General features: G+C 32.2%; 67 protein-coding genes, 1 other RNA gene and 1 riboswitch (1 of these 69 running past the window's edge). Of the genes, 18 read left to right on the forward strand and 50 right to left on the reverse strand.

The annotated features are described in order from the left end of the window. Window positions 1–255: 255 nt before the first annotated feature. Window positions 256–387 (reverse strand): YjcZ family sporulation protein, encoded by a 132-nt coding sequence (locus tag ACTJJ9_RS07400; RefSeq protein WP_095301277.1) that lies wholly within the window; start codon window positions 385–387, stop codon window positions 256–258. Window positions 388–710: 323 nt separating this feature from the next. Further along, the gene (gene msrB / locus ACTJJ9_RS07405) at window positions 711–1,664 is read right to left on the reverse strand and encodes a peptide-methionine (R)-S-oxide reductase MsrB (RefSeq protein ID WP_145582346.1); all 954 of its coding nucleotides are present in this window, start codon (window positions 1,662–1,664) and stop codon (window positions 711–713) included. A gap of 327 nt (window positions 1,665–1,991) precedes the next feature. Here msrB and ACTJJ9_RS07410 point away from each other — a divergent pair, with 327 nt between their 5' ends. Beyond that, complete coding sequence (locus tag ACTJJ9_RS07410) at window positions 1,992–2,402, forward strand: MarR family winged helix-turn-helix transcriptional regulator (protein ID WP_170944399.1); 411 nt, start codon at window positions 1,992–1,994, stop codon at window positions 2,400–2,402. Window positions 2,403–2,799: 397 nt separating this feature from the next. Next, the gene (locus ACTJJ9_RS07415) at window positions 2,800–3,045 is read left to right on the forward strand and encodes a DNA alkylation repair protein (RefSeq protein WP_095301280.1); all 246 of its coding nucleotides are present in this window, start codon (window positions 2,800–2,802) and stop codon (window positions 3,043–3,045) included. A gap of 96 nt (window positions 3,046–3,141) precedes the next feature. Here the strand turns inward: ACTJJ9_RS07415 and ACTJJ9_RS07420 are convergent, their stop codons facing one another. Next, window positions 3,142–3,930 carry an alpha/beta fold hydrolase gene (locus tag ACTJJ9_RS07420; RefSeq protein WP_095301281.1) on the reverse strand — a complete coding sequence of 263 codons (789 nt, stop codon included), beginning with the start codon at window positions 3,928–3,930 and terminating at the stop codon, window positions 3,142–3,144. Window positions 3,931–4,322: 392 nt separating this feature from the next. Between ACTJJ9_RS07420 and ACTJJ9_RS07425 the strand changes: the two genes are divergently transcribed. Then, window positions 4,323–4,499, forward strand: a complete 177-nt coding sequence (locus tag ACTJJ9_RS07425) for a hypothetical protein (RefSeq protein WP_170944391.1) — start codon at window positions 4,323–4,325, stop codon at window positions 4,497–4,499. 100 nt (window positions 4,500–4,599) lie between these two features. On the opposite strand, the gene ypmT is transcribed toward ACTJJ9_RS07425, so the two are convergent. From ypmT to ilvA, 6 genes are all read right to left on the reverse strand, one after another. Then, complete coding sequence (gene ypmT / locus ACTJJ9_RS07430; RefSeq protein WP_095301282.1) at window positions 4,600–4,794, reverse strand: protein YpmT; 195 nt, start codon at window positions 4,792–4,794, stop codon at window positions 4,600–4,602. Between the two features lie 268 nt (window positions 4,795–5,062). Continuing rightward, the gene (locus ACTJJ9_RS07435) at window positions 5,063–5,641 is read right to left on the reverse strand and encodes a YpmS family protein (RefSeq protein ID WP_170944396.1); all 579 of its coding nucleotides are present in this window, start codon (window positions 5,639–5,641) and stop codon (window positions 5,063–5,065) included. A gap of 16 nt (window positions 5,642–5,657) precedes the next feature. After that, a complete protein-coding gene (locus ACTJJ9_RS07440; RefSeq protein WP_170944397.1) occupies window positions 5,658–6,449 on the reverse strand; it encodes an SGNH/GDSL hydrolase family protein in 792 nt (263 codons plus the stop codon). Window positions 6,450–6,551: 102 nt separating this feature from the next. Next, window positions 6,552–7,088 (reverse strand): SCO family protein, encoded by a 537-nt coding sequence (locus ACTJJ9_RS07445; protein WP_095301297.1) that lies wholly within the window; start codon window positions 7,086–7,088, stop codon window positions 6,552–6,554. Window positions 7,089–7,431: 343 nt separating this feature from the next. Beyond that, complete coding sequence (locus ACTJJ9_RS07450; protein WP_095301298.1) at window positions 7,432–8,274, reverse strand: DegV family protein; 843 nt, start codon at window positions 8,272–8,274, stop codon at window positions 7,432–7,434. 447 nt (window positions 8,275–8,721) lie between these two features. Further along, window positions 8,722–9,990 carry a threonine ammonia-lyase IlvA gene (gene ilvA / locus ACTJJ9_RS07455; RefSeq protein ID WP_145582347.1) on the reverse strand — a complete coding sequence of 423 codons (1,269 nt, stop codon included), beginning with the start codon at window positions 9,988–9,990 and terminating at the stop codon, window positions 8,722–8,724. Window positions 9,991–10,178: 188 nt separating this feature from the next. On the opposite strand from ilvA, the gene ACTJJ9_RS07460 reads away from it, so the two are divergent. Together ACTJJ9_RS07460 and trhA are read left to right on the forward strand one after the other, a co-directional pair. Beyond that, window positions 10,179–11,282: a sigma 54-interacting transcriptional regulator gene (locus ACTJJ9_RS07460; RefSeq protein ID WP_170944398.1), complete on the forward strand. Its 1,104-nt coding sequence runs from the start codon at window positions 10,179–10,181 to the stop codon at window positions 11,280–11,282. Between the two features lie 61 nt (window positions 11,283–11,343). Further along, window positions 11,344–11,985, forward strand: coding sequence for a PAQR family membrane homeostasis protein TrhA (gene trhA / locus ACTJJ9_RS07465; RefSeq protein ID WP_095301287.1), 642 nt, complete (start codon window positions 11,344–11,346; stop codon window positions 11,983–11,985). Window positions 11,986–12,045: 60 nt separating this feature from the next. Here trhA and folA read toward each other — a convergent pair whose 3' ends face one another. From folA to ACTJJ9_RS07505, 8 genes are all read right to left on the reverse strand, one after another. Further along, complete coding sequence (folA, locus tag ACTJJ9_RS07470; protein ID WP_095301288.1) at window positions 12,046–12,537, reverse strand: type 3 dihydrofolate reductase; 492 nt, start codon at window positions 12,535–12,537, stop codon at window positions 12,046–12,048. After that, window positions 12,534–13,328 carry a thymidylate synthase gene (locus ACTJJ9_RS07475; RefSeq protein ID WP_095301289.1) on the reverse strand — a complete coding sequence of 265 codons (795 nt, stop codon included), beginning with the start codon at window positions 13,326–13,328 and terminating at the stop codon, window positions 12,534–12,536. Before ACTJJ9_RS07475 ends, folA begins: the two co-directional genes overlap by 4 nt. Before the next feature lie 64 nt (window positions 13,329–13,392). Further along, window positions 13,393–14,112 carry an anthrax toxin lethal factor-related metalloendopeptidase gene (locus ACTJJ9_RS07480; protein WP_095301290.1) on the reverse strand — a complete coding sequence of 240 codons (720 nt, stop codon included), beginning with the start codon at window positions 14,110–14,112 and terminating at the stop codon, window positions 13,393–13,395. 484 nt (window positions 14,113–14,596) lie between these two features. After that, complete coding sequence (locus tag ACTJJ9_RS07485) at window positions 14,597–15,193, reverse strand: YpjP family protein (protein WP_145582348.1); 597 nt, start codon at window positions 15,191–15,193, stop codon at window positions 14,597–14,599. Window positions 15,194–15,542: 349 nt separating this feature from the next. Further along, window positions 15,543–15,674, reverse strand: coding sequence for a YuzL family protein (locus ACTJJ9_RS07490; RefSeq protein ID WP_095301292.1), 132 nt, complete (start codon window positions 15,672–15,674; stop codon window positions 15,543–15,545). Window positions 15,675–15,712: 38 nt separating this feature from the next. Next, window positions 15,713–16,486 (reverse strand): class I SAM-dependent methyltransferase, encoded by a 774-nt coding sequence (locus tag ACTJJ9_RS07495; protein ID WP_145582349.1) that lies wholly within the window; start codon window positions 16,484–16,486, stop codon window positions 15,713–15,715. A gap of 136 nt (window positions 16,487–16,622) precedes the next feature. After that, complete coding sequence (locus ACTJJ9_RS07500; RefSeq protein ID WP_145582350.1) at window positions 16,623–17,057, reverse strand: BrxA/BrxB family bacilliredoxin; 435 nt, start codon at window positions 17,055–17,057, stop codon at window positions 16,623–16,625. 78 nt (window positions 17,058–17,135) lie between these two features. Continuing rightward, a complete protein-coding gene (locus ACTJJ9_RS07505; RefSeq protein ID WP_145582351.1) occupies window positions 17,136–18,260 on the reverse strand; it encodes a conserved virulence factor C family protein in 1,125 nt (374 codons plus the stop codon). Window positions 18,261–18,443: 183 nt separating this feature from the next. Here ACTJJ9_RS07505 and ACTJJ9_RS07510 point away from each other — a divergent pair, with 183 nt between their 5' ends. Next, complete coding sequence (locus ACTJJ9_RS07510; RefSeq protein WP_186324214.1) at window positions 18,444–19,418, forward strand: NlpC/P60 family protein; 975 nt, start codon at window positions 18,444–18,446, stop codon at window positions 19,416–19,418. A 79-nt stretch (window positions 19,419–19,497) separates the two neighbouring features. Continuing rightward, a complete protein-coding gene (locus tag ACTJJ9_RS07515) occupies window positions 19,498–19,737 on the forward strand; it encodes a hypothetical protein (RefSeq protein ID WP_095301301.1) in 240 nt (79 codons plus the stop codon). 310 nt (window positions 19,738–20,047) lie between these two features. On the opposite strand, the gene ACTJJ9_RS07520 is transcribed toward ACTJJ9_RS07515, so the two are convergent. After that, the gene (locus ACTJJ9_RS07520) at window positions 20,048–20,557 is read right to left on the reverse strand and encodes a hypothetical protein (RefSeq protein WP_095301302.1); all 510 of its coding nucleotides are present in this window, start codon (window positions 20,555–20,557) and stop codon (window positions 20,048–20,050) included. 294 nt (window positions 20,558–20,851) lie between these two features. Between ACTJJ9_RS07520 and metA the strand changes: the two genes are divergently transcribed. From metA to ACTJJ9_RS07540, 4 genes are all read left to right on the forward strand, one after another. After that, entirely contained in the window at window positions 20,852–21,760 is a 909-nt protein-coding gene (metA, locus tag ACTJJ9_RS07525) for a homoserine O-acetyltransferase MetA (RefSeq protein ID WP_174879172.1), read from the forward strand. Between the two features lie 403 nt (window positions 21,761–22,163). Next, the gene (locus ACTJJ9_RS07530) at window positions 22,164–23,330 is read left to right on the forward strand and encodes a diglucosyl diacylglycerol synthase (RefSeq protein ID WP_095301304.1); all 1,167 of its coding nucleotides are present in this window, start codon (window positions 22,164–22,166) and stop codon (window positions 23,328–23,330) included. A gap of 50 nt (window positions 23,331–23,380) precedes the next feature. Next, complete coding sequence (locus tag ACTJJ9_RS07535) at window positions 23,381–24,382, forward strand: metal-dependent hydrolase (protein WP_145582355.1); 1,002 nt, start codon at window positions 23,381–23,383, stop codon at window positions 24,380–24,382. 310 nt (window positions 24,383–24,692) lie between these two features. Beyond that, a complete protein-coding gene (locus ACTJJ9_RS07540) occupies window positions 24,693–24,845 on the forward strand; it encodes a hypothetical protein (RefSeq protein WP_170944402.1) in 153 nt (50 codons plus the stop codon). Window positions 24,846–24,943: 98 nt separating this feature from the next. Here ACTJJ9_RS07540 and ACTJJ9_RS07545 read toward each other — a convergent pair whose 3' ends face one another. Together ACTJJ9_RS07545 and ACTJJ9_RS07550 are read right to left on the reverse strand one after the other, a co-directional pair. Continuing rightward, window positions 24,944–25,210 (reverse strand): phosphocarrier protein HPr, encoded by a 267-nt coding sequence (locus tag ACTJJ9_RS07545; protein WP_095301306.1) that lies wholly within the window; start codon window positions 25,208–25,210, stop codon window positions 24,944–24,946. A 155-nt stretch (window positions 25,211–25,365) separates the two neighbouring features. Continuing rightward, entirely contained in the window at window positions 25,366–25,620 is a 255-nt protein-coding gene (locus tag ACTJJ9_RS07550) for a hypothetical protein (protein ID WP_095301307.1), read from the reverse strand. 266 nt (window positions 25,621–25,886) lie between these two features. Between ACTJJ9_RS07550 and cspD the strand changes: the two genes are divergently transcribed. Next, window positions 25,887–26,087 (forward strand): cold-shock protein CspD, encoded by a 201-nt coding sequence (gene cspD / locus ACTJJ9_RS07555; RefSeq protein WP_026562601.1) that lies wholly within the window; start codon window positions 25,887–25,889, stop codon window positions 26,085–26,087. A 129-nt stretch (window positions 26,088–26,216) separates the two neighbouring features. On the opposite strand, the gene ACTJJ9_RS07560 is transcribed toward cspD, so the two are convergent. Beyond that, window positions 26,217–26,402, reverse strand: coding sequence for a hypothetical protein (locus ACTJJ9_RS07560; RefSeq protein WP_095301308.1), 186 nt, complete (start codon window positions 26,400–26,402; stop codon window positions 26,217–26,219). A gap of 202 nt (window positions 26,403–26,604) precedes the next feature. Between ACTJJ9_RS07560 and ACTJJ9_RS07565 the strand changes: the two genes are divergently transcribed. Next, window positions 26,605–26,871 carry a DUF2564 family protein gene (locus ACTJJ9_RS07565; RefSeq protein ID WP_145582356.1) on the forward strand — a complete coding sequence of 89 codons (267 nt, stop codon included), beginning with the start codon at window positions 26,605–26,607 and terminating at the stop codon, window positions 26,869–26,871. Between the two features lie 210 nt (window positions 26,872–27,081). Here the strand turns inward: ACTJJ9_RS07565 and ACTJJ9_RS07570 are convergent, their stop codons facing one another. Both ACTJJ9_RS07570 and ACTJJ9_RS07575 read right to left on the reverse strand, forming a co-directional pair. After that, a complete protein-coding gene (locus tag ACTJJ9_RS07570; protein WP_145582357.1) occupies window positions 27,082–27,261 on the reverse strand; it encodes a zinc-finger domain-containing protein in 180 nt (59 codons plus the stop codon). After that, a complete protein-coding gene (locus ACTJJ9_RS07575; protein ID WP_145582358.1) occupies window positions 27,254–27,931 on the reverse strand; it encodes a reverse transcriptase-like protein in 678 nt (225 codons plus the stop codon). The genes ACTJJ9_RS07570 and ACTJJ9_RS07575 overlap by 8 nt, the downstream gene beginning before the upstream one ends. Window positions 27,932–28,281: 350 nt before the next feature. Here ACTJJ9_RS07575 and ACTJJ9_RS07580 point away from each other — a divergent pair, with 350 nt between their 5' ends. Beyond that, on the forward strand, window positions 28,282–28,668 hold the full coding sequence (locus ACTJJ9_RS07580) for a reverse transcriptase-like protein (protein WP_095301311.1): 387 nt from the start codon (window positions 28,282–28,284) through the stop codon (window positions 28,666–28,668). A gap of 28 nt (window positions 28,669–28,696) precedes the next feature. Next, window positions 28,697–29,608, forward strand: a complete 912-nt coding sequence (locus tag ACTJJ9_RS07585; protein WP_145582359.1) for a DMT family transporter — start codon at window positions 28,697–28,699, stop codon at window positions 29,606–29,608. A gap of 26 nt (window positions 29,609–29,634) precedes the next feature. On the opposite strand, the gene ACTJJ9_RS07590 is transcribed toward ACTJJ9_RS07585, so the two are convergent. After that, a complete protein-coding gene (locus ACTJJ9_RS07590; protein WP_233452391.1) occupies window positions 29,635–29,910 on the reverse strand; it encodes a DUF6123 family protein in 276 nt (91 codons plus the stop codon). Window positions 29,911–30,036: 126 nt separating this feature from the next. Here ACTJJ9_RS07590 and sspL point away from each other — a divergent pair, with 126 nt between their 5' ends. Then, window positions 30,037–30,177: a small, acid-soluble spore protein L gene (gene sspL, locus ACTJJ9_RS07595; protein ID WP_095301314.1), complete on the forward strand. Its 141-nt coding sequence runs from the start codon at window positions 30,037–30,039 to the stop codon at window positions 30,175–30,177. Between the two features lie 9 nt (window positions 30,178–30,186). Here sspL and ACTJJ9_RS07600 read toward each other — a convergent pair whose 3' ends face one another. From ACTJJ9_RS07600 to ACTJJ9_RS07625, 6 genes are all read right to left on the reverse strand, one after another. Next, complete coding sequence (locus ACTJJ9_RS07600; protein WP_095301315.1) at window positions 30,187–31,086, reverse strand: 5'-3' exonuclease; 900 nt, start codon at window positions 31,084–31,086, stop codon at window positions 30,187–30,189. Window positions 31,087–31,332: 246 nt separating this feature from the next. Next, window positions 31,333–31,470, reverse strand: a complete 138-nt coding sequence (locus ACTJJ9_RS07605; RefSeq protein ID WP_095301316.1) for a hypothetical protein — start codon at window positions 31,468–31,470, stop codon at window positions 31,333–31,335. Between the two features lie 277 nt (window positions 31,471–31,747). Next, the gene (locus ACTJJ9_RS07610; RefSeq protein ID WP_145582360.1) at window positions 31,748–32,014 is read right to left on the reverse strand and encodes a YpbS family protein; all 267 of its coding nucleotides are present in this window, start codon (window positions 32,012–32,014) and stop codon (window positions 31,748–31,750) included. Window positions 32,015–32,344: 330 nt separating this feature from the next. Beyond that, on the reverse strand, window positions 32,345–35,920 hold the full coding sequence (locus ACTJJ9_RS07615) for a dynamin family protein (RefSeq protein WP_440768582.1): 3,576 nt from the start codon (window positions 35,918–35,920) through the stop codon (window positions 32,345–32,347). 715 nt (window positions 35,921–36,635) lie between these two features. Then, window positions 36,636–37,193, reverse strand: a complete 558-nt coding sequence (locus ACTJJ9_RS07620; protein ID WP_095301320.1) for an isoprenylcysteine carboxyl methyltransferase family protein — start codon at window positions 37,191–37,193, stop codon at window positions 36,636–36,638. Then, window positions 37,190–38,329 (reverse strand): type III polyketide synthase, encoded by a 1,140-nt coding sequence (locus ACTJJ9_RS07625; RefSeq protein WP_255451912.1) that lies wholly within the window; start codon window positions 38,327–38,329, stop codon window positions 37,190–37,192. The genes ACTJJ9_RS07620 and ACTJJ9_RS07625 overlap by 4 nt, the downstream gene beginning before the upstream one ends. Before the next feature lie 459 nt (window positions 38,330–38,788). On the opposite strand from ACTJJ9_RS07625, the gene ACTJJ9_RS07630 reads away from it, so the two are divergent. After that, a complete protein-coding gene (locus ACTJJ9_RS07630) occupies window positions 38,789–39,235 on the forward strand; it encodes a chemotaxis protein CheX (protein WP_255451913.1) in 447 nt (148 codons plus the stop codon). A gap of 42 nt (window positions 39,236–39,277) precedes the next feature. Here the strand turns inward: ACTJJ9_RS07630 and ACTJJ9_RS07635 are convergent, their stop codons facing one another. Continuing rightward, window positions 39,278–39,685, reverse strand: a complete 408-nt coding sequence (locus tag ACTJJ9_RS07635) for a VWA-like domain-containing protein (RefSeq protein WP_145582363.1) — start codon at window positions 39,683–39,685, stop codon at window positions 39,278–39,280. 123 nt (window positions 39,686–39,808) lie between these two features. Beyond that, window positions 39,809–40,039: a methionine aminopeptidase gene (locus tag ACTJJ9_RS07640; RefSeq protein WP_095302164.1), complete on the reverse strand. Its 231-nt coding sequence runs from the start codon at window positions 40,037–40,039 to the stop codon at window positions 39,809–39,811. Window positions 40,040–40,312: 273 nt separating this feature from the next. Here ACTJJ9_RS07640 and ACTJJ9_RS07645 point away from each other — a divergent pair, with 273 nt between their 5' ends. Further along, window positions 40,313–40,759 carry an SHOCT domain-containing protein gene (locus ACTJJ9_RS07645; protein ID WP_095302165.1) on the forward strand — a complete coding sequence of 149 codons (447 nt, stop codon included), beginning with the start codon at window positions 40,313–40,315 and terminating at the stop codon, window positions 40,757–40,759. Between the two features lie 309 nt (window positions 40,760–41,068). Here the strand turns inward: ACTJJ9_RS07645 and ACTJJ9_RS07650 are convergent, their stop codons facing one another. From ACTJJ9_RS07650 to ACTJJ9_RS07735, 18 genes are all read right to left on the reverse strand, one after another. After that, complete coding sequence (locus ACTJJ9_RS07650; RefSeq protein ID WP_095302166.1) at window positions 41,069–41,308, reverse strand: HPr family phosphocarrier protein; 240 nt, start codon at window positions 41,306–41,308, stop codon at window positions 41,069–41,071. A 645-nt stretch (window positions 41,309–41,953) separates the two neighbouring features. Then, window positions 41,954–42,154, reverse strand: coding sequence for a cold-shock protein (locus ACTJJ9_RS07655; protein ID WP_095302167.1), 201 nt, complete (start codon window positions 42,152–42,154; stop codon window positions 41,954–41,956). 197 nt (window positions 42,155–42,351) lie between these two features. Next, the gene (locus ACTJJ9_RS07660) at window positions 42,352–42,528 is read right to left on the reverse strand and encodes a hypothetical protein (protein WP_170944443.1); all 177 of its coding nucleotides are present in this window, start codon (window positions 42,526–42,528) and stop codon (window positions 42,352–42,354) included. A 45-nt stretch (window positions 42,529–42,573) separates the two neighbouring features. Continuing rightward, a complete protein-coding gene (locus ACTJJ9_RS07665; RefSeq protein WP_095302168.1) occupies window positions 42,574–42,786 on the reverse strand; it encodes a hypothetical protein in 213 nt (70 codons plus the stop codon). Window positions 42,787–43,179: 393 nt separating this feature from the next. Next, complete coding sequence (locus ACTJJ9_RS07670; RefSeq protein WP_186324176.1) at window positions 43,180–43,344, reverse strand: hypothetical protein; 165 nt, start codon at window positions 43,342–43,344, stop codon at window positions 43,180–43,182. A 708-nt stretch (window positions 43,345–44,052) separates the two neighbouring features. Further along, window positions 44,053–45,363, reverse strand: coding sequence for a nucleobase:cation symporter-2 family protein (locus ACTJJ9_RS07675; RefSeq protein ID WP_095302170.1), 1,311 nt, complete (start codon window positions 45,361–45,363; stop codon window positions 44,053–44,055). Then, window positions 45,360–45,953, reverse strand: a complete 594-nt coding sequence (locus tag ACTJJ9_RS07680) for a xanthine phosphoribosyltransferase (protein WP_095302171.1) — start codon at window positions 45,951–45,953, stop codon at window positions 45,360–45,362. The genes ACTJJ9_RS07675 and ACTJJ9_RS07680 overlap by 4 nt, the downstream gene beginning before the upstream one ends. A gap of 235 nt (window positions 45,954–46,188) precedes the next feature. Continuing rightward, a riboswitch (purine riboswitch) is annotated at window positions 46,189–46,290 on the reverse strand. Window positions 46,291–46,391: 101 nt separating this feature from the next. After that, window positions 46,392–47,900, reverse strand: coding sequence for a carboxypeptidase M32 (locus tag ACTJJ9_RS07685; protein WP_145581510.1), 1,509 nt, complete (start codon window positions 47,898–47,900; stop codon window positions 46,392–46,394). Window positions 47,901–48,135: 235 nt separating this feature from the next. Continuing rightward, window positions 48,136–50,058, reverse strand: a complete 1,923-nt coding sequence (locus ACTJJ9_RS07690) for an ATP-dependent DNA helicase (RefSeq protein WP_145581511.1) — start codon at window positions 50,056–50,058, stop codon at window positions 48,136–48,138. A 238-nt stretch (window positions 50,059–50,296) separates the two neighbouring features. Beyond that, on the reverse strand, window positions 50,297–50,491 hold the full coding sequence (locus ACTJJ9_RS07695; RefSeq protein WP_095302173.1) for a hypothetical protein: 195 nt from the start codon (window positions 50,489–50,491) through the stop codon (window positions 50,297–50,299). 256 nt (window positions 50,492–50,747) lie between these two features. After that, the gene (locus tag ACTJJ9_RS07700) at window positions 50,748–50,933 is read right to left on the reverse strand and encodes a hypothetical protein (protein WP_095302174.1); all 186 of its coding nucleotides are present in this window, start codon (window positions 50,931–50,933) and stop codon (window positions 50,748–50,750) included. 81 nt (window positions 50,934–51,014) lie between these two features. Beyond that, window positions 51,015–52,157 (reverse strand): THUMP domain-containing class I SAM-dependent RNA methyltransferase, encoded by a 1,143-nt coding sequence (locus tag ACTJJ9_RS07705; RefSeq protein ID WP_095302175.1) that lies wholly within the window; start codon window positions 52,155–52,157, stop codon window positions 51,015–51,017. 121 nt (window positions 52,158–52,278) lie between these two features. Next, window positions 52,279–52,661: RNase P RNA component class B (rnpB, locus tag ACTJJ9_RS07710), an RNA gene on the reverse strand. 78 nt (window positions 52,662–52,739) lie between these two features. Next, complete coding sequence (gene gpsB / locus ACTJJ9_RS07715; protein ID WP_145581512.1) at window positions 52,740–53,039, reverse strand: cell division regulator GpsB; 300 nt, start codon at window positions 53,037–53,039, stop codon at window positions 52,740–52,742. Window positions 53,040–53,144: 105 nt separating this feature from the next. Beyond that, window positions 53,145–53,705 carry a DUF1273 domain-containing protein gene (locus ACTJJ9_RS07720; protein ID WP_145581513.1) on the reverse strand — a complete coding sequence of 187 codons (561 nt, stop codon included), beginning with the start codon at window positions 53,703–53,705 and terminating at the stop codon, window positions 53,145–53,147. Between the two features lie 83 nt (window positions 53,706–53,788). Further along, entirely contained in the window at window positions 53,789–54,076 is a 288-nt protein-coding gene (locus tag ACTJJ9_RS07725) for a spore coat protein (protein WP_095302178.1), read from the reverse strand. A gap of 462 nt (window positions 54,077–54,538) precedes the next feature. Continuing rightward, window positions 54,539–55,810 (reverse strand): ribonuclease H-like domain-containing protein, encoded by a 1,272-nt coding sequence (locus tag ACTJJ9_RS07730; RefSeq protein ID WP_145581514.1) that lies wholly within the window; start codon window positions 55,808–55,810, stop codon window positions 54,539–54,541. Between the two features lie 251 nt (window positions 55,811–56,061). Then, window positions 56,062–57,671: the 3' portion of a DEAD/DEAH box helicase gene (locus ACTJJ9_RS07735; RefSeq protein ID WP_440768583.1), read on the reverse strand. The gene runs 658 nt beyond the window's last position; 1,610 of the gene's 2,268 nt are visible here — the last part of the coding sequence; its start codon lies off the right edge, out of view; it ends in the stop codon at window positions 56,062–56,064.

The raw sequence follows: 57,671 nt of genomic DNA on the forward strand, positions 1-57,671 counted from the left end.
CGGGGACTTAAAAAATTGTCCATGCAGGCGATGCTAACTTTTGCTGCAATAAATCTTAAGAAATTAGCCAATTGGACTTGGGTAAGTCCAAAAATGGCATGAAAAATATGAATAATAGGCAATTTACACTTATTTTTAAGATAGATTCTAAGAAGAAATTCAAAAATCAAAAAGGCATTTGGGAAAGAAAGCTTTCCCAAATGCCTTTTGTCTTCAATCTGAGAGTCCCATTATAGGGACTCAATCAGCTTCTGATTAATGTACATATGCTGCTCCAACAATAATTAACAAAATAAATAGAACAACAATTAACACAAAACTATTTCCTAATCCATAGCCTACGTTTCCATATGGATATCCATAATGATGATCATAGTAGCAATGCATATCATTCACTCCTCATTTTTTAAATTTCGTTTTCTCTTTACGTTATGTTAGAAGTGGGTGAATGGTATAGGGCAATTGCCTAATTTTATAGTTTTATTTAATAAATACTCAAATAATCTTTCTAAGTACTCTTCAATCACTATAGTCATTCAATAATACCCTTTTAGAAGGTTCATATATAAGATAGATAAGGTTTCATTAAAAAAGTATCCAACATTATTAGAGCATCAAATAATGTACACCATTTTCAGTCAGATTAGATTTACCTCACCTTTATTTACCCAATCATTTTTTCTTCATTAAAATAAACACAAGGAACAATGTCAGTTAAATAATTGTAGGTATTTCCCATAACCTTCTTTTTCAAGGTCACGTTTTGGAATAAATTTTAAAGCAGCAGAGTTAATACAATACCTTAACCCAGTTGGACCAGGTCCATCATTGAAGACATGTCCAAGATGTGAATCTGCGGTTTTACTTCTTACTTCAGTTCGGATCATCCCATGGGTTGTATCGATTTTTTCAACTATTTCAAAATCTTGAATTGGCTTAGTAAAGCTTGGCCACCCACAACCTGCATCGTATTTATCTTTCGAACTAAATAACGGCTTTCCAGATACGATATCTACATAAATCCCTTCTTCATCCTGATTCCAATATTCATTATGAAAAGGAGGCTCAGTTCCATTATTTTGTGTAACCTCATATTGCATTGGATTTAATATCTTTTTAAGTTTGTTTTGATCTTTTTGTTTCCAATGCTGTTCAATAAAGCGATCTCTGCCAGATCCCGCACGATATTGCTTATATCTAGCCGTGCTTTTTTTATAAAAATCTTGATGATACTCTTCAGCAGGATAAAATGGTTTTGCTTCAACAATTTTCGTTACAATTGGTTTTGAAAACCGACCACTTTCTTCTAATTCTTGTTTGGATTGTTCAGCAAGTATTCTTTGCTGCTCATTATGATAAAAAATAACTGTTTGATACGATTCACCACGGTCAAAAAATTGGCCGCCGGCGTCAGTTGGATCAATTTGCTGCCAAAATAATTCAAGTAGCTTTTCATATGGAAATAAATTTGGTTGAAAGGTAATTTGAACTGCTTCTACATGTCCAGTTGTATCTGAGCAAACTTCTTCATATGTAGGATTTTCCTTTTCTCCACCTGTATAACCTGATATAACACTCTCAATTCCAGGAAGCTCATCAAAAGGTTGTACCATACACCAAAAACAGCCTCCTGCAAATGTTGCTAATTCATATTTATCATTCATTATTTATCATCCTCCACATCATCATTATTTTTATTATATAGCATTGGAATAAATCATGAAAAGCAAACCGTTTTGGGAAGCAAATGAAATAGATTATAATTAATCTTAATGAAATCCTATTAAACCTGACACTATCAGTAACATTTTTTTGTCTTAAATAGGAAAAAGTTTACTTACATAATATTTTATCTAGCAAAAAATTTGGATTAATGATAAATTAATTAAAAATAGGAGTAAACTAATTATTACTTTTAATTGTGCATATCATTCACTTGTTTAAGAATATATAGTTCGGAGGAAGTTAGATTGTCTAGTCGCCAGGATAAAATGTATGAATTAGAATCATTGATGCGTTATGTTTATAAAGTGCTTCGAAATGAAATGAACGAAGTATATGAAAATGAAATGTCTCGAAATGAGTTTTTCATCTTAAAAACTCTATATGAACAGGGTTCAAAAAAATCATCAGATCTGTCAAAAATGTTAAATGTTTCCGCCTCACATATTACTGCTGTAACTGACTCTCTTATCGAAAAAAACTGGATAAAAAGAATTCGTTCCATTCAAGATAGAAGAATAGTTGATTTGCATTTAACTGATGAGGGAAAAGCAAAATTGGAGTTATTTGAAAAAAAGAAAACTAATTTTTTATTGGAAAAATTCAATGACTTTACTGACAAGGAAATTGAGAATTTTATTTCTTTATTTCACAAACTATTAAAAATGGATAACAAATAGGCTTACTTTTAAACATCATTTTCGAATTAACCCCCCCTATTTCGTTATAATTCTAACCTCTTTTCTTTTTACCTCGCCGTTTTTTTAAGAACTTATGCTATAATCTTAATTTGCATCAGATGCTCGCTACCTTTTATAGAAGGATGGCGAGCATCCTTGTGTGCACATAAAATCTGCGTAAATTACGACACATGCCAGTGCACTCCACTGTCTGTATCTCCCAAATTTGCTTCAACCACTTTTAGCAAAGTCCTTAAGAAGAATATCTTGTATTAATTAGTTTTTTCAATTTCACCTTTATAAGATGAATAATTTTGTTACAAAAAGTTCAAGATAAAATAAAAACCTAAAAATTTCTATTTATCTAAGCTTAATGAAATTATGGGAGGAACTAACGATGACAGCACCTTATTTATGTCCAAATTGCAAAACAAATCGCTCACGATTTAATATTATAGAACAACAAGCAAAGTCTGTTAAATTACATCCACAAACTGGTGAAGTTGTTGAGGAGCTTGATCAAGCTTTACTAGGGCCTTTACATGTTCCATACACAGGTCCTGATTACAAAGTTCAATGTGGGATTTGCGGCCTGATTGAAGATGAATTGTCGTTTATTAAGCGTGCACAATTAAACCAATAACGTATCATCCTAACAAATTAGCAAATCATGAAATTTTATCTTCGGATAATTAACGAATTCTATAAACAAAAAGCCCCTTATTAAAGAGGCTTTCGTTTATTTCTCAAGAAAGTTTTCTAAAACTTCGACTAGTTTTTCTGGCTGTTCAAACATTGACATATGACCACAGTCTTCTATGATAGCTGAAGTAATTAATGAGCTTTCAACTGAAAATGCCCGTTCTAATGGGACTAGCTTATCTTCCCTTCCAGCAACGATTAAAACAGGTACGTCTACATTTTTTAAAACATGATTTCGGTCAGGTCGATTCTTCATTGCCTTAAGAGCTCCAATTGCTCCATAGTTCGATGTTTTATAACCAATCTTTTTCACATCATCTACATAATTTGAAAGAGTTTCTCTATTTTCATCAGAAAACAATTTGGGTATTAAATCATTTACAAATGGTTTGATACCCTCTGCTTGAATTCTCTCAATGCCTTTATCACGATTATGCTTTCCCTCTTCTGAATCTGGATATGCTGTTGAATGAACGAGAGCAAAGCTTTTTAATCTTTCAGGAAACATTTCTGCAAATGCCAGACTAACATAGCCTCCTAAAGAATGTCCAATTAGTGTTGCACGATGAATGTTCAATTCTTCCAATAATATCGCAATATCATTAGCCATATCGGTAATTTCACAGCTATCTTTCGGTGTACTTGAGTCACCATGACCTCTTAAATCAACTGTAAGAACCCTTTTCCTTTTCGCTAGGTGAGGAACGATATATTTCCAATATTTGTTGTTACCACAAAATCCATGTATTAAAACGACAGTTTCACCAATTCCCTGATCCAAATAAGAAATCATGTTCTCTCCTACATTTTGAGTAAAACGTTCCATTTTTCACCCTCCGAGTCCAAACTTATAATGGCTTTCAAAAGCTATCGTATCAAATATTTCATCCGTTCACAAACTTTTCAATGGAAAAAAACTGAATTTTTGATTTCACTAATTCGAATATTATTTTATTGAACGTCTTAAAGCTATCTTTTCTGCAAAGTTAAATTAATGGACTTTTGACCGAATCCTTATCTTGAAAACTATCCTTTTACCTATCTTTACGATAACTTATTGTAAAGATTGTTAATCCAATTTTTAGGAAATTTAAACATTATAAAGCTTATGTACAATTTTTGTAAAATGAGTATACATGCACTTATTTTCAATTATTATTAAATTGAGCCAGCTGGTTCGATAGTGATCACTTATTCGTTACATGGGAGGAAAAAACAATGAACAAAAGCTTATTATTAAAAGTAGGAGCATCATTACTTGCTGTATTCTTAATGGCTGCATGTAACAACACAGAAGAAACTGATCAAGAAGAAACAAACACTGAACAAACTGAAACTGAAGAAACTGAAGAAGACACTACTGAAGAAGAAACTACTGAAGAAAACGCTGAATAATTCATCTCATCACCCTGTAGTAGTATATACTAAGGGAAAATGAATGAAATATTTCACATGAAGAAATGCAAAAAAAATGAGAGGTTCACCCCTCTCATTTTCAACTATTGTTCTTTTGTTTTTCATCCTTTATATGCCACATATATACAGCAATACTTAAAAATAACGTACAATAACCAATATTCAAGTATACTTCATCCATGTTTTCAGCAACAAGCTCCTGATAAGCCACGCCTCCAAAAAATAACGAAATCAGAATTGAAATCAACCCAAAGATAACAAATTTATTTTTCAAATCATATTCCCCCTACATCTCTAGTAATTCTATTTTAAAAATTTTTTCCAAACAAATTGTGACGATAAGTATAAATGCTTAATTTAACGCATTTCGTTAATTAAGAAGGAAAAGATTGTCTATGAATTTTTATTGTCATCTATTTTTCCTCAATCGTCAACCATTAGAATCATTTATTCATTATTTCCTAACTCACAATAACAGGTAGATAAATTTACCAATTATATTGTTCGCAGCAACGAACTATTTTTTGTCCGTTTTAGCTTTTTTATGGCAACGGTACATTAACAGTAAAGTTTATATTATCCTTTTCTAAATCAAAACTCTCCGCCCTTGCAGTAAATCCATTTTTTAAAGTTAGATCATTAAGATAAATATTAAAAACCTTTTTGTTAGAATTTATTTTGACATAACTCGGTAAATCATAATGTGTATTCATATAAGTTAATACATATGAGACCGGCAATTGGAAACGACCTATTGATAGCTCTTTAACTTGCAACTGTAAATTACCATCAGAAATAATTTTTGGCTTTAATACTAATTGCATATCAATCGTTTTATTAAACGCTTTTATTGCTCCATATACATTTACATAATTATTAATATCAACCCGATATTGTAAATTTTCTTGGTCAGTTTCTTCCTCAAGATAATGATTTATCAATTTTGTTAATGACTCTTTATCGCTTTTTATTAGAAAAGGAACTGTTTCATCCTGGTTACTTACTTTCGGTAAAACTTGTTTATCTGTTTTTGCCGGAATAAACAAATATCCGCCAATAAGAAGAATACACAATAAGTTAAAACTAGCCAAAAAAATAAAAGCAAATTTCCATTTTTTCAAATTAACCACTCATTTCTTAACGTATATCAACGAAGAGACTTTCAGATTTCATTTTCTCTAACACCCGATCTGCAATTAGCGAATACCCTTTTGAATTAGGATGAAATTGATCTTCTGAAAGTAACATTTCTTCGGATTCTGATATAAATATATCTTCAACTGAAACGTATATACTATGCTTATCCTTTTGTAGCATTTGTTGTGTCGACATATTCCATTCAGAAATAATTTCATCAATTTCCGTTAATTCAGGTAACATATGTTTAAATGGATTATATAATCCAATATAAACAATCTCTGCTTTAGCATTGTGTTTTCGAATCGTTGTAAAAATGTCTTTCAAATTCTTCTCAAAATTTTTCTGTTCTAAACGAAATGGCTCATAATCGAGTGAAAATAAATTTCCCCGAACAACTTTCATTAAATCATTTCCCCCGATTGTCATGATAACGAAATCCGCTTCTTTCAAACTAGAAATAACCTTTTGTTCTTTTAGTTTTTTTTGTAGATTACTTGTTTTATGTCCTTTAACTCCAAAATTAGTTAATTCAACCTCTTTTATTCTTTTTTCCTCTTCAAGCTCTTCCTTTAACATCCCAATATAGCCACCTTGGTTTGATTCATCACCTATTCCCTCAGTTAATGAATCACCAATTGCGACAACTTTTATCGTCTTAGGAATAAAGGAACTAGGAGGTTGCTCTTTTGTATCAAGGCTAATAGAATTAGTTGTTAATGTTGAGCTTTGCTGTTGCAAACATCCTGTTAAAATAACAAATGAAATGAAGGTTAACACTATTTTCTTCAACATACAATCACCCTATAATTAGTTTAAAGGCAAATTATATCATTTTATAAAAATTAAATCTTAGTAAAAAAGATTCCAATTTGGAATCCATCATAATCACTACTATTTACTATTTTCCAATGCTTTTATATCTGAGATAATTTCTTCATAAGGAGTATCCGCATTACTTCCAACATAATCTTTCATTACTCTTCCATTTTGATCAATTAAATAAAAATTCGTACCATGTATGACTTGATCTGAATTTTCCGGTTTTTTTACTAGCGCTTTAAAGCTTTTACTAGCAAACTTTTCAATTTCCTCTTGTTTATATCCAGTCAAGAAGCTCCAATTATCAAATGTGATGTCATATGGCTTTGTAAATTCTTTTATCTTATCAGGTGTATCAACTTCAGGATCTACACTAAATGAGATAATTTTTGCATTTAAGCCCTCTTCTTTTATCTTTTTTTGTATTTTTGACATGTTAGCAGTCATTGGAGGGCAAACTGTTTCACAGTTTGTAAAGATGAAGTTTGCAAGCCAAATATCTCCTTTTAAATCCTCTAAAGAAACTGTTTTACCATCTTGATTATGAAATTGGAAATTTTGCACTTCATAGTTAAGTGGATTTTTTATAGGAGATGCCGTTCCAAACATTTGAAAACCGATGATACCAACTATAAGTAAAAGAATAACGAAACCAATTATTGCAGCTAAAAACCTAGATTTTTTATTAAACAACTACTATTCACCCTTCACTTATCACATTTTTTTGAATGCTGATAACCACTATGAAATTTTATCAAAGAAAGTGTGGAAATTAAAGGATACCATGTGAAGGTTTTATGACTTCTTTATATCTAGTACTCTTTAATTTACTATATGTAAGCAACATCCATTTATTTACACTGAAACACCACAGTAAAATAACAGGTAAAACAAATGCTCCAAAACGTAAAAGGAAGATGCATGTTTTTAACAAATCATCTTCCTTGCTAAATTATTCAGAGAAAAACATAAATCCTATTGCCCCTGGACCTGTATGGGTTGAAATAATTGGTGTTGTATATGATATATCAATTTGACAATTAGGAGCAAACTCAATAAGCGCTTGTTTAAGTTTAGCAGCTAAATCATGAGCATCAGCATGAGCAATTCCAACAGCTTTAACTGTCTTGCCTTTTACATCCTCCGCAAACTGTTTGACTAAATATTTAATGGCTTGTGAATGACTCCTCACCTTACTTATTGGCGTATAAACTCCCTCTTGTAAGCTTGCAATTGGCTTAACGTTCAATAAAGAACCAATTAAAGCCTTTCCTCTCCCGATCCTTCCACCTTTTGCTAAGTTTTCAAGAGTATCGACGGTAATATATAACCGTGTGTTTTGCCGGATTACTTCCAGCCTCTTTACGATTTTTTCTTTTTCATATCCCTCTTTTGCCATTTTTGCAGCTTCTAAAACTTGAAAGCCAAGAGCCTTGGAGATGAACATTGAATCAATAACAGTTACATCCGTATTTGTCATTTGCGATGCACCTTGCGCAGATTGGATTGTTCCACTTAACGTTTGTGTCATGTGAATTGAAATAACAGAACTTCCATCTTCACCTAAACGGTCATAAACCTCCAAAAACGTCCCTGTAGAAGGCTGAGAACTCTTCGGAAGTTCAGTAGCAACCTTCATTTTATCTATAAATTCATCTGCCTTTAAGTCGATTCCATCAATATATGTATGATTATCAATTGTAATCGATAAAGGAACGATTGTTATCCCATATTTTTCTACTAGTTTTTGATCAATATCAATTGTTGAGTCTGTTACCACTTTCACATTGCTCAGGTTCATCACTTCCCTTTGAATAGTATCTTAATTATACAGTGTATTGAACAGGTTTCAATTGTAAACATTTCCAATTCAATAGTGAATTGTGAACATTTTTCTTATTTTTTGATTAATTTTAAACTTTATAAGTTTTTAATTATAAATTAAAGGCATTTTTAAAGCTTTTGTTGATATATTAGCACCTTGTATATTGGTTAGAATACGTGAGTCGCGAGCATCACACCGCAAAGGGAGATTTTACAGGCCTAACAACATGAAACCCAGACCGTTCGCGGTAATCGAAAGCCTGTAGCGGGAATAAACAAGGAAAATACTGCGCCAAATAGAAACATCATAAAGATAAAGAGGCTGCCTAACTATTTCGTTAGACAGCCTCAAAATTTTTCATTTTAATCAGTTGAATTTATGGATTTTACATACATTCCAATTCATGTACCTTTTCACTTAAATAAGTAAATGGAATAGATTACTATCTTTATTTACCTCTGTATAGAAAAAGCCTTTTTTCTTCATTCTTTGAACAAGTGGTTCATAATCACCTTTGTGCTTTAATTCGATCCCTACAAGAGCAGGTCCATTTTCTTTATTATTCTTTTTCGTATATTCAAAACGGTTAATATCATCATTAGGTCCAAGTACTTCATCTAAAAATTCTCTTAAAGCACCTGCACGTTGCGGAAAGTTAACAATAAAATAATGTTGTAATCCTTCATAAATCATTGAGCGTTCCTTAATTTCCTGCATACGACCAATGTCATTATTACCTCCACTTACGATACATACAACATTTTTCCCTTTAATTTCCTCCCTTAGGAAGTCTAATGAAGCAATTGACATTGCGCCTGCAGGTTCAGCAACAATTGCATTTTCATTATATAATTCTAAAATAGTTGTACATATTTTACCTTCTGGTATTAGAAGTACCTTATCAAGTACCTCTTTACAAATTGTAAAAGTTTTATCACCTATTCTTTTTACAGCAGCACCATCAACAAAGCTGTCAATTTCATCTAATGCAACGACTCTATCTTCCATTCTCGATTGAAATAATGAAGGAGCACCTGATGGTTCAACACCAATAACTTTTGTTGAAGGAGAAATACTATTAAAATAAGCGCCGACTCCTGAAATGAGGCCTCCTCCTCCAACACTAGCCACTACATAGTCAATTTCGACATCTGTATCATTTAATATTTCAACTGCAATCGTTCCTTGACCAGAAATAACTTCAACATCATCAAAAGGATGAATGAACGTACGATTTTCTTCCTCACAGCATTCTACAGCCTTCTGATATGCATCATCAAATGTATCACCAATTAAAATAATATCGACATATTCTTTTCCGAATAATTCAACTTGCGTTACTTTTTGACGAGGTGTTGTAGATGGCATGAAAATTTTCCCGTGAATTTTCAGCTGATTGCATGAAAATGCCACTCCTTGCGCATGATTACCTGCACTTGCACAAACAATGCCATTTACGGTTTGGGTTTCATCAAGTTGTTTAATTTTATTAAAAGCTCCCCTAATTTTGAATGATCTGACAACTTGTAAATCTTCTCTCTTTAAATATACATTACAATCATATTTTTCAGATAATTGTTTATTTTTTTGCAAGGGTGTATGTGTTACTACATCCTTTAATAAATGATGTGCTTTTAAAATGTCTTCTACATGTACATTATGTACCTCATCGATAGTTTGTTTCATGTTCACGACCCTTTCAAATACTTGTTAATAGAAAATTATATCACGATTATAAAAAATATAAAGGAATAGATAAAAAATTTTACAAAAATTTAAAATATAAAGAATATAAAAGAAATATTGCTTATTGGGTGTATTTAGTTCCAATTGGGTGTTATGATATAAATATGAACAATACAGGGGGAACCATTTTGCCAACAACTATAAGTGAAACTAATGATTTAAATACACGAGTACAACAGGATACTCAATTACCTATTAGTTTTAATGATATCATAGGAAATAATCAAGCTATTATTGAAAATAAACTAATTGCAAAAAAAATCGCTTTAACAGACTATCCGATCCTCATTCAAGGTGAGACTGGAACTGGTAAATATTTATTTGCTAAAGCTATCCATAACTTTTCAACTCGAAAAAATAAACCATTTATAACTGTTGATTGTAATGAACAGGATGAAGATTATCTCGAATTGACACTTTTTGGAACAATCGATGAATCTAGCCAAAGCCTTATTGAAAAAGCAAATGGTGGCACATTATATTTTAAAAATATTGGTGAATTACCAAAAAGGCTACAAACTAGACTTATAAATGTTCTGGAACAGAAACAGTTAAGAAAAAGTAGTCATCATGCTAAATCAATTCCTTTGAATATTCGCTTTATCTCTTCCTCCTCAAGCTCATTGCATGATGCGTTAGATTTCAGGAAAGATCTTTTATACCGCTTAAATGTGTTAACAATAAACTTAACTGAAATAAAGGATATGAAACAAGATATACCGCTTTTTGTTAATCACTTCCTTAATGAGATAAATCAATCAATTAGACTCGATCAGGCTGTTATGGATGTCTTATGTCAATACCATTGGCCAGGAAATTTTCGCGAGATAAAAAACGCAGTGAAATATATGGTTACTGTATGTGACGGTCGTTCCATACAACTCCATGATCTACCACAGTTTTTAAACAAACTTAAACAAGATCATCAACAAAAAAAGAAAAAAACTAATCAAACAGGTCCGTTACAATTAACGATGATGGAAAAACTAGAATATGCATTTATCTTAGAAGAAATTAAGCAACAAAATGAAAAGGGTGAACCAGCAAGTAGAAGGTCAATTTCAGAAAATAGTAAATCGCTCGCAACACCTCTAACAACACAACAAGTGAGACACCGCCTAGACTATCTTGAAAAGAAACAATATATTACAAAAGGTAGAGGACGAGCAGGAACTAGAATTACATTAGAAGGGTTAGACTTCCTTCTCTCTCTTAAAGAAAAAATCAAATAATAAAAATGTATTACTCATTCTCGATTCAATAAAAAATCATATATTTTGAAAGGAGCTTTTCATGGCAAACACACATACATTTTCAAAAGGTGAAGAAATTGCCAATTCGATTACTCACGGAATTGGCGGAATATTAAGCATTGCAGCACTTGTTTTATTGGTTGTTTACTCCTCATTATATGGAACAGCATGGCACATCGTAAGCTTTACTGTTTTTGGGGTAACAATGCTACTCCTATATACTGCTTCTACTCTCGTCCATAGTTTTCCGGCTGGAAAAGCAAAGGATTTCTTTGAAATTCTCGATCATTCGGCGATTTACTTTTTTATTGCTGGAACCTATACACCTTTCTTATTTATTGCTGTTAAAGGCTGGGTCGGTTGGACGTTATTTGGAATTGTTTGGGGATTAGCAATAGCTGGAACGATATTTAAATCTTTTTTTGTTAAGAAATATTTATTCTTTTCAACAATAATGTATGTCATTATGGGATGGTTAATCGTATTTGCTTGGAACCATATCATTTCAAACGTCCCTACACCTGGTGTGATTTTACTCGTTATTGGAGGCTTACTTTATACAATCGGAGCAGTATTTTATGTATGGAGAGGTTTTAAATATCATCACGCAATTTGGCATCTATTTGTATTAGCAGGCAGTATATTTCATTTCTTTTCTGTTTTCTTTTATTTACTTCCTTAAATCCAAAATATGTAAAAGGCGTTCTCCACTTTAAACTGTGAGAACGCCTTTTTTGTTTAACTACTTATTTTTTCGCTCATAAACGACAAATTCAAAATGGTAAGGATTTTTATCATCTGTCTCTCCTACCTCACGCGATATAACTTCCCAGTCTTCATCATCTGTTTCTGGAAAATATGTATCCCCCTCAAATTCATGATAAATATGTGTTATATACAAGCGATCAGAATGAGGTAAAATTTCTTTAAAAATCTCTGAACCACCAATAACAAATATCTCTTCATCAGATTGCTTAGATAGTTCAAGCAATTCATCCATTGAATGGATAATCAGGCAATCGTTACGAGAAAATTGTTTATCTCTCGTTAAAATGATATTTTCTCTACCTGGTAAAGGTCTACCGATTGAATCAAATGTTTTACGGCCCATGACGATTTTATGATTCATCGTCATTCGTTTAAAATAGGCTAGGTCCTTTGGTAAATGCCAGGGTAGCTGATTTTCCCTCCCAATTAAGCGATTCGCATCCATTGCTAGTAATAATGATATCACACGCTTACAACTCCTTTAATATGAGGGTGTGGGTGATAATTCTCGATAGAAAAATCGTCAAACGTAAAATCAAAGATCGATTTAACATCCTTATTTATTTTTAACACTGGTAATGGACGAGGTTCCCTTTGCAATTGTTCTTTCACTTGCTCTAAATGATTAAGGTAAATATGGACATCACCAAAAGTATGAACAAATTCACCTACTTCAAGATCTGTAACTTGAGCAACCATATAAACTAATAATGCATAGGAAGCAATATTAAAAGGTACACCTAAAAAGACATCTGCAGAACGTTGATATAGTTGACAAGATAATTTACCTTCAGCTACATAAAATTGAAAAAAACAATGACACGGCGGTAATGCCATATTGTCAACATCTGCAACATTCCAAGCAGAAACAATTAATCTTCTTGAATCTGGGTTATTTTTTATTTGGTGAATAACATTAGAGATTTGATCAATTGAAGATCCATCATGAGCTGGCCATGATCGCCATTGATGACCATATACTGGCCCTAATTCACCATTTTCATCAGCCCATTCATTCCAGATTCTTACTCCGTTCTCTTGAAGATATTTTATATTTGTATCACCTTTCAAAAACCAAAGCAATTCATGAATGATTGACTTAGTATGAAGTTTCTTTGTCGTCATTAAAGGAAAGCCTTCTTGCAAATTAAATCTCATTTGATAACCAAATGTGCTAATCGTACCTGTCCCTGTTCGATCTTCTTTTTTAACACCATTTTCTAAAACATGTTTACATAAATCTAAATATTGCTTCATATTTTTTCTATCCCCTAACTAAAAATACTTTTTATATTTTACCATGTTTGCTTACTTTTCAATACTATTTTAAACGGATTTCTGCTTCTTCTTCTAATGATTGTATAAAAGCAAATGTATGTGGAGCTTTTTCAAAAAGTTCTTTATTTGTTTCGGGACTAAAATAAAACATCGCAAATGATTCAGCAAAATATTCCTCTGAATAGTTAAGATAATATTTTTGAGATGGGAAAATTCGATTTACCTCTTGCTTCCATATTTCAATAAATATCGAATTGTCTCTTACATGATTGAAAACATATCGATCAATCGCATGAGCAATTTCATGTAATTCTAGTGAAATAGAAGTATGTCCTTTCCCATACTCACTATGACCTATTTTAGCATAAACCACCCGATCTGCACTCATACCTGGAACCGAATCCCAAGTTGGATCAGAATCTGAATATCCCCTAGGTTTTTTATCTTTTAATCTACTTAAACCATTTAATTCTGTCAGTGGTCCTTGAAATAATATAATCTTAATATTTTGCTTTTCAGCAAGCTTTAATATATTATAATCAATTTTCTCTAGATTGTTTATCATGTGTAATACTTGTGCTTCATTAAAGGCCGTATCTGGTAAATAAATCATTTCACCTAAAGCTGGTTTTTGATTAGAGAATGTTATTGAATGAAAAGTATATGTTGAAAGTTTAACACCATTTGGACTTGCATTTACTAGCTGAAATATCGGAAAAATAGGTAGAGAGATTAAAAAAATAAAGAAAATAGCTCTCTTCATGATGTACTTCCTTTCGTGATGTATAAAGATATTTATAACGGTGAAAAAATGAAATGAGGTTATTTATCAAAATAGGAGTTTACTAATACTATAGTATTATAATTTAATAGATGATTCTATGTCCAGACAATTTCCAATAAAAGCTATGTATGGCGGTGAAAATAATCAAAATATAGTGGTGGTGAGTAATGCTAACAAGCTAAGCTTAATTATTGTAAAATAAAAGCTATTCTCATAACATAATAACTAAATTTCTCTAAAACTTGACCTAGCGAGCAGAAGAAGTGCGAAAAGCCTTCTATAAGTTTATATCTACTTATATCTCCATGAATCTCACCAATAGCATCATCTTTACATCACAATCATTCGAAAGAAGACAAACAAAAAGACAAATAAAAATGAAAGGATCTCGACTTCCATTCTTATTTGTCTTACTATATTTTTATTTTAATAGTATTTTTACTAACTGTTTTAAGTAAAGTTTTTAATTATATACCATCCAATTTGGAGGAGTATTTTTATCCCAATAAATGCTGCCTAAATCCTTATGCGATTGGAAAGAATCATGATAAGTATGATAATGGAAATTGAACCAATATCCTTCTAATGGACGATTTTCTCTTCGGACATGGAATCTTAAAACATCCTGACCTGTTTCTGTATTATAAATATGAAAAATCTTCTCACCCGTTCCACCTGAAGGTTTAGATACTTCAAGATGTTCAAAAAGCTCATCAGATTCTTCATTTAAATAATATGTAATAATCTCTTCCATTTTCGGTAATATGACTTCTTTAAATTCATCTTCAATTACTCCGCCTATTTTATTCCCGAATTTTTGTAAAGACTTTTCCTCCGCCTCATTTAATATATTCGTTAAAATTTGTTCTTTTTCAAATGGCTGCTCCGCTTCGACAACGGGTGAAGCAGATTGCTCAATGACATCATCTGAAAACGAAACTTTTTCAGTAGAATCATCTGATGGCTTATCTGTTAGAGCTAACGATGCAGGAGGTGTTACAAGTCCGAATGTAGCGATTGAGAATAAAATGACAAGCGATTTCCTTAGCCATTTGTTCATCGTCGTTCTTCCTTCCAATTCGTTTATACTCTATATTTTAACATATTAGCTAAAATATGAATATATCAAATATATTACAGGCCAATTAAATCAAATTGAAAATAGTTTATAATAACTCTTTAAATGAGCAATGTAAACGTTTAAAATAATGAGTACATACATATATTAATAATATTCAGATAGGAGGAGTTTAAATGAGTTATACGACTATTTTTGTTATTCTTTCTTTTCTTACAATAGCTTACTTTATTTATGTGGAAATTACGGATTAACATTAAAGAAATCTGTTTGCTATAATTCCTTTTTTATTAAAAATAAACAGGTGGACTTATACAATCCACCTGTTTACTTACGTTCTTTTTGTCTTTTTTCTTGCAGAATCTACTTGTTTTCCTCTAGTTTCATGTTCTGTCGTGCCTTGTCCCTCAACATTTGGAGAACTAAGTCCAGTTGTTGATGGATCAGATTTTCGTTTAGCCATCGTCTTACACACCTCCATGATGTTATATTCTACTTATTTTAAATTTCTATAACACCATAGTGAAATTTTGCTGATTTCCGAACGGTGACTGTGAAATTATGCTCTATAAAACGATGACTTTTCCAATGGTCCTTTAATACAATTCTCCTTTTTGCTACCCTTTTAGCTTCTTCAATGGTTTCTGAACTTAACGGAGAATAAACTGCAATATTTCTTAATGGACTAATCCCCTTTGAATCGCTAATTGTTTCAACAAACATCGGATCAAAATATACAACATCAAAGGAATTATCTGGATATGACCGTAAATAATCAAGGTGGTTGCCTGTCTTTACCTCAATCCGCCTCATGGCACTGTCGAAACTGTTTATCCCAGTTTCCCATTGCTTTAATCCTTCATGTACGACATATGCTAAAATTTCATTCGCTTCTATCCCTTGAACAATTCCTTCTTGACCAACGACAAAACTTGCAACAATACTATCAGAGGCTAATCCGAGTGTACAATCAAGAAAAGTGTCCCCTTCATGAAGTTTACATGCAATGCAAAAAGGGTCTTCCTCATGATTTAAAAGCCTTTTAATCCTAAACATAGCTGAATTTGGATGAAAGAACAATGGCTCATTTGAATGAAGAATATGCAATTCAAGTCGATTTTTCCCAACAACAAGGACATCTTGTGCATAATATTGTTTCATTTCTTCTACCGATCTTTTACTTCTATTCATAAATGGTTTGTTCAATTTCAGTGCTATTTCCTTTGCTTTATAGATAGAAGATTTATTTGGTCTTCCAGAGGTTGTAACAATCATGTTCCATCTCAACTTTCTTTATCAATACAAAAAGAGGGGTGACACGAGAGGAACGTAATTCTCATGAAATAGCATTTTCTAATTACAGGTCGCTATTACTTGAGAGGTCTTTCCTTCTCTGTCACCCATTTATAGTTTAGCAATATTTAGCAAAGGCATTTTCTAAGTTTTGCATAATTTCTTCAATTCCATACCCCTCAATTTCATGCCTTGGGATAAAATGAACAACCTCTTTACCTTTTAATAGAGCCATTGAAGGTGATGAAGGCTCATATCCCGTAAAATATTCTCTCATTTTACTTGTTGCCTCTTTATCTTGTCCTGCGAATACTGTTACGAATTGGTCAGGCTTGTTACTAGCATGTAATACAGCTTGTGTTGCTGCAGGACGTGCTAAACCTGCTGCACACCCACAAACTGAATTAACAACAACTAAAGTTGTTCCATTTACATTTTCCATAAAGTTTTCTACTTCTTCAGCGGAAGTTAATTCTTCAAAACCCGCATTAGTTAACTCAGCTCTCATCGGTTTAACGATTTGTCTCATATATTCTTCATATGCCATTGACATATTCAATCACTCCAATCCTCTAATAAATTATTATTTTTGCTGAAAAGTCATTTTTTCTATAATCCAGTATTGACTTGTTTAATTCTTTCTACTCTCAGTCATTTGCTTCCAAACCGAACCTTTAGCTTCTTCTCCACCTTCGATTCTTTCTATAGCCATTTTTATTTGCATACTCACTTCAAACTCTGAATCATCTTCTGCTGCCTTTAAAGCTGGTAAAGCTTTTTCATCGCCAACTTCATATAAAAACATTGCCGCTCTCCAGCGAACAAGTTTATTTTTATCCTTTAATGCCTCCATCATCGGTTCCATCGCTTGAGGATCCCCAAGATCAGATAAACAATCCCCTGCAGTTCTTCTAACAGTCACCGATTTATCCTTAAGTGCTTTATACAATAATGGAAGTACGCTAGGTTTTTCAATCATGCCTAAATACACTGTAGCAAGTCTTCTGATAGATGGCTTTTCATCGTCTAACGCTTTTTCTAAGACTGGTATATCTTCTTCTGTTGGGTCCATTTGATCTAAATGCGAAAAACGTACAGTCCAATCTTCATGATCCATCATATCTAATGTTACTTTGTATGATTTTCTATTATTGTAATTTTCAACTTGATTTTCCATAGATGCCGCTTGGATTAATTTTTCAAGTCGGTCATTAGGATATGCTGCACTGATTTCATCAACAACCTCTTTACCAATGTCAGCAAGCTCACCATATCTTACCCCATGTTCCTTCCACTTTCGCTCCAACACAATATTATCATTTGCTTGTTGAGCAGCCAATACAGCTTCTTTAAAACGTTCCGGCAGTCCAAAGCGCTCTTCCTTTAAACCATCGGTAAGCTTAAGTTGCATAGGAATTTGATGGAACATTTGGATAAATACCTTGACTTCACCAAATGCTTCATCAGTATTTTGCTCATTATTAAGCCCTTCTTCAATGTTTTCACCAAATGCTTGGCGAACCTGTGCTAAAATATCCTTCCAATCAAATTTTGCGTTTCTCTCAACAGCTAAAAAATCTGCTACATGATAAACACCTTTTACACCCTCTATTTTTAATATCTCTCCAATTACACCTGGAGCTTCGTTTGCCTGATCCTTTTTATAATTATTGCTTTTACCTGAAGGCAACTCCTCTGTCAAAAGCACCTTCATTGTATTAGGACTAGGAGTAGGTTCTATCGACTTAATTTTCATAATGCGCAACTCCTTTCATTCGTAATAATATTGTAACATAGTCATTTAAATGAGTGCTATCAATAGGTTTCAAACTTGTCTAACGGTAGACGTCCTTCACCTATTTTGTCATATATCCCCTATCTGAATCGTATGTTTTCATTGATATTGTATTATAATTTATCCATGTTAGGAGAGACAACGATGAAGGTAGTAAAACCAACGAAAGATGCATTGATCATTTCTTCTGTAGCTGCCGGCATTTTATTTAGTGGTCCTGCTCTCGTTATGGCCTCTGAGGAAGCTAGTCAAAAAGATTTTACAAAAGCAATAGAGGATACACAAGTCGTTCGATATGGGCACACTGGTTATTTTGTCTCAAATATTCAAGCAAATCTTGCCGATCTTACATTGTATCAAGGTGCTGTTGATGGTGTGTATGGAAAATTAACTGAGAAATCTGTCAAGCAGTTTCAACGGCTACACCATTTAAAGGTTGATGGAATTGTTGGAAAGGAAACATTAACAAAATTAACCTCTATAAAAAAACCTGTTGAAGAATTTCAATACGGAGATATTAGAGAGGAGGTTAAATCCTTTCAAACAAAATTACATGCTTTAAATTATTATTATGGTCAAATTGATGGGGTATTTGGTCCACTTACATTACAAGCAGTTAAGGAGTATCAGCAAAAAAATAATCTCGAAGAAACTGGAAAGCTTAATTCACCTACACAAATTCATTTACTTTCAAACCGAAATAAAAAGGGGATAACACTAACAACGAAGAAGGTAAAGACAGCTCATAACACAGAGTTACAATCATCAGTTACATCTATTGCGAAAAGCTTACTTGGTACAAAGTACGAATGGGGCGGAAATACTCCCTCTGGATTCGATTGTAGTGGCTTTATTAAATACGTATTTGCCGAAACGAATATTCTATTACCGAGAACGGTCAATGAAATTTGGAACTATACGGTCGATACACAAAAGGTTGGAATTGGAGATTTAGTCTTTTTCGAGACTTATAAGCCAGGCCCTTCTCATGTAGGAATATACTTAGGAAACGGGCAATTTATACACACAAGCTCTTCAAAAGGGGTAACGATTACAAGTCTTTCAAACCCATACTGGAAGGAAAGATATCTAGGAGCAAAAAAAGTTCCAAAAGCTTGATGATATAGGAAGGAATCTTGTATTACACGCTATTCTCCACATAGATGTTGCATAATTAAAATTAAAGGGTGTATATACATTGGTATTACAAACAAACTACCATGACATTGGTCAACCATGGTTTGGAAAACATGTCATCATACTAAATTGTTCAATCCATAATAAGTTTATCCAAATATATAAAAGTTACCATGCCCCAATCGAACCACCTCGACCTAATTGCGCAGAAACGATATCACAGCTTATTAGTATTGGCTATAAGCTACAAGCTGTTACAGCATTACCTTTCAATCAAGTTCAGTATGTCTTCATTCTATAGGTTTTTTTCGTAAACTTGTTGTCTTTATATGTTGGACATTTTGAGGTTGTGTGGTAAGACTCCTTTTAGGACAGTGCGGGTTTAAATAATATCTCACCTTTCCTGCATCCCCTAAAGGAGTCTCTATATTTGTTCCAACCACCCTACTTTTCCAACTACAAAATGGTGCTAATTTATCAAAGACAATAAGATGGAGCGCATCTTGTAATGAAAAAAGAGACTACTTATCGGTTATCCTTTTATACATTTTCACTTTAAAACTCCCCACACAATAAAAGATTGTTTCATTTTGTAGTAAGTAGCAAAAAGCTTAATCCTCAAAATTTACCTGTAATAAGGTAATTGCGTGATCAACGATATGCAATAATTCCTCAATATCATTCTCCCTTTCACCAAATAATGTACAAAATTCAACCAAATAGAGAATAGAAAAATGGCTAATCGAACCCGTTAGTTCTTTTGTTATAAATAGTTTAATTATATGTTGCCCCCAAAGTTTGTTAAGTTTCTTTAATAATATTTCATCATATTCTTGACCATTTCCCTTTTCGTGAAAAGAAAGCTTAACAACACATCCTGGTTCCTTGACTGTCTTTAACAGCTCACCTGCAAGTTGTTTTTGACTCATTTTGATATCGATTGTGACATATCGCTTATTATTATCTTCCTTAGCAATTGTGATCGAATAAAGTCTTGACATTGTAGCAAGATCGATCGTATCCTTTCGATCTGTAACAACTATTAATTTCTCAAGATCTAAATCATAAATATACCCTTCAACTATCACTTTTAAATTATCAAATACTGTCGGATCGAACATAATGGTCTCCTGCCTCAACTATTAATTAAATAATTCCTTAAATTTTTTAAGTTAAATACAAAAATTCAGTTTGAATTATTATTCTAAATTTTCTATAATAAAACATTAGAACTTAAGTATAATCAATCAATGCATGCTATAATAAAAAGCTGATTAAGTAAAATACTGTTTTTATCTGAAATAACGTTTTTACTAATTATTTAATCACTTTATATAAATAAACAAAACAATTTATAATAATTTGTTACTATTAAATCATCAGAAAGATGAAATCATTTTTCGGGGGTGCTTGCTTTGCCAATTAACATACCTAGTCATTTACCAGCAAAAGAAATTTTAGAACAAGAGAATATTTTTATTATGGACGAAAAAAGAGCATATTCTCAAGATATTCGACCTTTAAACATTGTTATTTTGAACATTATGCCTGAAAAGGAAAAAACTGAAACACAATTATTGCGTTTGTTAGGAAATTCTCCCCTCCAGTTAAACATAACATTTTTGAGACCAGAAACGCATACATCTAAAACAACAGCGATTGAACATTTAAAAGAATTTTATACAACATTTAAACATATTAAACATAGAAAATTTGACGGAATGATTATTACTGGAGCTCCGATCGAGCACTTAGAATTCCACGAGGTATTATATTGGCCAGAATTACAAACGATAATGGATTGGACAAAGACTAACGTTACCTCAACTTTACATATTTGTTGGGGTGCGCAAGCAGGACTTTTCCATCACTACGGTGTAAATAAATATAAATTAGACAAAAAATGCTTTGGGATTTTTAAGCATGAAATAATTGATCCGTCTATAAAATTATTAAGAGGATTCGATGACCACTATTACGTTCCACATTCTCGACATACAGATGTAAAGAGGGATGATATTGAACGAATTTCGGATCTTCAGATTCTTTCCTATTCAGAGGAAGCTGGCGTTTGCCTTGTTATGTCTAAGGATGGGAAGCACATATTCTTAACAGGACATCCTGAATACGAAAGAACTTCGCTAAAGGATGAATATGAAAGAGATTTAGCAAAAGGTTTAAACATTGATATACCTAAAAACTACTTTGAAGATAACAATCCTGCAAATACACCTGTTCATTGCTGGCGTTCACATGCAAACCTGCTCTTTGTTAATTGGTTAAATTACTATGTATATCAAGAAACACCATATATTTGGGATTGAGAAGGCAAGAAGATTTTTCACTTTGTAAATAGGTAATTTTACTTTCAACCTTTCTACTTGATTCAAATCATAATAATCAATTATTTCAATATTTTACATCTTAAGAAATAATTAATAATTGCTTTATAAAAAAGTAATATTTGTATGGTATTCTTTAAGACAAATTCAGTTTTATTTTCAATAGCAAGATTCAGATATGCTTACTATAGCTTAAGATATTATTTTGTACTTTCTTATGTTGAAAATGTCTTTTTTTCAAAAAAATAACTTAATATAATAACAGTAAAGAATGCACTACTATTTATTTTAATAGATTATAGTATACTGTTTTGCATTAGGTTCTAACTGATTTAAATAAACTGTATTTGTTGAATGATCCGTTTTTGATTAAATTGAGGTGAAAATGTTGAATAGCAATAGCAATTCAAAAGTATTAATATTAACAGCGAAGTACGGAAATGGTCATGTTCAGGTAGCAAAAACTCTAGAAAATAAATGTAAAGAACTTGGCTTTAAAAAAGTAACAATTTGTAATTTATATTCAGAATCTTTCCCGATTTTTTCTGAAATTACTCAATATTTATATTTAAAAAGCTTTTCAATTGGCAAACAATTTTATCGACTCTTTTATTACGGTGTAGACAAAATTTACAATAAACGGATGATGAATCTTTATTTTAAAATGGGACATAAACGGTTGCATCAAATTGTTCAAAATGAACAACCAGATATTATTATTAATACTTTTCCAATGATTGTCGTTCCGGAGTACCGTAGAAAAACAGGTACAGTCATCCCTACCTTTAATGTATTAACAGATTTCTGTTTACACAAAATATGGGTTCACGAAAATATCGATAAATACTATGTTGCTACAAATCATGTGAAAAATAAATTAACTGAGATAGGTGTCCATCCAAACTCTATTAAAGTGACTGGAATACCTATCCGTGCGCAATTTGAAGAAAAGCGAAATCAAAAAGAAATTTATGAAAAGTATCAGCTAGATCCTAATAAAAAAACGTTGTTAATCATGGCAGGAGCTCACGGTGTTTTAAAAAATGTTAAAGAGCTATGTCAAACATTTATTACGAATCGTAAGGATATTCAAACTGTTGTTGTATGTGGAAAAAATACTTTGTTAAAGGAAAGTCTTGAACCACTTGCACAAATGTATCCTGAAAACTTTAAAGTATATAGTTATGTTGAACGTGTTGATGAACTATATCAAATAACTTCTTGTATGATCACAAAACCAGGTGGGATAACATTAACTGAAGCAACAGCACTTGGTGTACCGGTTATTCTATTTAAACCAGTACCTGGACAAGAAAAGGAAAATGCCCTTTTCTTTGAACAGAATCGTGCGGCAATTGTTGTCAATCAAATTGAAGATATGGCTGATGAAGTTGATAAGCTTCTTTCTGATCAAGAAAAGCTTGAAGAGATGAAGAAGAATATAAAAAAGCTTCATGTTCCTCATTCTGCTGACTTGATTTTAGAAGATATTATTAAAGAATCTTCATTTATTAAAGAAAAACATATGATGGCTGGCTCTGTTAACTATTAGTTTAACTCTAGGGTGAAGCGGGTAAAATTATCACTTACCTGGAGGGAAACATGGATACAAGTACTCATATTACAATGGGTTTTGGATTAGCTGGTTTGGCTCTTTTAGACCCTTCCATCGATTCAAATCCGCAATTAGCAAATGCTATAATGCTTTGTACTGTGGTCGGCTCAAATGCTCCAGATTTTGACTATTTCATAAAGCTTTTCAAAGGTAATGGAATGTATGTTGAACATCATCGTGGTGCTTCTCATTCCATTCCCGCCCTTTTTATTTGGTCATTATTAATAAGTGGAATTACTTTTTCCTTTTTCAATGATGCATCATTTTTTCAGCTTTTTATCTGGACGTTGATAGCTGTTGTAGTACATGTCGTGTTTGATATTTTTAATGCTTATGGTACACAAGCAGGTCGCCCATTTACAAAAAAGTGGTTATCCATTAACATTATTCCCTTATTTGATCCCTTTATCATGTTTATCCATTTTATTGGGTTTACTTTTTGGATCATCGGTTTTCATCCAGGATTTGTTTTTATTTACGCCTACTTCATTATTATTGGCTATATTATCCTCCGTTTTCTAATAGCCAATAGAAAAAAACAATTGATTGGCACGGAAGAATCCCAACCTTCAAATCGGATTACATTAATTCCGTCAATTTGGTTAAATAAGTGGGATATTGTCATCGAAAAGGAAAAAAGTTATGGTGTTGGGCGTATCGAAGGGAAAGCAATTATTTGGTATCATCACTTTGATAAGTACAACAATGATAGCAATATTATAAATAAATCTTTAAAGGATAAAAACGTTAATCATTTTTTAGCAAACTCAAAGCATACTCATGTTCTAACTCATCCTACCTCCTCAGGAATTGAGGTTCGATGGATAGACCTACGTTTTCGAAATAAAAACCATTATCCATATATGGCTGTCGTTAAATTTGATAAGGAAAACAACATTCAAGCATCATACACTGGATGGGTACACAATACAAGTCATCTAAGTGAAAAGCTCGCTAAACCTGAGCGTTCAATCGTTGCAAATGGTTGATTATTAGATCGTTAAAACTACCTTTACTAATTAAAGGTAGTTTTTTTATAAGGCTCTTTTCTAAAATGTTGTTGTTTTAATAAACTATATATAGGTTATTTGGATCCCATGTGCGAGACTCCTGCAATGTGAGTAGGATTGTTCTAGAAAGGTGTTGTGTTAACACCTTGGAGTCTCCACCACTCCGAGGTAACAAGAACATTTTAGAATAATGATTAATGGTGAAATGCATGTTTTACTAATATTTTTGGAATAGTAATATTGTTTATCTTGAAGTGAATGATAGATATTCTTTTAAAGGAGGAATTCGATGACGAAAAAAGTCAATAAGGGTAGTAATAATCAAAATTCACCTCAAAACGGACATAATCAAATGGAGATCGCAAACGATTTTATCGCAGGAGATAATAGTAAGGGAAATAAACGAAATAAAGATCAATGGGATAAATCTGGAGATAATTAATCATTCAAAATTCTTTCTTCACTATACTATTGAATAGCTTTACAAATAATAAAAAAGTGCAAGAGCTCTCTATAAAGAGTACTTGCACTTTATATTTTTTAATTACCTAATCCTTCTGTTTTAATAGCGCGCTCAACTGCTTCTAATGCAGCCTCTTCGTCACTACCTGTAGCAGTAATTTTTATTTCTGCTCCTTTTGAAATCCCCAAAGACATGACACCCATGATAGATTTTAAATTTACTGTTCTACCATTCGCTTCAAGATTAACTTCTGATGTGAATGAGTTTACAGCATTGACAAGTGCTGTTGCTGGTCTCGCATGTAACCCTGCATCATTTGTAATCGTAAACGTTTTTTCTACCATATAGACATTCTCCTTCCATATTAGCCAATGTAGCTTTTCTCTTACTAGAATGTATGATGAATTATGTATAATTCTCTTCATCTCATGCAGCTATAAAAAGCTACTTTAGTTATTACCATTATTATAACCTTTTTTTATAAAAAGGGAACTACTCTTTATTGAATTTGGTAGACTTTCTGACAATTTATTTCATATTGAACTAGTAAGGTAAATGTATCTGTATTTATGCGCTCGACAACAATTGAATTTCGCTCTTTGTCCTGAAGGAGAACCGATGATGACTTCTTCATTTTTAATAATTCACGATTTGATTTTGTTACAAAATCAATTGCTTTAGAAAAACCTTCATCATCTACTCTTCTACTTCTTATAATGAAAATATCTTCACCATATAATCGAATTCTACGCATTTAATCCAACTCCATACTTTTTAACCATTATATGCTTGGACAAATAAATGTATTATTTTAAATTTTAAGTTTCAGAAAGTTTTGTTAAAAATTTCTTCTTCACCTTGACGTGTGTTATAAATATGTTGTATAGTAAAAGCATCATTAAGCTGAGTATATATGATAGCGTTTTTATAAAATATTATTCTCATACATATTATATTCCGCTTTTGATAAAAACTTTTTTTAGCACCACCTGTGCTACAGTATTAGGAGGATTAAGTACTATGCAAAACGGTAAAGTAAAATGGTTTAACAACGAAAAAGGTTTTGGTTTTATCGAAGTTGAAGGTGGGGACGATGTATTCGTACACTTCACTGCTATCCAAGGTGAAGGATACAAATCATTAGAAGAAGGTCAAGAGGTTTCTTTTGAAATTGTAGAAGGAAATCGTGGACCACAAGCTGCAAATGTAACAAAGTTATAATCACAACAAAATTAATGTGATTTAACATACAATGCATGAAACTAACAGAGGCCGAGGTAACTCCGCCTCTTTTTTGTTTGCAATTAAATTGGAAGTTAAATGTACTACTTATTCTACTTACTTCTTTGTTTATTTTTGACTTACTATAATATATTCGATTGCTTTTATATTTTGTTTAATCCCTTTTTCAATCCGACTCACTTCATGTTGGTTAAAAATATTCGCATTGTTCGCTATAAAGACTAATTTATCAAGATCACGATATATTTCTGAAAATGCTTCCTTTATCGTTAAATGTAAAGCATCATTTCCCATTACTGCTTTTCCCCCTTTCTAGTACGTAATTTGACGATTTTTTTAGTTAAAAAGTTGCATATTCGTGTTATATTTTTACATAGTATACGTCTTTCTTCATTTTACCATGACAACAAGATTTTCGATATATTAATCTTATTGTTTTTTTTAACGAATATTTATTTGATTGATGTCAAACAATAATGATGGAGGTGTTTAAAAAATGGACCAAATTAATCATACTGGATTAATAAGTGGTATGAATGACTTAGAACAAATTAAAATGTCCGTAATAGCCGCTCAAAAAATGGTAGGTTCAGCAACCATGCAATTAGACCCAGAAGCGATGGAACATGCGGAAAATGCTATTAGAGATGCTAGAAATCTGATTAATCAGTCCCCTAAAACTGGTGTTGATGAACAATTTTTAGCTAAGCAAAATGAATTACTTCAACAATGTGAGCATCAATTATCTGAAGCAAAACAATAAACATAATAAGCAGTTGGGGTTATATGCCCCTGGCTGCTTATAGTTATTTAAAAACGATTTTTCCCCAAGCTAATTAAAATGTTTAGTGTTGATAATAGACATCAAAAGGGTCTGATTTCAAAAAAATAAATAGTTAGTTACTATTAACTACTAGTATCTATCTATTTATCCTAAATGAGAATTCAGACCCTTTACGTCATTTTTTCTTATTTAATTGCTTAATTTTTCCCCAACCTTTTTAATTTTTTGACCTACAGTACATTTATTAATACAAAAGGAATGGGCATAATTTTTTCCATATTCTTCTCTAAAATGCTTTTTTAATAAACAATCTACACAATAAGTATCTAAAATTTCACTAATTTCTTGTAATGTTTGTCTTTTATTCATTTTCATCAGCTTCTCCATTTAATTTCATTTTGCTTCTTATCTCTACACCATTTATTGCCTGTGTCGCAAGTTTATCAGCCTCATTATTTTCTTTTCTAGAAACTGGCTCATATTTAGGTGTAATTTGACATTCTTTCAATTTATTTTCTATTTTATCCAGCCATGTTGTAAATTCCGCTTCATAGCATGGCCATTCACCTGCAAGCTGATTAAGAACTACTTGAGAATCACCTTTTATTGTCACTTTTTGCTTTATCATTTCATTCTCTTCGAGGAGATTAACTAAAAAAAGACATGCTGCATATTCTGCCTCATTATTTGATGTAAGCCCTTCTACCCTTTCATTCATTCGGATACGATATTGGTTTCCACTTTGTGTATAATAAATAACTACACCAAAACCAGCAATTCTCGTATCCTTTTGATATCCTCCATCAAAATAGGCTATGACATCATGAGGTTCATCCTTCACGATATCTCTAAATTTTTTTAATTCTTTTAAAGTCCAGCTTCCGCCATCCTCCGAAAAAATTGATAACTCTTTTGCCCTGCCAGTTTGAACAAAATCATCAGCAAAAGTGATTGCTTCATTTAATGAAAGATAATCTGTATAGAGGTTAGTGCGATGCTTTCTTTTCGTTTCGTAAGTCCACTCTATTTTATAATTCAATTACGTCACTCCTAGAGTAAAATCAAATTATCAGACAGCTATTTCTTTATTTTAAGCAATTTCTAAAAGATTGTTGTTTTTGGCACCAATTTATTGTAGCGAATTGCGTGATTCCTACATAGATGAGTGTGACAAGTTATTGTTAAGGTGCTTAACAAAACGGTAACTTAATAAAAAGATACAAAATTTAAGAAAGCAAAGAGCTATTCTTTCTATTATCTAATGTTATCAATATGTTATAATCATATTCGATTTCCCTTAGCATTTCTCTTTATATTTTAAGCATTTTTTTATTTTACCATCGATTTCATTTAAATTAAACATTAAAAACTAAGGAGAGGTATTGTTGCATGATTGAAGTGTATATAGATGGAGCTAGTGCGGGCGATCCTGGAAAATCCGGTGCTGGCGTTTTTATTAAAGGAAACGGCAATAATGAACAGTATTCTTTACCACTTGGAATTATGACTAATCATGAAGCAGAATTTCACGCTTTAATTAAAGGATTAGAAATATGTCTCCAAAAAAAATTTAAAATTGTTTCTTTTCGAACAGATTCACAACTTGTTAACCAAGCATTTGAAAAACAATTTGTAAAAAATAAGGCATATGCCCCATTATTAGAGGAAGTAATAAAACTGTCAACACAATTTGAGTTATTTTTTCTTAAATGGGTTCCTAGTAGTGAAAATAAAGTAGCTGATCAACTTGCGAGAAAAGCTATTTTACATCAATAGATACTAAAAATAGAAAGACGTGACATCATTGAAAAAAACAATTGTAGCAGATAGCAGCTTATTATTCGTGGCGTTTATTTGGGGTGCGACATTTGTCATTGTCCAAAATGCAATACAACTCCTACCACCAAATTTATTTAATGGTATTCGGTTTTTCATTGCAACACTAATATTAATGATTTTTATGAGGAAAAAATCTCACACACTTTTTTCTTTTCAACTTCTAAAATCGGGAATATCTTTAGGATTCTTTTTATTTTTAGGGTATGGACTGCAAACGGTTGGATTATTATACACAACATCATCAAAATCAAGCTTTATTACTGGTCTTAGTGTGATGATCGTGCCATTGCTTTCAATTTGGCTTTTACGGGAAAAGCCAAAATTTGTGATTTTCCTCGGTTCCATTATAGGAGCAGCTGGTCTTTATTTTCTTACTGTCGGTGATATTGAAAATATGAATATCGGTGATGTCCTCACTTTATTATGTGCAGTCGCATTCGCTTTACATATTATTTTAACTAGTAAGTATTCAGGGAAACATAAAACATTACCATTAACAATTGCTCAATTAGGAACAGTATCGATTTTCAGCTTTATAAGTTCTTTTCTTTTCGAAAGAAGCACACAATTTTCTTTCACAAATATTTTTAATAAGGAGGTTATCATTGCATTAACTATTACTTCTATATTTGCGACAGCTCTAGCTTTTTTTATCCAGACAACTTTTCAGAAACATACTTCAGCTGCTAGAGTAGCATTAATATTTGCAATGGAACCCGTCTTTGCAGCAATAACTGCGTATGTCGTGATCGATGAACGATTAACTCAAAATGGGTTAATTGGATGTATATTTATTTTTCTTGCTATGATTGTAACAGACCTACCTGATTTTAAAAAAATCAAGGGATTTTTAATAAAACATAAACCTAGTATGTAAGATACCTCTGGTTCTCCAGAGGTTTTTTAAATGATATTTAACTCCTCAAGATGTTTTTTTGCTTGTTTTTTATTTGCGATGTTTTCTTGCTTAAACTTTTCTAACAATGATATAAAAAATGCGCCATCAAATTCACGTTGAATTTTTAATGTCAATTCTAAAGCGATAATGACTACTTGATCCGTTGATCCTGTATAGTTTTTACCAAATTCGATAAACCCAAACTCCTCGATTCCAAATGAAAAACCTTTTGACGATAAATAATCAATATACTCTGTAAAAGATTTAAACGTTTTACTCAACCTTGTTCCACCTATCATAATAAGGATATATTCTTATCATATCGAAAAATGTCGGTAGATTCTATCATTTTTTACCTAGGATGTATTAACTAAAAAGGGGAAATAATTATAATGGAGGTGTTAGAGATGAGTAGTAAAAACAAGGGGAATAACCGTGGGAAGGTCGCTCATGGAGTCAACCCTCAAGGACATGGTGACGATGTTGAGTTTTCAACTGAACCAAAAAGTAAATTAGAAAATGCTGCAAAGAAAAAAAATACAAAGTAAAAAGAGGCATTAAATTGCCTCTCTTACACTTGTTATATTCTTCAAGAGATTTTGAATCCCTTTTAATTCGTGATCTTCAATCATCGAAAATGCTTTCTCTTCGTTAATTGTTAATTGAGCATTTTCTAGGTTACATTCTATCGGAGCTTGACAATTAATTTCAGCAAGTTGTTTTGAAAGATGAAGCATTTCTAAATCATTTTCAATTTTAGTTCTTTGTCCCTTTGTTAATTCGTCTATATTGTCTAATAGCGATGAAATTGATTTATATTTTGAAACAAGCTTATAGGCTGTTTTTTCCCCTATCCCTTTTACTCCTGGGTAATTATCACTTGAATCTCCCATTAAAGCTTTTACATCAATAAGCATTTCTGGCTCAATTTCAAATTCCTGTTGGAATAATTGCTTTGTGTAGTGTTTATAATTGCCAATCCCTTTTTGAAATATGAGAACATTTACTTGGTCATTTAATAGTTGAAGAATATCTCTATCACCTGTTAGGATGGTAATTCTCATATCAGCCTCAAATGTTTTAGTAAGAGTTCCAATACAATCATCCGCTTCATAGCCTTCTAGACCAATGTTCGGAATATCCAAAGCTTTAACAACTTCTTTTGCTAAATCAAATTGTGGTTGTAATTCTATTGGTGCTTCAGGTCGATTTGCTTTATAATTTGAAAAAATATTGTTGCGGTATGTTTTGCTCCCCATATCCCAACAGCAAACGACATGGCTTGGTTTTACATATTCAATTGCAGCTATAAGATGCTTTAATAGGCCGTTCACTGCATTTGTTGGTATCCCTTTACTGTTTACCATAAAGTTTCCATAAACAGATGTTGCAAAAAATGAGCGGAAAAGTAGAGCCATTCCGTCTACGATTAATAAATGATTGTCTTCTTTAAGCATTTTTTCTCCTCTCTCAACTAACTCTACTAGTATCATATCATATCTCATCATATAATTAGGTGGAATTTCAATCCAACCATTCTTTTCATTTTTTAAAAATCAGAATGACGTGTCTCGTATTTCACATCTTATATCGTAAAGCGTTATTGCTAGAGTTTAACATACTCTGCTCTAATGAGAAAACATACATACAACAAAAAAATCCACTACCGTTTATAATTACAAACGATAGTGGATTGTACGTCATTAGTCTTCTTTTTTTTGATTGCTCATTTTCATCGCTTCATGCTGAGCATAGGATTCAAACTCTGTATTAAAACCATTTTTCTTCTTTTTATTATTGTTACGTTGAGCGTTTGCATTTCCAAGTTTGACACGTCCCACTAAGAAATCACACCTTTTGATTTTTTTGTTTTGCTATGTTAAACATTGTTGTTGATTTCCGCTACAGATATTCGCTTTCCGCGAGCGGTCCGGGAGCTCCTATAATCTAAGCGACTGTGGGTTATCCTTTTGAGACGCTTATCTAGCAAGAGTCTCATGTTTCCGTTCCAAATCAACGATAAATCTGCAAGGTCAAATTAGATATTCAACCTTGTTTTATCTTTCCCCTCTCAAGTAACGTTCACTCCTAAATTGAATTAGGAATTGTTAGATCCATTTATTTTCCATATTTACGTCTTACAAATTCCTGAACCATTTCCTTTGTTACTAACTTTCTTGTAGGTACAATTCCTTTTGAAGCTAAATGATTTATTTCCGTCGTTACTTGATTTATTTTATTCACCTCAAAGGGAAGAGAATTTAAACATAATTGAATCGCTTCTTCAATATACGCCTCACGTTTTGCCTCTAATTTTAAAAATGATTGAATATGCTGATGCTGCTTTTTACTGTGCTGAGAAATTGCTTCATGCACATTACTCATTATGACCACCTCTTTTTTTCATTAACTTTTTAACGTGTTCCTTCGGTTCCCAGCATGAAAAGGAATAGGAAGGTTTCGTTTCGTACAATAATCTGTTGCAAATGTATTTCATCTTGCTATTACTTCGAAAGGCTCGAAAATGAATACATGTCGCACAAACATGATACGCGTCTTTCTTCATCTTCTCTCCCCATTTCATTTTTTCATGCTGATTTCTTTTTCACATACTATCTTAAAAATCATTTCAAAGTAATTGATTGTTTATTAGGAATTAAAGCACCCAATTATATTTGTAAAAAAATCACGTGAATTGATTGTATCATAAAAAATTCATGAAGATAGAATTGTTATGACATTTTTTATTTGATTTTCCTGCAATTTTAGTTGTTCAATATCCACAGAATCAATCGCAAATAATGCATTATAGCCTTCGTCCACTTGGTTATCAATTGACTTTAGAAGTTGTTCCAATTGTTTTTCTACAACATTTTTATAATAGACGATAAATTGTTCTTGATAATCATTTAACGCTAGCTGAAAAGGATCCTGAAGTCGATTTTGCAAATCATCATTCATTTTTTGCTTTTCATTTTTCTCAAAAAATGATTTTGCATTTTTAAATAGTTTTAATGATGGTTTCAACGATGTTCCCCATGACTGTGCATATTCAACTTTTAATGTTGGTGTGTTAATTTTTACTTCTTGTTGAGTAGTTAAAGTAATTGACTTTGTCAAACCTTTTATTAAATTAAAAAGCCGTTTTTCTTCTTGCTTCAGGGCATCAAAAATGAATTTTTCTATTCTAAGTGATGTTGCTTGAAGTTCTTGTAATAGTTCAAACTCAATAGTTTTCGTTAATTCCTGCAAAGATGAAAGTAAAATCGCTTGTGTATCCCCCTTATTTGTGAATGCACCGGGATGAAATGCTTCCTTAAAATAATCTGTAAAGCGTAAAAATATTCGTTGTTTAACATAGAATAACATCTCTTCAATTTCTTTATTAACACTATTTTCAATATGGGTGCCATTATATGACGCTAAAGCTTGTTGAACTCTTTCTTTTTCTTCCTTCTGCTTAGCTAAAGTTTTTTCCTTTTCAGCCTCATCCTTCTCAGCTACTTCAATTAATGATCTTAATCTTTCATTAGCACGTTTTAAATCCTCATGAATTGACAATATTGTCGTATTTGTTAATTCTTGTTTAATAAAAAAGTCAAATTCGTCTTTAAATTTGATATAATCTCTTTCATGTTTTTTATTTAAAACATTTATGCTAGATACCCCATATAAACGTACATTTCTTAGCTCTTGCTGTAAAAGTTGATCATAGATATAATCCTTAACAAGTCGAACTTCTTCTTCGTCCCTTGCTAAATCAATCGCATTAATAATAAAGAACATTTTATCAAGTGTAAAAGTGTCCTTTACTCGACCTAACTGGCGGAGAAATTCCCGATCTCCCTTCGAGAAAGGATGATTATAATATGTTACATAGAGAATCACATCCGCATTCTTCATATATTGAAACGCCACATCCGTATGCCTTTTATGAAGTGAATCAGCTCCAGGAGTATCTACTAATGTAATTCCTGCCTTTGTTATTGGACAATCATAATAAACAATTACTTCTTCAACTAAACATGCCTTTTCTTCCTTCGCTACATAATCCTTGAAGTTATCTACTGTTAAAGATTGAATCAATCCATTTTTTGCTAGGTTTTCATAATCAGCTAAAGCCTTTACATACTTTCTAATCGCCTCTTCTTCAGTATGATTACTTGATTCCATTTGCTTTAATTGACTGATGATTGCTTCAATACTATTCTCTTTTTTTAGTTGTGGAATACTCTCAACAACCTCTTCAATTAACTTCTCAATCGATTTTAATTTAACTTCAACCTTCCCATGTTCTTTTCCATTTGTAGGAGGAGCAATTTTATTAATCGTAGCTGTTGTTGGCGTTGGGGAAGAAGGAAGTAAACGTTCTCCAATCAATGCATTTGCAAACGAAGATTTCCCTGCACTAAAAGCCCCAAATAATGCAACGGTGTACTTACGGTTTCGATAATTTACCACTTTTCCTTTTAGCGATTCGCTAATTTGTTTAAAGCCATTTATAGTTTGAAGACGAGAGAGTAGAAGTTCCGTTTCTGTTATAAATTTATCCTTATGATTTAAATTTGACTGATACTTTACTTCCCCTTGCTTGTCACTACCTTTTACCTTATGCTCAATTTTTTTATTTTGAATAAGTTTTTCTATTTTTACTTGTTTATAGAAATTATTTTCTCTAAGCCATTCCCCAATATTAATTGTTGTATTTACAGGTGCAGATAATGCCGTTGCCAATAATTGCTCATACTGAGTGAATTGCTCCCATTTATTAAGTTTATTTTCAATATGAGTAATTTCGTTACCAACCTCACCCAACTCTTCCTTCAACTTATTCAAATCAAGTTGATTTTTTGTACTGATTTCCTTTAAAAACAAATCAAAAATAGCCTGTGCTTCCCTTTTGCTTTCGCGTTTTATAAGCTCGCTAATGTCAGATGAAAAGGTTAGGATATACTGATTGTTAAATGAAGCACCTGTTTTTACTGTATCTTTTATCATTTCCTTAGTCAGTTTGATCGAAAATGCTTCTACCCTCTGTAGTGTCTCATTATCAATAATCATATATTTTTGAATATATTCTTTAAATAGTGGGGTTAAATGCCAAGTAATTTGAGTTTCAACATTCTTTACTAAAGCTTCAAATAGGTCCTTTATTCTTTTTTCACGTTCTTGTTCAGTTTTAGCTTTCGAAAAAAGAATTCCCACTTTAAAATTAGGCTCAAGTGCTTCAAGAAATAATTTTGCTTTTTCTCTTGTTTCATAAGGAATGATATTTGCACTTTGTAAAATTGAACTTAATTTATCATTCATTTCTTGTGAAATTCCAAGAATAACTGCTTCTTCCTGATTAAGTTTTTCTTTCAGCTTTTCGCTTTTTATAACATACTTTTCTAATGTAGCTAATAAATCATTTTTACCGTTATTATTTAATTGTAGCTGTTCCTTATATTTACTAAGATGTTCATGAACAATATAATCTGTAGATTTTCGAACATTTTTCTCTACATATTTTTCCTTATCCTGTACCATAGCCTGAATAATCTGTTTAATTTCTGATAATTGATTTTCCTTATGGTCGTCATTTTTTAATGTTGTAAAGAAAACATCATCTTCGTGAAGCCCTGTTTCAATAAAGGTGTCAATTATTTGTTGTTTAAAGGCTGAGAATTTCACTTCATTTTCATTATGCTTATCAATTTGGTTTACAATAAGAAAAACTAATTTATCTCTTTCCTTCATCTCAGTGATAAAGGCGATATTCTCTTCAGATTGAACATGATTATAATCTGTCACATAAAAAATAATATCAGCAATATGAAGCATTGATTCTGTTGAAAGCTTATGGGCAACATCTGTTGAATCAATACCAGGAGTATCCATTATCACAATATTTTCACTTAAATGATTATACGGTTTTCGAATTGAAATTCTTTCAATTTCATCCCCTTGCTTACAGAAATCCTTTATTTGTTCAATTGAATAATCAGTAGCTAGCTTTATTACCTCTTTATGTTTAGAATACAGAGTAACCTCGTTTTGACCATTTTCTAACAATACAAGGTTAGCACTAGTTGGTATTGGACTTGTCGGCAATACCTGTTCATTTAATAATTTATTAATCATCGATGATTTTCCGGCAGAAAAGTGACCAGCGAATGCAATATATAGCTTGTCGTGATAAAGTTTCTCATTTAATTCAACGATTTTTCGTTTATCATCCTCTTTTTGTATTACTTCGTGAAGCCTTATTAACATTTGCATATATTGATCTGTTTTTACAGCAGCTGTCATTGATAATCCCCTTTATCTATCATTCATTTCAATTCTTCTTATTATTTTACAGAATCTTTTTAAATTTTACTATCCTTATCATTTATTGGACACATTTAAATTCCTTGAATACGAAGTTCAATTTCGATTATTTAGACTCTTTTCTACTTCTAATTCACTATTTATCTATTTTGTAGCGAAAATGTGAGACTCCTGCTCAGATAAGTGGAATAGTTTAATCAGGTGTTTACACTAAAAGGTGCTCACCACCCTCAATAGAAGCAAGTACTGTATGAGGAGATCAACCAAAACGGTAACTTAATAAAAAACAAAGTTTAAGATAACAGACAAAATAGAAAAAGAGCAACCGAAATGATTGCTCCTGTGCTGATAGGACAAGCTTCTATGTTATCTTTAAATTCTATAAAAAAATGCCCCCTATTTAAGGAGCAGTGATAAATTATGCTTTTCGAGCATCAATATTTTTTAATATGTAACCTACTAATACACTATATACTACAACGGTGCACCCTACAAATAACATCGTCATATGCAGTAGACCCTCCACTTATAAAATTGAGAATGTTTTTCATTAAATTCATCTTATCATCAATGATAATCATTTTCAATATTGTTTTTCGAATTTTTCTGATAAAATGAAACTCAATTAGTGGAACCCTAAAAGTCTCTTTGCTTTATATAACATGATATTTCACTCATATCATTTTTCTAAACATTAAAAACGTTTAGGGAGAAATCGAGCTTTGATCCCAAAGCTTTTTTGATAATTTGTCTGATTCTTTAAAGCCTTTTCTTCTATTGGAATTCTTATCATCATCATTATCATGTTCAAAAATGAGAAAACGATAGCTGTAGTATAAGCATGAAATAATAATGGGAATAAACCTATTTCAAGTGCAACAGCTACGTAATTTGGGTGTCTTATAAATTTATAAGGACCTTTTGATTCGATTACCTGATTTGGAACAATAATAATTTTTGTGTTCCAATACTTTCCTAAAGAACATATTGCCCAGTAGCGAATGATTTGTGAAAAAACGATTAATGGAAGAAGTATTATCCAGATATTAGATAACTCATTGTTAAACATCGTTACTTCAAACCATAGGGAAAGTAAAAATAATATGTGAAGAACAACAATAAACGGATAATGGTTCTTTCCATGAATCGTCGCTCCTCTGCTTATCATCCACCTTTCGTTTCGTTTTGCAATGATTAGTTCTGACACTCGTTGAAGTATTAACAGACTAAACATAATTTCGAAAACACTCATAATAAATCCTCCCATTGAACAAGAAGTAATTCAGCAGAAAAACCTGGACCTAGCGCAGCAATAACACCATATTCACCCCTTTTACCAATTCTCTGTTCTAAATAATCTAAAATAACATACATAACTGTAACCGATGACATATTTCCATAATTCTCGAGAATTTTTTTTGAAACTTGTATTTGATATTCATTAAAATTTAGTCCATCTTTATATGCATCTAATACCTTTTTTCCTCCTGGATGTGCAAGAAAATGGGAAATGTCTTGAAGCTTTAAATTAAATTGTTCAAGCATTTGAACTACTTGAGGGCGCAACCAATTTTTTATAATAGAAGGGATATCTCTTGAAAAAACAACAAAAAACCCTTCATTTTTTATCGTCCATCCCATCACATCTTCTGAATCTTTCATAAAAGCAGAAGTGGTTCCTTTAATTTTTGGGATAAGTGATGTCCTAGATAACTTTGAAATAGAAACATTATCCCCTGCCAAACATGTACATGCAACTCCATCTGAAAAAAGTGAAGTTCCCACTAAATTACTTTTACTTCTATCATTAGGTTGAAAGGTAAGACTACATAGTTCTACAGTGAGAACAAGAACTAGAGATTGAGGATGTGCTTTACAATATTCATAGGCTCTTGCCAAACCGCTAGCACCACCTGCACAGCCTAATCCCCATATTGGGATCCTTTTTGTTGATTCCTTGAATGGTAATCGATTCATTATTTTTGCATCAATGCTTGGTGTCGATATTCCAGTACTACTTATAAAAAAAATTGCATCTATATCTTTTAGATCGAGTGATTTTAATAAAAGCTGTTTATTTGTTAAGCATTGATTAATTGCTTCTACACCTAATTCCACTGCCTTTTCTATATAAAGTTGATTTTTCTCAGCAAATGTATAATTAGATTTATACCATTCCAATGGCTGAACAAATTGTCTTTTTTTAATCTCGGCGTTATTAAATACTGTAAGTAGCCTATCGATATCCTTAAACGAATCTTTAAATAATTCTCTTGTAAACTGTTTTATCTCATCTTGATAATATTGATAAGAAGGAATTGCTCGACCAATCGATAATAGATATGCCATAACCTCACCTCTACATTTATTATGGTTACTATGACCCAGTCTATGTCATTTTATCCATTATTATGTAGATAATTCTGTCATGAAAGAAATTATGAACCGAAATAAATACAGATAATTCCATTCTACTTACAATAGGCTATTTTACTAATGTATTCACTATCAAATCACAATTTTTACACACTAATGATACGATAAAAAAAGCCCTTTCCGATGAGGAAAAGGCTGACGTTTTGAAGGAGTTGTTGTGCACTTTCATTATATCGTAACTAAGAAGTTGTATCATTTTATAAATATTGGTAACAACAGATAATATCTACTCTCGATTTAATAGGTATTTTTTACTAGTATTCTCTCTCTTTTAAATAGTTTGTAGTTTATTATTAGATTATGACGAATCTTCCGTTATTTATGACATACTTACAAAAAAAGATACATCATTTATCCAGTTTTATGCTATTATAAAGTAACAATAATAGGCTGGAGGAACTAGTGACAACTATGAATAATGAAGTAAAAGAGCACATATTAGCGGGAACAATGGCTTCACTTAAAATGATATTAACAGTCCCTTATTTAATAGAGGACCTCACTGAAACAGTTCCTATAGATGCCATGTTACATTCTGTTCAAATCGACCTATCAGGTGAATGTAATGGAGCGATATTAATACAAGGAGAACTAGCTGTATATAGTTACATAGGCGAAGGGATGTTTGGCATGCCTATTTCAGGAGAATTACTCGAATCATTTATTGGAGAATTTGCAAATATGCTTACCGGTAATTTGGCAACACTTTTATCTAATTATGGTCTAACAACCGATATTTCAACACCAAAGTTTTTAAAACATGTGAATGTAAACCAGTATTCACAACCAATTACTATACCAATCGTATTAAAAGAGAAAGAGAAAAACCTAATGATTTCTTTATTTATAAACATTTAAAAGCTGGCAGATTATTACTGTCAGCTTTAGATTTATCTTTTTCTATGCCACACAAATTGCTTTTCCAAATGGAACCTTTGGAATAAATTTATCAGGAACTAACCAAAAAATTTCTTTATCAAATGCTAATTCTTCATAAAAAAATCCAGTAACATCTGTAATATAGAAAATTGTGTCAACATCTTCTTTTTCTGCCCATTCAAGAACCTCAGTATATGATGATTTTCCATGTGTAAAGTATCTAATTTCAGTATTTTTTATTGAAGTTATACTTCTAATTTTAAAATCTGCTTGTACCAATAATGTTTCCGGACAAACTTGTCCAAACAGTTTCACAATATTTTCAATTAATAAAGTCCCTGTTTGAGTTGTAGAAGTATCGATTGCGAGGACAATTTTTTTATTTCTACGCTCCTGTAACTTTGAAAGTAACTGTTTATGCCATTTCATTGTTCCAGCTCCCCTCACCGATTTTGCAGCAATAACTATTGTACACAATGAGGTTTGAAATTATCCTATTACTTTTGCTAATGAATTAAAATAATTTTTTTACAGATATTATGTTAAAAATGATTAATGAATTATGTTTTCATTTGCAGCATTTTCCCAGTCCTTATACTGTCCGCTCGCATTACAACCTGGGCAATCAAAAATTGACTCAAAGCTTGGTATATACAAACTAGAAATTGTTAAAATATAACCTCTACCATTGCAGTCAGGACATTTTCCTAATTCCTTCATTTCAAGAAGCTTTTTATCATTTCTACCCTGTTTCCATTCTGATATCGCGTAAAATATATTCATTGTTACCTCTCTTTTTTCCTTAATATGCCACAAGAGGTAAAATAATATTCTTCTGCAGATGCTTTACTTCTTAAATTATAGACCTTTTTATCGATTATTAGATTTTTTTAAATCAGTCCTTAACATTTATACGAATATTATGTAAAATAAAGAGAAACTTCAAAATTGTAGATTTATAGTTGGTTATGTCACTTTTCAAGTGTATAATTTATTTCAAAATAACAATATATATTTACATATAGGAATTTTGATTAAAGAAATGGGGATTTTTGTATGGCTGAATTAGCGTTTAAAGAATTTGCGTTTAAAAAGGGAAGTAAAACAACCATTTATTTGTATCAAAGTAGTATTGAGATCATTCATCACGGATTATTAGGTAAATTTAATAAAGTAAAGTTAAACCAATATAAGAACATTATAGATGTTTCAATTAAGCAACCTGGTATTGCTTCAAACGGGACAATTGTATTAGATTGTGGCAATAACAAGAATAAAAGCGAAAAGTCTCTTAATACGATCGAATTTTCAAAAAGTGAAAAAGAACTTGCAATTGAATTAAAAGAATCAATTGAAAAGCAAATTTCAATCATTAAAGGACAACGTGCAGATTCAGCGGTTGATAATTTTGAAAAGCTGAAAAAGCTGAAAGAATTAGCTGATTTGGGTATTTTATCAGATGAAGAATATAATGAACAGAAAGAACGTATTTTAGAAGGATAAAGAATGAAAGGATTCAATAAAGATTACTCGCTTCGTCTATTTACATAGGCTATTTCAAAGCGAGTGATCACCTTTCATTCTTTTTTATTGGCCTTTTCTATTATATTGTTGTTTTTAACACTTGAGAGAAGTGTAGTACTGGTTAATCTTGAACAGGTGTTCACACTAAAAGTCGCTCACCACCCACTTCTTGGATAGAGATCACTGCTCGAGGAAGTCAACTATAATAATTACTCATAAAAAGCAATACAGTTTACGTAAACATATAAAAGTCTTGTTTTTCAAAATCAAAAAACTTCCTAATAACCATTATTTTAATAAGGAAATCAATTTCTTAATTGCTTCTTCCTCGTCTATCCCCTTTGCGATAATAGTAATTGCTGAATTACGTTTAATCGTCGCTAACAATCCCATCAAGCTTTTTGCATCAATTTTATAATTGTCTCCTTCTACAAAAATCTCAGATTCAAATTGGTTTGCAAGTTCTACAACCTCAATTAATTTTCTTACATTTATTTTTTCCGATATAACAAGCTCCTTCACTCTCATTTTCTCTTCCCCTAAATTTAAGTATATTGCTCTTCTTATTATTAACTGAAGAATTGATGACAGCGAAAACTTTTAATCAATTGAAAAGAATCAATTCGTAACAAACTAAAATGATTCATTAAACCAGGACTGTGCAAAGAGTAATTTAACAAGAGTATAGCTACATATACAAATCAATATAACCCTTATCTTCACTTTTGTTCTTATCGCTAATAAAGAAAGATAAATCATTTCTATGTTAATTAAGCGTATTTTATGCTTTTCAAGGTTATAAAATCATCCTAAAAAATCTAAAATAAAAAGGTTATTACCCAAAAGAGCTGTTTTCCTTAACTTTGTTATTTTTTAATAAGTTAAACTTTTGATGGGCTTCCTCCAGCAGTAGTCACTTTCAGGCGGGTAAGCAATAAGCCACCTTTAGCGTAAATACATGCTAAATTTTCACCTTTCCCGCTCATCAAGGATTCTCGTACCTTAGCTCTATCAACTATATAAAACAACAATTTTTAGAATAGAGCCTACAAAAAAGAGAGTGCTTGAATATATGTAAAAAGAATATGTCAATCCTTTGTCATTAAGCGCCGCATATTGTTAAATAGGTTCGTACAAATAAAAAAAGGACTCTAAATGAGTCCCTTTAAGCAATTACGCTTTTACAACATTTGTTGCTTGTGGTCCACGTTGACCTTGTTCAACATCAAATGTTACTTTTTGGCCTTCGTCTAAAGACTTAAATCCTTCGCCTTGGATAGCTGAGAAATGTACGAATACATCGTCTCCACCTTCAACTTCGATAAATCCGAAACCTTTTTCTGCGTTAAACCATTTTACAGTACCTTGTTGCATAATTGTTTCCTCCTGTGTGGAATATTCCACAATGTATTACTATCCTTGCTCAATTAGATATCAAAGGCGAAAAGTTTAAATACTTATTCTTTCCTTACAGACCGAACAAAAATAATTCTTCTTAAGAATAACAGAAATGAATCTGAAAAGCAAATAAATTTACCTTTTTATTAAAAATTGTTCCATTACTTCAAATCTTATTCATCTTCAGTAACAGTGTTACTCGGATCATAATTCTTTTCCTCTTTACTTTGTTTGACTTCATCCGAAATATCTTTATTTGGATTATCCAAAATCTTTTCCTTCTCACTCTTACAGCCATTCAAAACAACACAACTTAATAAACCTACTAATAAAAATAAATTCCTCTTCATGATTTCCCCCCTAATATTGCTTATTGTTTACATTAAAAGGGGGAACTATTCAACGTCGATATTCTTATAGTATTTTCTTAAAGATAAATAGATAATTAGGCCAAGAATCGGAAAACTAAACAGCATAAGTCCTATAAACAAAGAAAACACAGGGTGTTTGCGGTGTTTCATTGCATCACGATAGCCCCATACTGCAGTTCCAAGGACAAAAACAAGAAACAAAATAACAAAAATAATTAAGATCATTTCTATCTTCATATGAATCACTCTCTTCTCACCTTTATAAAAAAAGAGTAATTCAAACAGGAAATATTTTCAATATGTATTCTTATGACAATAAGACGAAAAGAACAAATAGAACACACCAATACACCTTTTTATAAATGGCTGTTTTCGTAAACTTTGTTGCTAAAGTGTAGACGTTAGTGGTTGATTCCTCGTGCAGTTCTCATCCTTCCTACGGATGGGTGGTGAGTCTACTCAGGTATAAACTTGCTTTGGTCTTACCTCTTGCTCGCATCCAACAGAAGTCTCGTAATCAGCTCCAAACAACCTTTACAGTGCTTGGCTTTAATAACCAACAATATTTTAGAAAAGAGCCTTATAAATAAAAGGTTAAGTACAGGGTTTAATGAAATAGCCTTGTGCTGTTTAATTTGTTTTCCTTAACTCCTGTCGTTTTCTATGTGTACTCACATACTGTACATCCGAAAATGAGGCACCCTTTGGTTTTTCAGTTGGTTTGATAGGATGTTTCTTAATATATGCAAGCCGTTCTTCCTCAGTCATATACCAAGTTTTTACGTTTCCACACATAAACTATTCTCCTTTCTATTAAATTCTATTCATTTTATGTGTCACCTGTTTTCTTAAGTTAATTCTTTTATCCCTAATTAGTTGTCTTATTTTGAACACAATCATTGATTTTCTAGTATAGTTCATTTTATAACCTCTAATCCATCTTCTGATCGTTTTTTCATGCACACCCAGTAAAGCAGCTAATTCAGCTTCCTCGAGTTTAAAAGTTTTTAAAACAGTTTGAATCATTTCTGAGAAGTGTTTGTCCATTTAACCCTTACCTCACTAAGTTGTATATTTCACGGAACCATTTCCCAATGAAAAAATATATATTTACAATACCTCTTATTCATAAAAACAATTTCCTCTTACAAATCTCTTAAATTCTACTTACGCTCCAATAATATTTTCATTATAAAGAACATCTTAATCATGCTATCTAAATCTTTTACGCCCCCCATACTTTTTAGGGTGAATGGATTATAAACATGAGAGCCAAGGTTATTTATAACTCTCGAGTTTAAATGATTATTTAGAGTTTAAAAAATGACAGTTATTACTTTCAAAAATGTTCATTTTGACAAACACTTAAAAATTTTTTAGAAATAAAGGAGTAACGGTTACTTTCATAAAAAAAACGTCACCTACAATTTCATATCTTATAGACATGAAGATGTAGATAACGTTTTACACAATAATATAAATGATTACTTAAGGAATCATTAATTATAATACTTGTTCATTTGCTAATACTTCATCTGTATGATCAACTATCCTTTTAGATGGAATGATATGGAATATAATATTTAACAAAATAGCCGTCACACTTCCAATAACGATTCCACTATTTGTTAGTATCTTTACAGACTCAGGTAATCCTGCAAAAATACCAGGCACAACAGTTACTCCTAATCCTAAACCAACAGAACAAGCAATAATAATTAGATTTTCCTGTGATGTAAAATCAATTTGTCCAAGCATTTTCATTCCATATGCAATAACCATACCAAACATTACGATCATAGCTCCGCCAAGTACAGATGACGGTATAACTGTTGCAAGAGCTGCAATTTTTGGAACTAAACCTAGACCGATTAACATAATTGCTGTAGTATATATAACTTTGTTCGTTTTAATACCTGTCATTTGTAAAAGCCCAACATTTTGTGAAAAAGTAGTATATGGGAATGCATTAAATATCGCACCTAATGTATACGCAAGTCCTTCAGCACGATATCCTCTTGCCAAATCTTTATCATCAATTTTTTTATTACAAATATCTCCTAGTGCAAAATATACACCTGAAGATTCGACCATACTTACTATCGCAACAATGGTCATCGTAATAATTGGTGTTATTTCAAAGCTTGGCGTACCGAAATAAAATGGTTTTCCTATATTAAACCAAGAAGCATCTCTTACTGGCTGTAAATCGACTAATCCCATAAAGCTTGCAATAATTGTTCCTATAATAATCCCAATCAAGATTGAAATAGAACGAACAAACCCTGTAAAAAAGCGATTAAGAAGTAAAATAATTATGAGTACAGTGAATGCCAAGATAAGGTTTTCGATTGAGCCAAAATTCGCGCTCCCTTCACCACCTGCCATATTATTCATAGCAACTGGAATTAAAGTGACTCCTATTATAGTTACAACCGAACCGGTAACAACAGGAGGAAAAAACTTAACTAATTTTCCAAAAATGCTTGAAATAAGAATAACGATAATTCCTGAAATTAAAACAGCACCATAAATACTTGTTACACCATATTCATTTCCGATTGCAATCATTGGTCCTACAGCAGTAAAAGTACAACCTAAAACAACCGGAAGACCTATTCCAAAGAAACGATTTTTCCAAACTTGGAGAAAAGTAGCTACCCCACACATAAAAATGTCGATTGCTACTAAATATGTTAATTGGTGCCCTGATAAACCTATACCACTTCCAACAATAAGTGGAACTACGATAGCACCAGCATACATTGCAAGTACATGTTGAATTCCTAATGATAAATTCTTGAAAATATTCATACTGTTACCTCCTGGGCATCTTCAACAAAGCTTACCTTTCCCTTTGTTAGTGATTGAATTCTTGCTAAAGATTCTACTCGATAGCCTAAGTTTTTTAATTCAGCTGCACCTTTTTGGAATGATTTTTCTATGACAATTCCAATTCCTTGTACAGATGCTCCAGATTGGTTTACTAAATCAATAAGTCCTTTTGCTGCTTCACCATTTGCCAGAAAATCATCAATAATAAGGACACGATCGGTAGATGATAAGTATTGAGACGATATCGCAATCATATTTTCCTCTTGTTTTGTAAATGAGTATACTTTTGATGTAAGCAAGTGATTTGTTAATGTTAATGATTTTCTCTTTCTAGCAAAAACCACTTTAATTCCAAGCTCCAAACCAGCCATAACAGCTGGAGAAATACCAGAGGATTCAATTGTTACAATTTTTGTAATCCCTTCGTTTTCAAACCTCTTAGCAAATTCTATACCTATTTCTTTCATTAGTATCGGATCAATTTGGTGATTTAAAAATGAATCAACCTTTAAAACTCCGTCAGAAAGAACTATACCTTCAGTTTGAATTTTTTCTCTAAGTAGTTTCATAATCTTCCCCCTAACGATTTTTACAGATGATAACACGTAATTTATTATCTTTTATTATAGAAACCACTAATATGGACCGTAAATATTAGATGAGTTGCTCTTTTCCAATTAACACTCTGGTAAAATTGGTTGTTGATTTCCGCTCAATTCAACGAAGCACATAAAAAAGGCGGCATTGCTTCAACTATAAGTGAAGCAATGCCGCCTTTATATGGGAACTTCTCTCCATAATTAAACGAACGTTGACCTCACTCATAGTCGAATAATTTACGGTTATTCGGTAGAAACTTGTGGGCCATATTCCCACGATTATATGAGTGGTTAATGTAATTAAGATGAATTATAACAAGAATCATCCGTTTTGGAAATACTTTTTCGACAAAAATACGAACTTTATTTAATAGAATTATTTGAATATTCGTGATTGTTGATGTTTTATCATAATAATTGATAAATTGTTCGATATTTCTCCTCGAGATAATCGATTAAATATTGTGCATTCAATCCTTCTCCAGTTACATCCTTAACTATTTCTAAAGGCTTCTTAGTTTTACCATACTGGTGAATATTATTAGTTAACCATTCCTTAATAGTTGAAAAATCTCCATCCTCGATACGCTTATCTAAATCAGGATATTCCCTTTCCATCGCATGCTTAAATTGTGCAGCGTACATATATCCTAACGCATATGAAGGAAAATAGCCAAAGCTCCCTCCCGCCCAGTGGACATCCTGTAAAACACCTTGTGCATCATTTGGTGGTGTTATGCCAAGATATTCTTGATACTTTTCATTCCATATTACCGGTAATTCCTCGACGGAAATCTCATCATTAAAGAGTGCTTTTTCAATTTCATATCGAATCATAATATGTAATGGATATGTTAATTCATCTGCTTCAATTCGGATTAGAGATGGTTTTGATTCATTAATTGCTTCATAAAACTCCTGTAAATCAACACCGTTAAATTGTTCAATCGAAAAATCTTTTAATGCATTAAAATAGCGTTTCCAAAAGCCTTTGTTACGACCGATAAAATTTTCATAAAACAGTGATTGTGATTCATGAATTCCCATTGAAGTCCCGCTACATAAAAAAGTACCTTCTAATGTTTTCGAGATATTTTGTTCATAGATGGCATGACCGCATTCATGAATCGTTCCAAAAATCGCTGTTCTAAAATCATTTTCATCATACTTCGTTGTTACTCTAACATCCCCACGATTTAACGTAATCTCAAATGGGTGAACTGTTTCATCTAATCTCCCAGCTGAAAAGTCATACCCAATTTCTCGAAGTAGATATTCACTAAGCTTTCTTTGTTTTTCTTTTGGGAAAAAGCAAGATAAAAATTCAGTATTTGGCTTGTGACTAGCATCAGAAATCTGTTTGACGAGCGGAACTATTTTTTCACGGACTTGAGCGAAAACTCGATCTAGTACTTCCACCGTCATTCCAGGCTCATATTCATTTAATAATGTATTATATTTATTTCCTTTATATCCCCAATAGGAAATCAACTTTTTGTTATAGTCGACAAGTTTTTGTAGGTATGGAGCAACCTTTTGAAAATCATCCTTCTCTTTTGCCTCTTCCCATACAGATTCTGCCTTTGAACAGAGAGTGACATAATCTTGATATTCCTTTGGGGGAATAACTTTTTTCTTATTATACTCTTCTTTTAGTAGTTCAATAGCCTTTTGTGTATGTGGCTGTATAGATTTAAATAAATCAGCTTGGGATAGAGTCGTTAAATACTCATTCATTTTATCTGAAATAAGCATTTGAAAAGCTTCTGTTGAAAGCATTCCGATTACTTCTGAGCGTTGTTCAATTCCCTTCTTTGGTGCACCTGTACGTAAATCCCAATACATAACGTTAATAGCCTCATCATATGCTTGCATTTTTTTTATGTAATCTAAAAAATCTTTCTCTAACTGTTCCATTTACATCACACTCATTTCTTTAAATTTTCTTGCTCTGTAAATCTTATTTGTTAATTTCAGCTAAAGGTGTTCTGTTTGCTTTCAGCGGGAAGTCCCTTGTGGCTCCCCCCTTGGGAGTTGTTTTATGTACAATAATCAAAGTTCTAAGAAATCAACAATAAGCCTTAACATAGCATTTTTATTTACTATTATCTTATAAGAGAATTCATATAAAGTAAAAAGGATAGTTATAAAACTATCCTTTTATAGATTCTACAGGTAAAACTGCTTCTATCTGTTCTATAATATCTTGATCCTTTTCTGTTAAGAAAATAGTAATCGTACCTTTATCCTCACTCGTTCTGATTAATCTACCAATCCCTTGTCTTAATCTTAACACCATATAAGGTAACTCTACCTCATGATATGGATCTTGTTTTCCTGCTTTCTTTGCTTCAAATACAGGATCATCTGGCGGATAAGGAAGTGACCATATAATAACATTAGACAAAGATGGACCAGGTATATCAAGCCCTTCCCATAAATGAACCGCACATAGGACAGTTTCTGTTTGCTGCTGAAATTCTTTTACAAGCGAACTAATCTCCTTGTCTCCTTCAAAAAGAATCGGATAACTGAAATTCTCCGACTTCACTTGTTCTTTAAACCATTTCAGCTCATTTACTGTAGAAAATAAAATTAAGGCACGTCCTTCTGATTTATGAAGCTCATCAATGACTTTTGAAAATTTCTTTATACGATCTTCTTCCGTAATTAGCTGAATCTTCATTTGCTCTTCATAATCAAATGGCGAATCTACAGAAAGTGACAAGTAATCACTTATCCCTAAACTATTTGCAATATAGTCAAACGACTTTCCTTCTGATAGCGTTGCAGAAGAGAAAATAAACGGTTTATTCATTGAAAAAACTTTTTCTCTTAATACTTCTTCAACCTTTCTTGGCATGATTACGAGACTATAATCATTATCCTTTTCTTCAACCCAGCTTACTGCAGTATTCTTTTTATTGAATAATGATAATGAATACTCCATTTGATCAATGTATTCTTCAACAATTTTTAATTCATATTCATTTATAGTAAATAATTCACCTTCAAAAACTAAAGCTTCACTTATCTCTGACAATTTTTTTTGCAGTTTTATAGCAGAAGCAAGTAAATCCGGATGTTGCTTAATTTTTAAGCGATTTGAGCCTTCTACGATTGTTGTATATTGTTTCAATTCATCGAAAAACACATCGTTAATCGCTAGACCGTCTTCAACTAAATAGGCAAGCTCCTCACGTATTTCATTTTGCAATAATCGTTCTAAAAATAATTGGAGAGAGCTTTGCTTCACTCGATATGTTAATGCTTTTTGAGCAGCAAATTCTAATAAATGTCCTTCATCAAAAACGACTGAACTATATTCAGGTAGCAGTGGCATTTGACCTTCTCGTTTTCTAGAATCATATGTCCAAACATGTTCCATAAAATAATCATGTGAACAGACAATGATGTCTGTTGCCTTACGATAATGATCACGAGATAGTGTTAATCCACAACGATGTCGCTTTGAGCATGTAAAACAATCTTGAAAGGGATCCCAGCCAATTTTATCCCATTCGTCATCTGATAAATCACTAAATTGTTTCCGATCACCATATGGGGTAAATTGCTGCATTCCACCATTTTCATGAACAAATGATGGTAATGATTGATAAACATCTAAATATTTATCTTCCCCTGTTTTTTGGAGCACATCATCAAGTTTATTTAGACATAAGTATTGACTATGTGATTTACTTAACCTTACATCCATATCAATATCTAATGTACGTGAAAGTTTAGCAATGTCCCCTTCCTGCTTAACTAGCTGTTCAATTAATGTCTCATCCGCACAAGCAATAATTGCAGGCTTCCCTGTATATCTTGCATAAGCTAAAGCATAAAGTAAATAAACAATTGTTTTTCCTGTACCAACCCCAGCTTCAGCAAACATTACCTTTTTTTCTTGATAGGCTCTTTCCAATTGAAAGGCCATAAAAATTTGTTCATCTCTTAACTCAAAACCTTTTTCAGGGAGAATATCGTAAAATACATCACCTATCCAATTGTTTAATGCTTGATAAAAACTCTCTTCTTTTGATATTGCAAAAGGTAAACGAGACGTTACCATATATCGTTCCTCCAATATTTCCAATTAATTAATATAATTCGTCCATATAATTATTAGTCCTTCTATTATTTTACATAGATAATAAATGAAGATAAAAATTAATTATCATATGAACGATAAAAAAAGTCAATTTTTGAGGCTATTGTTGATAATCTCCAATAAAAGGTTTGTAAGATTTCTCGGTTAATATTGTATATATAAAAAAAGAGTGCCCTAGGCTACTCTATAAGTTCATTTATTAGTTATCAAATAGTGTATCAATAATAATTTGATGATCAATTGATGAAGCATGTGCTAAAGCTCTTTTTAATTCTTCTTTTGCTTGGTTTAATTGAAGAACAGCAGGCGATTCAAGTCCAATTTGTTCTTCAAGAGATTTTTGTGTCGAATTAATAGCTTTTGATATAAGTTGAAATTGCTGGTCTTCGAACAATACGATTTACCTCCTTTGTTAAAATTTTACCAACTAAAAAAATTCCTCATATTGGTAATTATATTCAAAAGTTCGAAAAAAAATCACAAAAGGTCACCTTTATAGATTTTTCATAATTTAAAGTGTTTATTCAAATTAACATCATAGAAAGGATAATGTATCTTTCATTACACTAAAAAAGTTGGATTTTAAACTTTTATTATAGGCTGTCCCACTCCAAATCTTATTCCAATGAAAAAAAAAGACGAAGAGTAATTTACTCTTCGTCTGCAACTTTTTTGTATCCTAATTGTAATAATTCCTCAGTTAAAATATCTGGTGTAACAATATAATATGTATTTCCTTCATCATTCGTAATGATAACTTCTGTTGGACTGGCATCAACTCGTGCAGCATCTAACGAAAAATACTTTGGGCCAAGCTGCTCTATTATAGATGACATACGTTCACCCCCTTATTGATTCATTATATCAGCACCAGTTAATAATCAACAAACAGAAATAACAATCCGTTTGATATCAACTTACTGATTTCGTGGAGGTCTTTTCGATGACCAGTATTGATAATAGTCTGTTCTAATGAATCCATTAAATAATTTTCGTTTCTTTGTAGCAGGTTTCCCATAAAATTGTTCAAAATTTTCATTTGATGTAAGCATATATATACTCCATGTATCTAAAGGTGCAAATGCTTGTCCCATTTCCTTATACATTTGTTCAACCGCATTCTTTTCACCTAGACGCTCACCATATGGAGGATTACCGACAATTACACCATATTCCTTAGTAGTTGTAAAATCTCTTACCTGCATTTGTTTAAAAGTAATTAGCTCTCGCAGCCCTGCTTCCTCTGCATTTGCTTCGGCTATTTGAACCATTCGATGATCGATATCAGACCCTTGAATATCTAAAGGCTGATCATATTTAGCCTTATCCTCAACTTCTTGTCTGGCTAAATCCCATTTATCTTTTCCAATCCAATCCCATTTCTCAGAAGTAAATTCTCTATTAAACCCAGGTGCGATATTCTGACCAATTAATGCAGCCTCAATCGGAATTGTGCCTGAGCCACAAAACGGATCTACAAAAGGTCTATCAGGTGTCCATCTCGTAAGTAATACAAGTGCAGCTGCCAACGTTTCTTTAATCGGTGCGCCACCTTGATTGATTCTGAAACCGCGCTTATGCAGACCTGAACCACTAGCATCAAGAGTAATAGTTGCAATATCCTTTAACAAAGCAACTTCAATACGATAAAGTGGACCATCTTCGCTAAACCAGCCTGTTTTTTTGTAATGTGTCTTTAGCTTTTCTACAACTGCTTTTTTAACGATCGCTTGACAATCAGGTACACTCGCTAAAGTCGACTTTACAGATTTTCCGATTACAGGGAATTCGGCGTTTTCTGGGAGGAAATCGCCCCAGTTTAACGCTTTTGTCTTTTCAAATAACTCATCAAACGTTTTTGCTTTAAATTCACCAATTTTAATTTTGATTCTATCTGCAGTTCTTAGCCATAAATTTGCACGACAAACCGCTAATTCATCAGCCTCAAAGGTTACTTTTCCATTTTCAATTTTACATTCATATCCCAAATCCTTAACTTCCTTACCGACAATTGCCTCTAACCCCATCGCAGATGTCGCAATTAATGATAGCTTTTTCATTATTCACCATACCTTTTTCAATTATCTTCACACATTCCAACAACATTTTATGTATAAGTAAAAAGAGGCTGAAGTTTTCAGCCCCTCATAGTATTTGCTTATTTATTCTGATTTAATAACGTTCGATAAGCCATGTTTTGTTCCATCGTACTACAATCGGCAAAGCCTCGTACTCAGGTGGTAATCATCTATCTACAGAAACAAGTTTCTGTCCTTCTCTTCGTTCATTTTCTCCAAGAAGGTGCCCCTACCATTATTTGGGTTTCTCGCTCGTGGGGTTTACCTCGTTCCACTCTTACAATTTCTTGTAAGACTACGTCACTGTGGCACTTTCAAGGTAGTCAAGCCATATCCAAAGAACTTAGGCTTTTTCCCTGCCGTCAGTTCAAACACGAACTGCCCTAGCTTATGAATTCGCTAGGCACGAACACTACGGGCATCTCAGCACCGTGCGAGCATGGACTTTCCTCTACAATCTAAAGACTGCAGCGATTACCTGAACGTTATTAATAAAACAACAGAATTAAGTATACCTAATCAATATAAATAATACAAGTGGTAAAATTAGGTAAAATTAATTTATTAATCGTATAGTTTACTGCCAAATACATGTTTCTCTAAATTTGATAATCGTTTCAAAATATCGAAATTTGTTGTATTCGTTTGCGTTGTTGGTTGCTTCTTATATGTTTCGTCTAGTTGTTTCTTTAAACGAAGATTTTCCTGTTGTAAATCCTCTATTTCTTGATGGAATGTTTCATAGTCTTTAATAATTAAATCTAGAAACTTATCTACTTCTTCTTGCTTATATCCGCGAACACCTGTTTTAAATTCTCTTTCTAAAATTTCTTTTGCTGTTAACTTTATTTTGTCTGAGAGCATTTCTTTCACCTCGTTATAGCGAAATCATCAACTTATATTTTTTCAGAAATGTGACAAAATGTCAATTTCCTTTCATCGCCTCAAGTTTGAAAATTTCGACGTTAATTACCAAAAGTCGTTATTTTTTAAATTTTCCTCTTCTACAATAGCTTCTAAATCGGAGAAATTTATCAATTCGATATAATAATTATTCGTAGCTTGTTTTCTCTTTGCGACGTCTAATATATATTTCGGTGACCCTTCCTTCTCTTCATCATAAACTAATAGAAGACCTTCGCTTTTTTTTATTAAAAATTCATTTTTTTGTTTGAATTGAAGGGGACTTTCATATTCTCTCCTTGATATGCTATCAACAAAGTCTGCTTGTGATTGGATATAATCATAATACTCTTTGTTTGTTTCATTCCATTTACTTTCTTGATTAAAAAATGGCGTTAATATCGCTAGTTTCAAATCAGGAAATTGTACTTGTAATTCATAAACTACTTCTGCAGCCCATAGTTCAACTCCTAGCTGGCCACTGATAATTACCCATTCTAATCCCTGCTCGATAAACCGATGTAAAGACTTTTCTATTGCCTTTTTTATGTAATGAACGGCTTGATCATCATTTTTAAATATACCTAATTCAAACGATTTATAGCCGGAAATAGTAAGAACATTCAACAGAATTACCCCATTCCGCTTCTTCTACATAATACTTATACTAAAAAAGGAGCTGATTGTTCAGCTCCTTGACACCCTAAAAATTATCGTCCAAATGGACCAGGGCCGAATCCTGGACGTGGTCTTGGACCACCAAAACCAAATCCTTGAGTTGGAGCAGGACCGTACACATTAAAATGTTGATGTGTAACTTCATTCTCAACAGATTGTGTTTGTGGAAAATAATGTTGATGCTTGAAGAACTCATGATTTACAACTGTTGTATGCTGCGGATGAATATGTGGAACAATCGTTTCAGAAAAATTATTTTGAACACAACATTTTGTTGGATGTACGATTGGTGCCAATACTTTAGGTCTACAATGATGCATATTCCATTCTCCTTTCAATCATTTATCATGTCTTACACTTCTAGCCTATGATAAATGGGATATACATGTACTAATGCAACCACCTAATTTTAAAAATTATCCGCTAGAAACCTATAATTTACAAACATTTACTGTTTTTGAAATATAAGCTCGTATATCAGAGAAAAAATCAGTGAAGGAAATGACCAACACTGATTCATAATAGTGTATATTTAAACGAAATGAAAATCCGTCTAGTATTTTAATTAAAATAAAGCCATAATACTATCTTTATAAGTCGAAAATATAAATATAGTTAAGAGAACAACAATAAAAAATAGAAATAAAATGCTTTTGTACATAGTTGTATTCTCCTTTTTTTTCATTCGTACAATCACATATTTTACATTGTTCTACAGAAAACTACAATTGTTTATTTAAGGATTATTATCATTTCATCATTTTGTCATATTCTTGACGAAATCACTCATTTTTTGCGCTTCCCCGGGTAATAATCTTTTCATATTTCCGCTCAATTCTAGCTAATCTTTTTTCAATTTCAGCTTGTAGTTCTATCGATTCTTTCATTCTATTATGTTCAAGTATTTGATTAGCTAGTTTTGTATAATAAATTGCTTCAGCATAATTTTTTATAATGTGCTCATAATATTTTGCTAGTTCGATCGCAGAGTCTATCTTTAATTTTTCTTCATTTGAAAGAGATAATATTTCTTTCCATGTATTTATTGCCATGTCCCAATTTTTATTTTTCTTATAATGAAGCGCAACTTGGTATTTCGCACTTCCCTCATTACGTGTTCCTTTCTCCATTAACGTTTGATAAGCATTCATCGCTGATTGTCCGTCACCAATATAGTCCAACCATCGCGCAATTTCATAATGTTCCTCTTCATTTGCTTCAACTGTTGTGTCTAATAGTTTTAAGGAAACATCAATATAAAGGGTAATAAGTGATAATACATCAATTTCATTATGCTTCAAGACACCCATTATGATTTCTGGTTGCTGCTGCTTCACAAATTGAAAATATATCATTGGTGCTAAATATCCTGGTACATCATCCTTACGATGAATATCGAGGATGATTTTTTCAACATTCGCAAGTTTTACAGAATCCATTTCTTTTTTCCAAAGTCTCCTTGCAGCATGAAATAAATCAAAATGCCCAAATGGCGGGAGACTTGGTACGGATTCTCTTATGAGAGTATGTCTTGTTTTTACCTGTGGCCAATCAAAAGCTTTACCATTATATGTTACAAGCGTTTTACTATTTATCCCATTTAAGAAACTTTGGTATAACGCAACTTCATTTCCCGGATTTGGCAGCAAATGCTGTTTAACTACAACTCGATCATGAAACACTTGTGCTTGACCTAATAAAAATATCGTATTCCCTACACCACCACCAAGACCAGTTGTTTCCGTGTCAAAGAAGAACAATTCATTTGCTTGATGCCCCTTACATGACAATGGATGAGTTGATTGAGATTCGTTCCACATCTGAACAATGCGATGGAATTCACCTAGTTGATATTTACCGTGCTGAAAGGTTAAAGGATACGTAATTTCTCTAATAAAGCAATATTGTCCATCATAAGTAAAGATTTTCGTGTCATACTCATCCCATATAGCTTCATTAGCAATAGATTTTTCACTTTCTTTTTGAAGAGATGATGGTGCTTCTTCTCTAACGATATGCTGTTTCATTCGATTTAATTTATTTAATAACGACATTTATTTCATCCCTTTAAACATCTCATTCCTGGAAAACTTATCATTGTAACTAGTAGATTAAATTTTTTATTATTTTCTTGATACAAGGCTGTATTGTATGTTTGTTGCTTTTTATTAGTGTAACCTCGGGGTGGCGGTGAGTCTATCCCTCTTTCAGCAGAAGTCTAGTATACTAATGACAAGCAACAACTTATCTAATATATTCACAGTGAAAAATTTCACTATAAAGTCTTTTTTGAAAATTTTTCAAATCATGTTAACTGTTGCAAAAGAGAAAGTGTATCTCTTTTAATTGAATCAGTACTTGTTTCCGTTCCTATACAAGAAGGACACCCCTCTTTACATGGACAATCAGATAGTAATGAGATCGCCTCTAAAACGATTATATTCATCGTTTCAAAGATTTTTTTCGCTAACCCTACCCCTCCTGGATATCTATCATATAGAAAAATCGTCGGTTTCTGATTGTGGACAGATTTAATTTGTGCAACGACATGGAGATCAGATGGGTCACACATTACTTTTAATGGAGCAATATGTTGAAACAAATGGGCAACAGATATTAATGCTTCCTCTAATCGTTTCTCAGGTAATTCACTTTTCAACGAATCGTTTATACTTATCCATGCGGCGTTTGTATGGAGCTCTTCTTCTGGCAGGTGTATAGGACCTGAGCCGATATTTTCATGCGTATCAAATTTAATTTTCTTAAAAATTGTTGCCATAGCCTGTACTGTTACATCGCCAAACCCTAATTCAACATGATTATGGTCTTCATGAAGGTCTTCTTCTAATACTTTTAGCTGAACAGCTAAATTCGCATCTGTAAAATAATCGACATCCACTTCACGAACAAAAGCCTTTTTTTCTTCCCAGTCTAGTTTTTCTACTTGATATTGCACACCTTGATGTAAATATATCGCTTCATCATGCAGGAGTGTCATTGAACTAAACCGATCCATTTCACCAATGACCTTTACATTCGCAATATCTGACTGATCTATAATTACAACATTTTCCTGTGAAGCCGATCGCAAGCTAATATTATGTGCTGGAAAGGAATCGTTCATCCAATAATAAGTATCTTCGTTATAATGTAATACCCTTTCCTCCGCTAAAAACTGTAAAATATCATTAAGCTCCAAGCCATCAAATGTATCATCTTCTTTAAAAGGAAGTTCAAAAGCTGCACACTTTAAATGGTCAACTAAAACAACAAGATTATTTGGATTAATTACAGCCGTCTCGGGGTTTTGCTCGAGAAAATAGTCAGGATGCTGAATAATATATTGATCAAGTGGACTAGAACTTGCCACCATAATAATAACTGCTTCTCCTTGTCTTCTACCAGCCCTACCTGCCTGTTGCCAAGCACTCGCAATTGTCCCGGGATAACCAGTCATTATGCAAACTTGTAATTGTCCGATATCTACTCCTAGCTCTAAAGCATTCGTACTTACTACACCTAAAATCTCACCATTTCTTAACCCTTGTTCGATTTCTCTTCGCTGTTTAGGCAAATAGCCCCCGCGATATCCACGAATCGATTTATGTGTTAGCTGGTTTTTAATTAACTCTTTAAGATAAGTTAAAATAATCTCGACTCGTACACGACTTCTAGCGAAAACAATCGTTTGAATTTTATGCTTCAAAAAATATCCTGCTAAACGTCTAACTTCCAAAGTTGCACTTTTTCTTATATTTAATGGTTTATTGACAATTGGCGGATTATAAAAGATAAAATGCTTCTTACTTGAAGGTGCGCCGTTATTAGCGATAAGCTCCATTTTTTCTCCTGTTAACGTTTCAGCCAATTCCTTAGGATTTGCAATTGTGGCAGATGTACAAATAAATTGTGGAT

Source organism: Metabacillus sp. 22489, from assembly GCF_052044855.1.
GTDB lineage: Bacteria > Bacillota > Bacilli > Bacillales > Bacillaceae > Metabacillus > Metabacillus niabensis.

Coding starts and splice junctions, on each gene's coding strand:
- msrB (WP_145582346.1), bottom strand. CDS start 1,664: ATGAATGATAAATATGAATTAGCAACATTTGCAGGAGGCTGTTTTTGG.
- ACTJJ9_RS07510 (WP_186324214.1), top strand. CDS start 18,444: ATGAAGGTAGTAAAACCAACGAAAGATGCATTGATCATTTCTTCTGTA.
- ACTJJ9_RS07520 (WP_095301302.1), bottom strand. CDS start 20,557: ATGTTCGATCCGACAGTATTTGATAATTTAAAAGTGATAGTTGAAGGG.
- ACTJJ9_RS07530 (WP_095301304.1), top strand. CDS start 22,164: ATGTTGAATAGCAATAGCAATTCAAAAGTATTAATATTAACAGCGAAG.
- cspD (WP_026562601.1), top strand. CDS start 25,887: ATGCAAAACGGTAAAGTAAAATGGTTTAACAACGAAAAAGGTTTTGGT.
- ACTJJ9_RS07490 (WP_095301292.1), bottom strand. CDS start 15,674: ATGGCTAAACGAAAATCTGATCCATCAACAACTGGACTTAGTTCTCCA.
- ACTJJ9_RS07540 (WP_170944402.1), top strand. CDS start 24,693: ATGACGAAAAAAGTCAATAAGGGTAGTAATAATCAAAATTCACCTCAA.
- ACTJJ9_RS07485 (WP_145582348.1), bottom strand. CDS start 15,193: ATGAACAAATGGCTAAGGAAATCGCTTGTCATTTTATTCTCAATCGCT.
- ACTJJ9_RS07500 (WP_145582350.1), bottom strand. CDS start 17,057: ATGTCAATGGCATATGAAGAATATATGAGACAAATCGTTAAACCGATG.
- ACTJJ9_RS07630 (WP_255451913.1), top strand. CDS start 38,789: ATGAATAATGAAGTAAAAGAGCACATATTAGCGGGAACAATGGCTTCA.
- ACTJJ9_RS07615 (WP_440768582.1), bottom strand. CDS start 35,920: ATGACAGCTGCTGTAAAAACAGATCAATATATGCAAATGTTAATAAGG.
- ACTJJ9_RS07415 (WP_095301280.1), top strand. CDS start 2,800: ATGACAGCACCTTATTTATGTCCAAATTGCAAAACAAATCGCTCACGA.
- ACTJJ9_RS07685 (WP_145581510.1), bottom strand. CDS start 47,900: ATGGAACAGTTAGAGAAAGATTTTTTAGATTACATAAAAAAAATGCAA.
- ACTJJ9_RS07565 (WP_145582356.1), top strand. CDS start 26,605: ATGGACCAAATTAATCATACTGGATTAATAAGTGGTATGAATGACTTA.
- ACTJJ9_RS07700 (WP_095302174.1), bottom strand. CDS start 50,933: ATGTCATCTATAATAGAGCAGCTTGGCCCAAAGTATTTTTCGTTAGAT.
- ACTJJ9_RS07445 (WP_095301297.1), bottom strand. CDS start 7,088: ATGTTTGGAACGGCATCTCCTATAAAAAATCCACTTAACTATGAAGTG.
- ACTJJ9_RS07560 (WP_095301308.1), bottom strand. CDS start 26,402: ATGGGAAATGATGCTTTACATTTAACGATAAAGGAAGCATTTTCAGAA.
- ACTJJ9_RS07505 (WP_145582351.1), bottom strand. CDS start 18,260: ATGAAAATTAAGTCGATAGAACCTACTCCTAGTCCTAATACAATGAAG.
- ACTJJ9_RS07690 (WP_145581511.1), bottom strand. CDS start 50,058: ATGGTAACGTCTCGTTTACCTTTTGCAATATCAAAAGAAGAGAGTTTT.
- gpsB (WP_145581512.1), bottom strand. CDS start 53,039: ATGCTCTCAGACAAAATAAAGTTAACAGCAAAAGAAATTTTAGAAAGA.
- ACTJJ9_RS07725 (WP_095302178.1), bottom strand. CDS start 54,076: ATGCATCATTGTAGACCTAAAGTATTGGCACCAATCGTACATCCAACA.
- ACTJJ9_RS07550 (WP_095301307.1), bottom strand. CDS start 25,620: ATGCGTAGAATTCGATTATATGGTGAAGATATTTTCATTATAAGAAGT.
- ACTJJ9_RS07680 (WP_095302171.1), bottom strand. CDS start 45,953: ATGAAACTACTTAGAGAAAAAATTCAAACTGAAGGTATAGTTCTTTCT.
- ACTJJ9_RS07635 (WP_145582363.1), bottom strand. CDS start 39,685: ATGAAATGGCATAAACAGTTACTTTCAAAGTTACAGGAGCGTAGAAAT.
- ACTJJ9_RS07425 (WP_170944391.1), top strand. CDS start 4,323: ATGAACAAAAGCTTATTATTAAAAGTAGGAGCATCATTACTTGCTGTA.
- ACTJJ9_RS07665 (WP_095302168.1), bottom strand. CDS start 42,786: ATGAAGATAGAAATGATCTTAATTATTTTTGTTATTTTGTTTCTTGTT.
- ACTJJ9_RS07705 (WP_095302175.1), bottom strand. CDS start 52,157: ATGAAAAAGCTATCATTAATTGCGACATCTGCGATGGGGTTAGAGGCA.
- ACTJJ9_RS07475 (WP_095301289.1), bottom strand. CDS start 13,328: ATGAAGCAATATTTAGATTTATGTAAACATGTTTTAGAAAATGGTGTT.
- sspL (WP_095301314.1), top strand. CDS start 30,037: ATGAGTAGTAAAAACAAGGGGAATAACCGTGGGAAGGTCGCTCATGGA.
- ACTJJ9_RS07600 (WP_095301315.1), bottom strand. CDS start 31,086: ATGCTTAAAGAAGACAATCATTTATTAATCGTAGACGGAATGGCTCTA.
- ACTJJ9_RS07410 (WP_170944399.1), top strand. CDS start 1,992: ATGTATGAATTAGAATCATTGATGCGTTATGTTTATAAAGTGCTTCGA.
- ACTJJ9_RS07610 (WP_145582360.1), bottom strand. CDS start 32,014: ATGAGTAATGTGCATGAAGCAATTTCTCAGCACAGTAAAAAGCAGCAT.
- ACTJJ9_RS07675 (WP_095302170.1), bottom strand. CDS start 45,363: ATGAATATTTTCAAGAATTTATCATTAGGAATTCAACATGTACTTGCA.
- ACTJJ9_RS07670 (WP_186324176.1), bottom strand. CDS start 43,344: ATGTGTGGAAACGTAAAAACTTGGTATATGACTGAGGAAGAACGGCTT.
- ACTJJ9_RS07730 (WP_145581514.1), bottom strand. CDS start 55,810: ATGTCGTTATTAAATAAATTAAATCGAATGAAACAGCATATCGTTAGA.
- ACTJJ9_RS07535 (WP_145582355.1), top strand. CDS start 23,381: ATGGATACAAGTACTCATATTACAATGGGTTTTGGATTAGCTGGTTTG.
- ACTJJ9_RS07620 (WP_095301320.1), bottom strand. CDS start 37,193: ATGAGTGTTTTCGAAATTATGTTTAGTCTGTTAATACTTCAACGAGTG.
- ACTJJ9_RS07650 (WP_095302166.1), bottom strand. CDS start 41,308: ATGAGAGTGAAGGAGCTTGTTATATCGGAAAAAATAAATGTAAGAAAA.
- ACTJJ9_RS07640 (WP_095302164.1), bottom strand. CDS start 40,039: ATGAATATATTTTACGCGATATCAGAATGGAAACAGGGTAGAAATGAT.
- ACTJJ9_RS07545 (WP_095301306.1), bottom strand. CDS start 25,210: ATGGTAGAAAAAACGTTTACGATTACAAATGATGCAGGGTTACATGCG.
- trhA (WP_095301287.1), top strand. CDS start 11,344: ATGGCAAACACACATACATTTTCAAAAGGTGAAGAAATTGCCAATTCG.
- ACTJJ9_RS07660 (WP_170944443.1), bottom strand. CDS start 42,528: ATGAAGAGGAATTTATTTTTATTAGTAGGTTTATTAAGTTGTGTTGTT.
- ilvA (WP_145582347.1), bottom strand. CDS start 9,990: ATGAAACAAACTATCGATGAGGTACATAATGTACATGTAGAAGACATT.
- ACTJJ9_RS07570 (WP_145582357.1), bottom strand. CDS start 27,261: ATGAATAAAAGACAAACATTACAAGAAATTAGTGAAATTTTAGATACT.
- ACTJJ9_RS07580 (WP_095301311.1), top strand. CDS start 28,282: ATGATTGAAGTGTATATAGATGGAGCTAGTGCGGGCGATCCTGGAAAA.
- ACTJJ9_RS07645 (WP_095302165.1), top strand. CDS start 40,313: ATGGCTGAATTAGCGTTTAAAGAATTTGCGTTTAAAAAGGGAAGTAAA.
- ACTJJ9_RS07400 (WP_095301277.1), bottom strand. CDS start 387: ATGCATTGCTACTATGATCATCATTATGGATATCCATATGGAAACGTA.
- ACTJJ9_RS07420 (WP_095301281.1), bottom strand. CDS start 3,930: ATGGAACGTTTTACTCAAAATGTAGGAGAGAACATGATTTCTTATTTG.
- ACTJJ9_RS07480 (WP_095301290.1), bottom strand. CDS start 14,112: ATGAAGAGAGCTATTTTCTTTATTTTTTTAATCTCTCTACCTATTTTT.
- ACTJJ9_RS07655 (WP_095302167.1), bottom strand. CDS start 42,154: ATGCAACAAGGTACTGTAAAATGGTTTAACGCAGAAAAAGGTTTCGGA.
- ACTJJ9_RS07495 (WP_145582349.1), bottom strand. CDS start 16,486: ATGATTGTTACAACCTCTGGAAGACCAAATAAATCTTCTATCTATAAA.